Annotated in this window: 37 protein-coding genes; all 37 read right to left on the bottom strand. The window is 39.4% G+C overall.

What is annotated here, in order from left to right; all coding sequences use genetic code 11:
* Window positions 1-59, bottom strand: a 59-nt coding sequence (locus Q7O55_RS09310; protein WP_369691714.1) for a 4Fe-4S binding protein, incomplete at its 3' end; no start/stop codon positions are given.
* 700 nt (window positions 60-759) lie between these two features.
* Window positions 760-2,058 (bottom strand): SLC13 family permease, encoded by a 1,299-nt coding sequence (locus Q7O55_RS06785; RefSeq protein ID WP_303929360.1) that lies wholly within the window; start codon window positions 2,056-2,058, stop codon window positions 760-762.
* A gap of 38 nt (window positions 2,059-2,096) precedes the next feature.
* Complete coding sequence (locus Q7O55_RS06780) at window positions 2,097-2,354, bottom strand: hypothetical protein (protein WP_303929359.1); 258 nt, start codon at window positions 2,352-2,354, stop codon at window positions 2,097-2,099.
* Window positions 2,355-2,547: 193 nt separating this feature from the next.
* A complete protein-coding gene (locus tag Q7O55_RS06775; RefSeq protein WP_303929357.1) occupies window positions 2,548-3,669 on the bottom strand; it encodes a sodium ion-translocating decarboxylase subunit beta in 1,122 nt (373 codons plus the stop codon).
* A gap of 70 nt (window positions 3,670-3,739) precedes the next feature.
* Window positions 3,740-4,123 (bottom strand): biotin/lipoyl-containing protein, encoded by a 384-nt coding sequence (locus Q7O55_RS06770; protein WP_303929356.1) that lies wholly within the window; start codon window positions 4,121-4,123, stop codon window positions 3,740-3,742.
* A gap of 101 nt (window positions 4,124-4,224) precedes the next feature.
* Complete coding sequence (locus tag Q7O55_RS06765; RefSeq protein ID WP_004696483.1) at window positions 4,225-4,392, bottom strand: hypothetical protein; 168 nt, start codon at window positions 4,390-4,392, stop codon at window positions 4,225-4,227.
* Window positions 4,393-4,414: 22 nt separating this feature from the next.
* Window positions 4,415-4,762 carry an OadG family protein gene (locus Q7O55_RS06760; protein ID WP_303929355.1) on the bottom strand — a complete coding sequence of 116 codons (348 nt, stop codon included), beginning with the start codon at window positions 4,760-4,762 and terminating at the stop codon, window positions 4,415-4,417.
* A 73-nt stretch (window positions 4,763-4,835) separates the two neighbouring features.
* Window positions 4,836-6,365: a methylmalonyl-CoA decarboxylase subunit alpha gene (mmdA, locus tag Q7O55_RS06755; RefSeq protein WP_004696486.1), complete on the bottom strand. Its 1,530-nt coding sequence runs from the start codon at window positions 6,363-6,365 to the stop codon at window positions 4,836-4,838.
* A gap of 150 nt (window positions 6,366-6,515) precedes the next feature.
* On the bottom strand, window positions 6,516-6,938 hold the full coding sequence (mce, locus tag Q7O55_RS06750) for a methylmalonyl-CoA epimerase (RefSeq protein WP_009351265.1): 423 nt from the start codon (window positions 6,936-6,938) through the stop codon (window positions 6,516-6,518).
* Between the two features lie 51 nt (window positions 6,939-6,989).
* Window positions 6,990-7,928: a methylmalonyl Co-A mutase-associated GTPase MeaB gene (meaB, locus tag Q7O55_RS06745; protein WP_303929354.1), complete on the bottom strand. Its 939-nt coding sequence runs from the start codon at window positions 7,926-7,928 to the stop codon at window positions 6,990-6,992.
* 78 nt (window positions 7,929-8,006) lie between these two features.
* Complete coding sequence (locus Q7O55_RS06740) at window positions 8,007-8,402, bottom strand: cobalamin B12-binding domain-containing protein (RefSeq protein ID WP_004696492.1); 396 nt, start codon at window positions 8,400-8,402, stop codon at window positions 8,007-8,009.
* A 28-nt stretch (window positions 8,403-8,430) separates the two neighbouring features.
* The gene (locus Q7O55_RS06735) at window positions 8,431-10,077 is read right to left on the bottom strand and encodes a methylmalonyl-CoA mutase (RefSeq protein WP_004696495.1); all 1,647 of its coding nucleotides are present in this window, start codon (window positions 10,075-10,077) and stop codon (window positions 8,431-8,433) included.
* Between the two features lie 28 nt (window positions 10,078-10,105).
* Window positions 10,106-11,611: an acetyl-CoA hydrolase/transferase family protein gene (locus Q7O55_RS06730; RefSeq protein WP_303929352.1), complete on the bottom strand. Its 1,506-nt coding sequence runs from the start codon at window positions 11,609-11,611 to the stop codon at window positions 10,106-10,108.
* Window positions 11,612-12,130: 519 nt separating this feature from the next.
* Complete coding sequence (locus Q7O55_RS06725) at window positions 12,131-13,369, bottom strand: O-antigen ligase (protein WP_303929351.1); 1,239 nt, start codon at window positions 13,367-13,369, stop codon at window positions 12,131-12,133.
* A 9-nt stretch (window positions 13,370-13,378) separates the two neighbouring features.
* The gene (locus tag Q7O55_RS06720; RefSeq protein WP_303929350.1) at window positions 13,379-14,686 is read right to left on the bottom strand and encodes a folylpolyglutamate synthase/dihydrofolate synthase family protein; all 1,308 of its coding nucleotides are present in this window, start codon (window positions 14,684-14,686) and stop codon (window positions 13,379-13,381) included.
* Window positions 14,687-14,698: 12 nt separating this feature from the next.
* Complete coding sequence (locus tag Q7O55_RS06715; protein WP_303929349.1) at window positions 14,699-17,356, bottom strand: valine--tRNA ligase; 2,658 nt, start codon at window positions 17,354-17,356, stop codon at window positions 14,699-14,701.
* 20 nt (window positions 17,357-17,376) lie between these two features.
* Window positions 17,377-18,267 carry a twin-arginine translocase subunit TatC gene (gene tatC, locus Q7O55_RS06710; RefSeq protein ID WP_303929347.1) on the bottom strand — a complete coding sequence of 297 codons (891 nt, stop codon included), beginning with the start codon at window positions 18,265-18,267 and terminating at the stop codon, window positions 17,377-17,379.
* A 1-nt stretch (window position 18,268) separates the two neighbouring features.
* On the bottom strand, window positions 18,269-19,240 hold the full coding sequence (locus Q7O55_RS06705; protein ID WP_303929346.1) for a polyprenyl synthetase family protein: 972 nt from the start codon (window positions 19,238-19,240) through the stop codon (window positions 18,269-18,271).
* On the bottom strand, window positions 19,237-19,935 hold the full coding sequence (gene yihA / locus Q7O55_RS06700) for a ribosome biogenesis GTP-binding protein YihA/YsxC (protein WP_303929345.1): 699 nt from the start codon (window positions 19,933-19,935) through the stop codon (window positions 19,237-19,239). The genes Q7O55_RS06705 and yihA overlap by 4 nt, the downstream gene beginning before the upstream one ends.
* On the bottom strand, window positions 19,935-22,244 hold the full coding sequence (lon, locus tag Q7O55_RS06695) for an endopeptidase La (RefSeq protein WP_303929344.1): 2,310 nt from the start codon (window positions 22,242-22,244) through the stop codon (window positions 19,935-19,937). The genes yihA and lon overlap by 1 nt, the downstream gene beginning before the upstream one ends.
* Window positions 22,245-22,309: 65 nt before the next feature.
* A complete protein-coding gene (gene clpX, locus Q7O55_RS06690) occupies window positions 22,310-23,563 on the bottom strand; it encodes an ATP-dependent protease ATP-binding subunit ClpX (RefSeq protein ID WP_303929342.1) in 1,254 nt (417 codons plus the stop codon).
* A gap of 12 nt (window positions 23,564-23,575) precedes the next feature.
* Window positions 23,576-24,169 (bottom strand): ATP-dependent Clp endopeptidase proteolytic subunit ClpP, encoded by a 594-nt coding sequence (gene clpP / locus Q7O55_RS06685; protein WP_004696517.1) that lies wholly within the window; start codon window positions 24,167-24,169, stop codon window positions 23,576-23,578.
* A 36-nt stretch (window positions 24,170-24,205) separates the two neighbouring features.
* Complete coding sequence (gene tig / locus Q7O55_RS06680; RefSeq protein WP_303929341.1) at window positions 24,206-25,510, bottom strand: trigger factor; 1,305 nt, start codon at window positions 25,508-25,510, stop codon at window positions 24,206-24,208.
* A 163-nt stretch (window positions 25,511-25,673) separates the two neighbouring features.
* The gene (locus Q7O55_RS06675; protein WP_004696521.1) at window positions 25,674-26,129 is read right to left on the bottom strand and encodes a CBS domain-containing protein; all 456 of its coding nucleotides are present in this window, start codon (window positions 26,127-26,129) and stop codon (window positions 25,674-25,676) included.
* A gap of 111 nt (window positions 26,130-26,240) precedes the next feature.
* Entirely contained in the window at window positions 26,241-26,720 is a 480-nt protein-coding gene (rlmH, locus tag Q7O55_RS06670; protein WP_303929340.1) for a 23S rRNA (pseudouridine(1915)-N(3))-methyltransferase RlmH, read from the bottom strand.
* 2 nt (window positions 26,721-26,722) lie between these two features.
* Window positions 26,723-27,529, bottom strand: coding sequence for an MBL fold metallo-hydrolase (locus Q7O55_RS06665; RefSeq protein WP_303929339.1), 807 nt, complete (start codon window positions 27,527-27,529; stop codon window positions 26,723-26,725).
* Between the two features lie 86 nt (window positions 27,530-27,615).
* Window positions 27,616-28,806: a RuBisCO large subunit C-terminal-like domain-containing protein gene (locus Q7O55_RS06660; RefSeq protein WP_303929338.1), complete on the bottom strand. Its 1,191-nt coding sequence runs from the start codon at window positions 28,804-28,806 to the stop codon at window positions 27,616-27,618.
* A gap of 203 nt (window positions 28,807-29,009) precedes the next feature.
* Window positions 29,010-30,395, bottom strand: coding sequence for a nucleobase:cation symporter-2 family protein (locus Q7O55_RS06655; protein WP_303929337.1), 1,386 nt, complete (start codon window positions 30,393-30,395; stop codon window positions 29,010-29,012).
* A 146-nt stretch (window positions 30,396-30,541) separates the two neighbouring features.
* Window positions 30,542-33,091: a selenium-dependent xanthine dehydrogenase gene (xdh, locus tag Q7O55_RS06650; protein WP_303929336.1), complete on the bottom strand. Its 2,550-nt coding sequence runs from the start codon at window positions 33,089-33,091 to the stop codon at window positions 30,542-30,544.
* A gap of 17 nt (window positions 33,092-33,108) precedes the next feature.
* A complete protein-coding gene (gene hydA / locus Q7O55_RS06645) occupies window positions 33,109-34,458 on the bottom strand; it encodes a dihydropyrimidinase (protein ID WP_303929335.1) in 1,350 nt (449 codons plus the stop codon).
* Window positions 34,455-36,146: a selenate reductase gene (locus tag Q7O55_RS06640; protein WP_303929334.1), complete on the bottom strand. Its 1,692-nt coding sequence runs from the start codon at window positions 36,144-36,146 to the stop codon at window positions 34,455-34,457. Before Q7O55_RS06640 ends, hydA begins: the two co-directional genes overlap by 4 nt.
* Before the next feature lie 28 nt (window positions 36,147-36,174).
* Window positions 36,175-37,503, bottom strand: coding sequence for a putative aminohydrolase SsnA (ssnA, locus tag Q7O55_RS06635; protein WP_303929333.1), 1,329 nt, complete (start codon window positions 37,501-37,503; stop codon window positions 36,175-36,177).
* Window positions 37,504-37,557: 54 nt separating this feature from the next.
* The gene (gene arcC / locus Q7O55_RS06630; RefSeq protein ID WP_303929332.1) at window positions 37,558-38,493 is read right to left on the bottom strand and encodes a carbamate kinase; all 936 of its coding nucleotides are present in this window, start codon (window positions 38,491-38,493) and stop codon (window positions 37,558-37,560) included.
* A gap of 76 nt (window positions 38,494-38,569) precedes the next feature.
* Window positions 38,570-39,763, bottom strand: a complete 1,194-nt coding sequence (gene ygeW, locus Q7O55_RS06625; RefSeq protein ID WP_303929331.1) for a knotted carbamoyltransferase YgeW — start codon at window positions 39,761-39,763, stop codon at window positions 38,570-38,572.
* A gap of 155 nt (window positions 39,764-39,918) precedes the next feature.
* The gene (locus tag Q7O55_RS06620; protein ID WP_303929330.1) at window positions 39,919-41,229 is read right to left on the bottom strand and encodes a YgeY family selenium metabolism-linked hydrolase; all 1,311 of its coding nucleotides are present in this window, start codon (window positions 41,227-41,229) and stop codon (window positions 39,919-39,921) included.
* A 12-nt stretch (window positions 41,230-41,241) separates the two neighbouring features.
* On the bottom strand, window positions 41,242-42,453 hold the full coding sequence (gene dpaL / locus Q7O55_RS06615; RefSeq protein WP_303929329.1) for a diaminopropionate ammonia-lyase: 1,212 nt from the start codon (window positions 42,451-42,453) through the stop codon (window positions 41,242-41,244).
* Window positions 42,454-42,462: 9 nt separating this feature from the next.
* Window positions 42,463-43,095 carry a transcriptional regulator gene (locus Q7O55_RS06610; protein WP_227037105.1) on the bottom strand — a complete coding sequence of 211 codons (633 nt, stop codon included), beginning with the start codon at window positions 43,093-43,095 and terminating at the stop codon, window positions 42,463-42,465.
* Window positions 43,096-43,428 lie beyond the last annotated feature (333 nt).

The following is a 43,428-nucleotide window of genomic DNA, read 5'->3' as shown; positions in this document are numbered from 1 at the left end:
ACTGGGCAAACAGATGCGCAAGAACCACATTTAATGCAACCATCAGCAATAACTCTCATAATTAGGACCTCCATCAAAAAATATAGATCAGAACTTTTTATTATCATTTAGAAAGGCACTTGCCTCAACTTATGTTCTCATTATCACATAGTTCTAATTGAAAGTCAAATGAAAATGATAAATAAACGTATAATTTTTTGCATAACAACTGTTCCTTTTTATCATAAAAAGCCTATATTTATCTACATTTTGATATTTCTTTTCATTTAACCAACTGAGTATAATACTCAATAATTGAGAATGTATTTATTATCATTTTAATTAAAATACGTAGTATTATACTAGGAATTCAATTATCAATATTCATTATCATTGATACATTTTATTGTCTTTTTAAATTAGGATAATTTGATCCAGTCAAAATTTTCCAAGACTCGCCAAAAGCCCCTAGTAAATTTTGATTATAACCATAGGTATTACTTAAATCAGCCTCTTCCCAATTTTGTGTTGTCGCAATATATTTTACAATTCATCATATTAATAAAACGATTTCATAGAGATTATAGTAGTTCTAATTTAGTATTAAACATAATAAAGTCAATATCTTTATAATTAGAGTTCCTCTTAATATAAGTGATTATATAACTTGCGACTACGTCATAAATTAGTCTAAATACAAAAAAATCGAGATAAAAAATGAGGTCGAATCATAAGATTCGACCTCATATATGTGCTTATAGTAGAATAACCTATCCCCTATTATTTACCAGGGAAGAATGGCCATACCATTGGGATAATAATTAAGCTTACTACTAAGCAAACTAAAATCAATGGAACACCAGCTTTTACATAGTCTGTAAATTTGTATTGACCAGGACCAAGTACTAATGTATTTGGAGGAGTACCTACAGGTGTACCAAATGCACAAGATGCAGCAACGCCGATAGCCATCAATACAGCATGAGGGTCAGCACCCATACCTTTTGCAATAGCAATACCAATAGGTGCCAATAACGCACAAGATGCGGTATTAGACATGAACTGAGTCATAACACAAGACAAAATGAACAATACTGCTGTTGCAAAATAAGGACTAGGATCGGAGCCCATAACACCCAATACTGCATTAGCAATCATTTGACCAGCACCAGATTTATCAAGAGCTTCAGCCACTGGCATCATACCAGCAAATAAGAAGATTGTTACCCAGTCAATGGATGTGTAAGCTTGTTTTTCTTTCAAGCAACCAGTTAATACGCAAAGCATAGCACCGATAACGGCAACCATACTCAACGGCAAGTTGATACCATAGTCCTTAAGTACGTCACCTAAAATCATAGCAATGATTACACCTAAAAGAATAAGACCAGAGAACAATTGTTTCTTAGGATCATTAGAAACTTCATCTGCTGATACTTCTTGTTCTACATCACCAGCATCTGTAATTTCATGTTTAGGTAATAAATATTTACCAATAAACATCATAAAGACAATGGTAGCAATAGTCAAAGGAATACCGATCCAAGCAAATTCAAAGAAACCAAATGGTTCAATACCAGATTTTGCCAATGTACCATTGACAATAATATTTGGAGGTGTACCAACCATTGTAATGATACCACCAACACCTGCAGCAAATGCTAAAGGCATCAATTGGCGAGATGCAGGAATCTTTGCAACGGTACAAATACCAATAACTACTGGAAGTAAAGCAGCTGCTGTACCAGTGTTAGACAAAAATGCGGACATGATAGCTGTTACAAGCATGATAGCAAGCATCAAACCATTTTCACTAGTACCTGCATGAGATACTACGGTTTCCCCTATCTTTTGAGCTAAACCAGTATAGAACAATGCACCGCCAACAACGAACATGCCAGCAAACAACACAACTGTACTATCAGATAAACCAGAGAATACAACCTTAGGAGTAATGATCCCCATAAGACCAAGAGTAATTGCGCCGCCTAAAGAAGTAATAGCTAAAGGAATAATTTCCGTTACAAATAAAACAGCCATGACTGCAAGGACGATTAAGGTTTGTTCTGCAGTACCCATACATCATCATCTCCCTTCAGAGAAATGCACTGATTGTATTAGATGAGATATAAAATATAGCCTACGATACTGATAGCAGAGGCCATCAAAAAGGTTATACCATAACCCTCTTTAGTTTTAGGATAGCCAAAAAATAAGATTTCACCCAAAAATCCTCGGCGATTAAACCAAGAATATTTAGTTCTACGTTGAAACCACTTAGCTTTCCCTTCATTACCGATAATCAGTGCAGTAATAAAAAATACAATAAATACCCAAATAAAACAAATCAGTATTTTTAATTCAATTGATAACAAGTGACCACCTCTACTATATTTAAAGCACTAAAAGGTTATTCTGTGAGTTCTTGCTAATCACCTAATGACCGATCTGAAAAGCATTTATTGCAAATATTCCCTTTTATGCATGATTACATAATTACCAAGGGCTTTTTTATTCACCAATAGGTGTACCTATTTAGGTACACCCAGGTGAATAATTATTTAATTATTAGTGACTGGACAACATAGCAAGCATTGTACCTGCTGCTACTGCTGTACCAATAACGCCAGCTACGTTAGGACCCATAGCATGCATGAGCAAGAAGTTAGCTGGGTTAGCTTTCGCACCTACTACTTGAGATACACGAGCTGCCATTGGAACCGCGGATACACCAGCAGAACCAATAAGTGGATTAGTTTTACCACCATCAAATAAGCTCATCAATTTACCGAATAATACGCCACCAGCTGTACCGCAAATAAATGCGAATAAGCCTAAAAGGATGATTTTGATAGTGCCCCAACTTAAGAAGTGTTCCGCACTCATTGTCAAGCCAGTACCTGTTGCTAAGAAAATAGTAACAGTATTGATTAACGCATTTTGAGAAGTATCGGACAAACGATCAGTTACACCAGATTCACGGAACAAGTTACCTAACATCAACATACCTAAAAGGGATGTAATGGAAGGGAGCAATAAGGAAATGAAGATTGTTGCAACGATTGGGAACACGATTTTTTCAAAACGTGTAACTTCGCGCAACTGCTCCATCACAATTTCACGTTCTTTTTGAGTAGTGAATAATTTCATTACAGGTGGTTGAATCAACGGTACCAAGGACATATAAGAATATGCGGCAACCGCGATAGCACCTAATAAATGAGGAGCTAGCTTAGCAGCTAAATAGATAGATGTAGGACCGTCAGCACCACCGATGATACCGATAGCAGCCGCTTCCTGAACTGTAAAGCCCAAGCCCATTGCACCACCAAGAGCAGCGAATACGCCAATCTGAGCAGCAGCACCTAAAAGTAATGTTTTAGGGTTTGCAATGAGTGGACCAAAGTCAGTCATCGCACCTACACCAAGGAAGATTAAAGGTGGGAAGATTTCTTGGGAGATACCTGCACTAATAAGAGCCATAACGCCTTCTTCGAAACCGTTACGAGGAATATTAGCAAGTAAACAACCAAACGCAATCGGACCCAACAATAATGGTTCAAACTCTTTGGCAAATGCTAAATACAATAGGATCAAACCTACGAGAATCATAACAGCATTGCCTGGTTCAAATGCGAGGAACCCGCTATCGTTAATAACGGATTGTATCGCAACAGCAAAAGCCTCCATATGCGTTCCCCTTTCACAAATATAAAATTGTTATATGACGCGGCGCCGCCGCGCCATACAGTACTTGGTATTAGCCAAGAACAACCATGTCATCGCCAGTAGATACAGTTTGGTTAGCAGATACGCGAACTTCGGAAACTACAGCATCATGTGGAGCTGCAATTTCGTTTTGCATTTTCATAGCTTCAAGAATCAACAAAGTTTCGCCTTTTTTAACTGCTTGGCCAGCAGATACTGCTACAGATAAGATTTTACCAGGCATTGGAGCTTTTACAGTTTCAGCACCTGCTGGAACTGGAGCTGCAGCTGCAGCTGGAGCTGGTGCTGGTGCAGGAGCTGCTTTAGGTGCTGGAGCTGCTGGAGCTGCTTTAGGAGCCGCTGCAGCAGCTGCTTTTACTTCATTAACTTCTACATCATATGCTGTACCATTTACTGTAACGTTGAATTTTTTCATCTTAAATTCCTCCAAAATGTGTATGTCTACACCAAACTTATAAATATTTTTTACACATATAAATTGGATAATCCTTTTGATTATCTAATTTGCCAATAATCTTATCGATTACCACGTAACCGGCCTTCCATTTTCCAATTGTAGCTTACGATTGGACGGATATGCGCGATTTGATCAGCGGAATAACCCATTGCCGCCAATGCACCAACGATTACTGCTACTACATCTTGAGATGGAGCTTTACCGTTAGTTGTTGTAGCATTACTCATTAAAATGCCTCCTAAAAATCTTTTAACCTCTACCGCTTAAGCGACCTTCCAAGCGCCATTTAGCACTGATTGCTGTAGGTCGAATAGATGCAATTTGTTCAGATGAGTACCCCATCGCCACAATGGCACCTACGATAGCTGCTACTACTTCATCCTCATTTTGAGCAGATGCATTTGCTGGAGCTACAGGAGTAGCTGTTGGAGTAGCAACAGGAGCAGTTGCTGCTGTTGCTTCTTTTTTCTTCTTAGTTGGATCGATTAAATAAACAATCTTCATAAGAATACCTAAAGAAATCAAAACAGCAAATACGACTGCCATATTAATCGCCATTATGAGAAACGGATTGGTAGTAACTGCTTGTCCTTCCATAATCATTCCCCTTTCTAAAAAATTAGTAAAGAAAGGTATCTCCCAAATTCGATGATATGTTTAACGAATCGAATTATAATGGAATATTACCATGTTTCTTTGGAGCACGGTTTTCACGTTTGCTTGCAAGCATTGCCAAAGCGTTGATAACTGCCGGACGAGTTTGTTTTGGTTCAATTACAACATCTACGAAGCCACGTTCTGCAGCTTTGTAAGGAGTTGCGAACTCTTCTACGTATTTAGCTGTTTTAGCGTCTTTGTCTTCATCTTTCTTGAAGATGATGTTAGCTGCACCAGCAGGACCCATTACAGCGATTTCGGATGTAGGCCAAGCGTATACTTGGTCAGCGCCCAAATCTTGAGAACACATAGCGAGGTAGGAACCGCCGTATGCTTTACGAGTGATAACAGTAATTTTTGGTACTGTTGCTTCAGAGTAAGCATACAACATCTTAGCACCATGACGAATGATACCGCCCCATTCTTGATTTGTGCCAGGCAAGAAACCAGGAACGTCAACAAAGTTAACGATTGGAATATTGAAAGCATCACAGAAACGGATGAAACGAGAAGATTTGTCAGAAGCATTAATATCCAAGCAACCAGCCATTACTTTTGGTTGGTTAGCAATGATACCAACGGATTGCCCATCAAAACGAGCGAAGCAAGTGATGATATTTGTAGCATAGAATGGTTGTACTTCATAGTATTCGCCATTATCTACAGTAGCTGCGATAACATCTTTCATGTCGTAAGGCATGTTACTGTTATCTGGCAACAAGCTATTCAAGCTTTCATCCTCACGAGTTGGATCGTCACCAGTATCTACCAATGGAGCATCTTCCATATTGTTGGATGGCAAGAAGCCTAATAAGTAACGAATTTGAGCGATACAATCATCTTCATTTTCAGCTGCAAAGTGAGCAACACCAGACACGGAGTTGTGAGCCATTGCACCACCAAGATCTTCAGCAGTTACTTCTTCACCAGTTACAGATTTGATTACTGCAGGACCAGTGATGAACATTTGAGAAGTATTTTTAACCATGTAGATGAAGTCAGTCAATGCTGGAGAATATACAGCACCGCCCGCACATGGACCCATGATTACGGAAATTTGTGGAATAACACCAGATGCATTTGTATTTTCAAAGAAAATTTTACCGTAACCAGCAAGGGCATCTACTGCTTCTTGAATACGAGCACCGCCGGAATCGTTGATACCAACAATAGGAGCACCCATTTTCATTGCTAAACGTTGTACTTTAACGATTTTAGCAGCATGCATTTCACCAAGAGAACCACCTTCTACAGTGAAATCTTGTGCGAATGCATATACTAAACGACCGTCGATAGTACCATAACCTGTTACTACACCTTCGCCTGGTAATTCTTTCTTTTCTTGACCGAAGTTAACACAACGATGTTTAACGAATTGATCAAGTTCAACGAAGGAATTATCATCGAACAATTTAGCCAAACGTTCGCGAGCAGTCATTTTGCCTTGAGCATGTTGTTTCTCAACGCGTTTTTCGCCGCCACCAGCTTTAACTTTAGCTAGTTTTTCGTGCAATAACTCGATTTTTTCCTGCACTGTTGCCATTATAGCACCTCCAAATAAAACTTGTTACAGTATCATTTTATTTCATAAATGAATAAAGTTCAAGAAGCATACATATTTAATATATAACGTAGGATTATATGTATATGTATATTTACAACTCATATATAATGATGTGAATTGGATACTGTATTATTTCATACGTTGACATAATTCAAGCAAAACACCGCCAGTTGCTTTTGGATGTAAGAAAGCAATTGCGGAGCCGCCTGCACCATAACGAGGTTTTTCGTCAATCATACGAACGCCTTTAGCCATCAAATCAGCAATAGCATTTTCAATATTATCAACGCGCAATGCAACGTGTTGGATACCATCACGACCGCCATTTTTTTCGATAAATTTACCGATAGGGCCATCTGGAGTTGTAGTTTCTAAGAATTCAAGTTCAGCATCACCACAAGGGAAGAAGGATACTTTTACCTTTTGTTCTTCTACGATTTCGTCTTCAGGAAGATGTTCAATGCCTAATGCATTTTTATAGAATTCTTTAGTTGCTGCTAAATCATTAACACCAATACCGATGTGATCCACTTGTAATACTTTAAAAGCCATTTTGATTATCTCCTTTTCAAGGCTAAATCTCTAATGCTATGTAGTCGCCGTCTACTTTAGCACGCTTGTCATTACGCCATTAACAACTGTATATGGATCGCTTTCACGTTCATTAACAGCTGCCACTTGGCTATTAAATTCGTCGCTTGTAACAATTTTATCAGCTACATAACGACCAATTTGTTCATTAATCATTGCGATGATTTCATCACGAGTACGTTCTGCCCGACGAGATTCCAATTCACCAGAATCTTCAAGATACTCAAAATGTTCATCTAAAGCGTCGATAAGTTCATCTACGCCTTGGTCTTTACTAGCAATTGTGCGCTTAATTGGTGGGCGCCATTTTACTTCACGAGAATCTAGGTCAAGCATCATTTCAATTTCTACATTCAAACGATCGCAACCATCTCGGTCAGCTTTGTTGATAGCAAATACATCGCCAATTTCAAGAATACCCGCCTTGATAGCTTGGATATCATCACCGAGACCAGGAACCAGTACAACCAATGTAGTATCAGCATTTTTTACAATATCTACTTCAGATTGACCTACGCCTACAGTTTCAATAATTACTAAATCCATGCCAAAGGCATCCATGAGTTTTACAACGTCTGCAGTCTTTTTAGATAATCCACCAAGACTACCACGCGTGCCCATGCTTCGAATGAACACATTTTCATTTAATGTTAAATCATTCATTCGAATACGGTCCCCCAAGATAGCACCTCCAGAGAATGGGCTAGTTGGGTCGATGGCAACGATGCCGATTTTTTTACCTTGATCTAAATAATGTTTAACCACCTTATCGGTCAAAGTACTTTTACCAGCACCAGGGGCCCCTGTAATACCGAGAATACGTGCGTTCCCCGTTCTAGGGTAAATTGCCTTCATAATATCGATGGCATTATCATACTCGTTTTCTACAGCTGTTATGGACCGTGCTAAGGCTAGTCTAGAACCTTCAAAAAGGCCTTTAACTAAATCCATTCGCCTCACCACCTATCTTCGAATACGGGAATAGAGGGGAGCCAACTATTAGAGTTGCACCCCTCTTTGCCCAAGCAATTATTTTACGTTTTCTTTAATAAAGTTAACGATATCGCTAGTTGGTGTGCCAGGTGTGAATACTGCCGCTACGCCAGCTTTTTTCAAGCCAGGGATATCAGCGTCAGGAATAACGCCACCACCGATTACAAGAACATCCCCCATGCCTTTTTCTTTCAAAAGTTCAACAATTTTAGGGAACAATGTATTGTGAGCACCGGAAAGAAGAGATAATGCAACTACATTAACGTCTTCAGAAAGCGCTGCTTCAACGATTTGTTCTGGTGTTTGACGAAGACCAGTGTAGATTACTTCGAAACCAGCATCGCGAAGTGCGCGTGCTACTACTTTTGCACCACGGTCATGACCATCAAGACCTGGTTTTGCTACAATTACTCTAATACGTTTTTCTGCCATGATATATTACCTCCGAAATCAGCCGATATTATAATGTAGAATGAGCTTCGTATTCACCGAATACTTCGCGCAATACATTACAAATTTCACCCAAAGTAGCATATGTTTTAACTGCTGCAAGAATTAATGGCATCAAGTTAACAGATTCGTCAGCTGCGCCAGCTTTCAAATCAGCTAAGGCTTTATCAACTGCGGCTTGATCGCGGTTAGCACGAACTGCTTGAGTTTTCTTAGATTGGTTAGCACCTACGGAAGCGTCTACGCGAAGCAAGTCTTTTGGAGCTTCTTCTTCAACTTGGAATTTGTTTACGCCAACGATTGTGCGCAAGCCAGATTCAACTTCCATTTGCCATTTGTAAGCGGATTCTTGAATTTCTTTTTGGATGTAGCCTTTTTCGATTGCTACTACAGCGCCGCCCATTTCATCAATTTTCTTGATGTATGCCATAGCTTCGTCATAGATAGCGTTAGTCATAGCTTCAACATAGTAGGAGCCGCCCAATGGGTCAACTACGTCAGCTAAGCCAGATTCATAAGCCACGATTTGTTGAGTACGAAGAGCTACTTGTACAGATGCTTCTGTAGGAAGAGCCAAAGCTTCGTCACGAGAGTTTGTATGTAAGGATTGAGTACCGCCCATTACAGCAGCTGCAGTTTGAAGAGCGACACGAACGATATTGTTATCAACTTGTTGTGCAGTCAACATAGAGCCAGCTGTTTGAGTATGTACACGGAGCATCATGGATTTTGGTTTTTTTGCACCAAAACGTTCTTTCATGATTGTTGCCCATAAGCGACGAGATGCGCGGAATTTAGCAACTTCTTCAAGTACATTATTATGAGCATTCCAGAAGAAGGAAAGACGACCAGCAAATGTATCAACATCAAGACCAGCTTTCAAAGCTGCTTCTACGTATGCGATACCATCAGCAATTGTGAATGCGATTTCTTGTGCTGCTGTGGAACCTGCTTCACGGATGTGGTAACCGGAGATAGAAATTGTATTCCATTTTGGAACGTATTGAGAACAATATTCGAAGATATTAGTGATCAAACGCATAGATGGTTTTGGAGGGAAAATATAAGTACCACGAGCTGCATATTCTTTCAAAATATCATTTTGAATAGTACCTTTCAATTCTGTGGAAGGTACACCTTGTTTTTCAGCTACTGCGATATACATTGCCAACAAAACGGATGCTGGAGCGTTGATTGTCATGGAAGTGGATACTTTGCCAAGGTCGATGCCATCGAACAAGATTTCCATATCTGCCAAAGAGTCAATCGCTACACCTACTTTACCAACTTCGCCTTCAGCCATAACATCATCAGAGTCATAACCGATTTGAGTTGGCAAATCGAATGCACAGGACAAGCCTGTTGCACCAGATTCGATTAGGTAGCGGTAACGTTTGTTAGATTCTTCAGCTGTAGCGAAGCCTGCATACATACGCATTGTCCAGAAACGACCACGGTACATAGTAGGTTGTACGCCACGAGTATAAGGGAATTCGCCAGGCATTCCCAAATCGCGTTCATAGTCAAAGCCTTCGATATCAACTGGTGTATACACACGGTTGTATTTTAAGTTTTGACGTTCTGGAGTTTTTGCGCATTTTTCGTCACAAAGTTTGTTGTACTCAGCAATTTGGGCTTTTAAGTTTTCGTAAGCCATGTTTTCATCATCCTCCTAAAAAAACAGGTTATTTTTTCATGCTTCCAGTTTCTGTGAAGCGTTTATGCCAAGAAAGAGCTTCATCAAGCAACATTGGTGTATGGGCATTCTTTGTTACAGCTAATGCTTTTTCTAGGTATTCAGTTAACATAGGTTTGTAGTCTGGGTGAGCACATTTTTCAATAATCAAACGAGCTCTTTCCACTGGACTTAAACCACGACAGTCAGCAACACCTTGTTCTGTACAGAAAATCATAGTGTCATGTTCTGGATGATCCACATGGGATACATATGGAACGATAGAACTGATGTCGCCATTTTTAGCAACGGAGTTGGTACAGAAGATAGTGAGATATGCACTACGTGCAAAATCACCAGAACCACCAACACCATTCATCATTTTGCTACCCATAATATGAGTAGAGTTTACATTGCCAAAAATATCAAATTCGATAGCGGTATTCATGGCAATGACACCAATACGACGAGCAATACCAGGGTTATTGGAAATTTCTTGCGGACGAAGAATTATTTTTTTACGATATTCATCAATATTCGCATAGAAACGTTTCAATCCATCTGGAGAAGGACTCAATGCAGTACCGGAACATACAGTTACTTTACCAGCATCGATTAAGTCAAACATACCGTCTTGAATTACTTCTGTATAAATAGATAAATCTGTGAAAGGCCCTTGAGCCAAGCCACTGATTACCGCATTTGCTACAGAGCCTACGCCGGATTGCAATGGAAGCAAGTTTTTAGGCAAACGACCTTCTGCAATTTCTTGTTCAAAGAATTTGATAAGATGTTGACTCATTGCCTTTGCATCATCATCAATAGCAGCTAAAGGTCTTGTTGTATCAGGTACATCACTTGGAACCACAGCAATGATTTTGCTAGGATCACAAGGTATTGCTTCTGTACCGATACGATCGCCGGCCTGTTCCAACGGAATTGGTTTACGATGTGGTGGATCCAACGGTTCATAGATATCATGCATACCAACTAAGGATAATGGTTGAGATACATTTACCTCTACGATAACCTTTTTAGCTTGACTAACAAATGTTGGAGAATTACCAACAGAAGTAGTCGGTACTAAAGAACCATCTTCGTTGATTTGACATACTTCAATAATTGCTACATCTAAATCTCCGAAAAATCCATAACGAATATTTTGTGCCATTGTGCTTAAATGCATATCGATGTATTTAACATCTCCACCATTTAAAGCCTTTCTCATATCTTTATTGGTTTGATATGGAAAGCGGCGATTAATACCATTAGCACGAGTTAACGCACCATCAGCTTCATCACCTACGGAAGCACCTGTCCACAAATCAATTTTGAATGGTTCTTTTTCCATTCTTTCTGCCAATGCCAATGGCACAACTTTTGCATAACCCGACGGTGTAAAGCCGGAAATACCAACTTTATCATTAGGGTTAATCAACTGAGCTGCATCATAAGCAGTGACAATTTTACCTTGCAGGTCCACATTTTTTACGCGGTCTTTGATGTCTATCACCATAACCATCTCCTTTAAGAGTAACATTGTTAAACGACAATTGAATCTCTTTGGTCTAATACGTTCCTTAAACCGACTTCATCGTAGTCCACATCCAATGTATTGTCAACTTATATGACTAAAATGTATTTTTTATCACACCCCGACCGTGCATTATGACTAAAACGCATAGGTTTTTACATTTTCACATAAGTTTTATTCACACCGATATAACTCACAGGAATTATCAATCTAATAGTATATATTGTTGTTTTTTATGCATATCGAACTATCTCAATACAACATATAGAGTCTTATCAATATAAAAATAATATATACAAAAACTGACCGCTACACCTCCTATAAAGATATAGATATACCAAAAACCGGTTTTCAAATGCAAGCAATAATGTTCAATTATTCTAACATTAGAAAACCGGTTAAATATACTTAAGCTTACCCTGCTAAGGTATGTATAAATTATACCATACTATGAAATTGTATCGCTACCATAAAACTTACTGATTATACAAAATATACCTTTTACATATGATTCTTCGTGGAAAGTTGTACTTTCACAAAGGCCCCAACCCAACCAAGGAGCTGCCAAAAAACAATAGTAACTTGATGGCTATAGAGCTCAAAATCAGACAATCCACTAAAAAGAACACCGATAGCTAAAGCACCTATTCCTATCTGTGCAGCTTGTCGGAACATATCCCCTTTCAATCGAACAGATGTGATAACATGACCGACGATAACTACTAGGAATGATAGCAAGCCAGGAATACCTGTTTCAGCCAATATATTTAAATATAAATTATGGGCATGATACATCAATACATTAGGGCCTTGAATGTAATAGTTATAATCTGGATAAACTAAGTAGAATGTATTCCACCCAATACCAAAGATAGGGTTTTCTCGTACGATATACATTGTGCTATCCCATAAAGCCCAGCGAAGATCTGACGACGTATCATGTCCTTGGAATATAGACCAAAGTCGTGAGGCAACCTCACCTTCATAGAAATATAGAATTAGCGGTACCACTAACAAGGATAAGAATAATCTTCGTTCTACGAAAATAGCCCAATACAGAATCATGGCCGCAAAACTAATCCAAATACCACGAGAATAGGTTAATAGCATCGTTAAAAATAATACAATACCAACAATCAGCATTGTAACAATTTCACGAGTACGATTCTCCTTCATATAAACAAGAATATAGCTAATACATACACTTAGCACCATCAATAGATAGGCACCTAACAAGTTAGGATTTTGCAATGTAGACGCCATTCGACGCATCAATTTAGGGAATTGTGCTGCATCTACCCATTCTTTTATATGTATATTGGGAACAAATATATACTGATAGGCCCCTATAATGCATACAAGAACTGCTGTACCTAAAAAGGCACGAAGAAAATAGTTCCACTGTTTAGGTGTTCGAATATAGGTACGAACTAAATAGTACATGCCCCCACCTGCTACAATTTGATAGAACCAGCTCTGAATAGACCAATCCCAGTTTGGGGACATTAACGACGATACACCTGTCCAGATAACAAAGATCATAACAGTCCAAGATAGATAGCCTGTCGGCAAACTCAATGATTTACTAGAAATTAAATCATATAATGCCAGACCTATAGCCAACCAGAGAAGTACATCGCCTACCATTGGTTGAAGTGGCATCGCAATGACGACACCATAGATTAATCGTTCAATATAAAAGGTAATTCGTTTCTGATTAGGAATGAGTGAGAGTTCCATATTCTCACCTTAATGACTCATCTCATGGAAAAACCACTGACGAGCATCCCCTAGAATATATAAAGAACCACATACGGCAATGATATCACCAGTCTTTGTATGCTTATATGCCAATGCTAATGCAGCCTCAACAGAGTCTGCAGTTTGAGCCGTCGCCTTTGGTACAATACGGCGAATCATTTCAACCAAGGTTTCCGGTACTTCCGTTCTATCGGTTGGTGCGGGCACAACGAGTACTGTATCACCCACTTTAACCACTTCACGGATAATAGCCGCTTGGTTCTTATCTTTAAGAATAGCCATTACAATCGTTTTTGGGCTATCCTTAAACAACTCGTCATACGTCATGGCAAAAGACTCAGCCCCTGCCGCATTATGAGCACCATCAAAAATAAAAGTACGATCTAAACCTCTTTTAACTTCAAAACGTCCTGCCCAAGTAGTACGAGCGAAGCCTTCACGCATCGTTTCTTCGCTGATATTCGTATCCTCTTTCATCAACAGGCGTATCGCCATCAATGCACAAGCGAGGTTTACAGATTGGTGAATGCCCGCCATCGTCGTAAACAACATGGCAGGTGCTGCATCGTTAGTACTAACCGTAATCATTTGACCACCAGTTACAGAGCTGCGACTATCAATACCGAAATCTTTATTGAAAGCATAAAGCTTAGCATGTTTTTCTTTAGCTACGTCCTCAATGATACTAAGAGGAGTACCTTGTGCCGCTGTTACTACAGGCACCTTAGATTTGATAATACCCGATTTATGACGTGCAATCTCCTCTACAGTATCACCACAGTACGCTTGATGATCTATAGATACATTAGTGATAACAGATACTTTAGGAGTAACGATGTTCGTAGAGTCTAGTAAGCCACCTAATCCGACTTCTACCACAGCATAATCTACACCTTGTTCTTTAAAGAACAAGAATGCAGCAGCCGTCAGCATTTCAAATTGTGTAGGCGCTTCTATGCCATTACTAACAATAGTGTCTACTGCATCTTTAACACGACCGATTAATTCCCCAAAGGCTTCCTCAGTAATATTCCCATCATTAATTTGAATTCGCTCCGTATAGGATTGAAGGTGAGGCGATATAAATCGCCCCACCCGTAATCCACTTGTAAACAGTGCGTAGGAAATATATGAGGTAACCGAGCCCTTACCATTCGTGCCTGTCACATGAACAATTTTATAATCTTCTTGTGGATTTCCCAATACATCCATAAGAGCTGTAATTCGTTCAAGGCCAGGCTTAATACCGAATGAAGATGCCTGCTCTAAATAGGCTAAGGCCTCTTGATATATCATATAAACCTCCTATTATAAGGTTTCGAGGAACGCTTCACGTTCCAATAACGCTTGTTGTTTTTGTTTATATTCTTCTAACTTTTCTTTTTCTTTTGCTACTACAGCTTCAGGAGCTTTTGCTAAGAAGCCTTGGTTAGACAATTTACCTTCCAAACGAGAAATTTCTTTTTCCATTTGGATTTTTTCCTTCGCAATACGCTCTCTTTCTTTTTCACCGTCGATCAAGTCTTTAAGTAAGAGATATACTTCCATACCATTGACAACGGTTACAGTCGCATTTTCTGGCTTTGGATCGTCGGTACCAAGAATTGTTACTTTCTCAGCCCAAGCCAATGTTACAAAGTAGTCACTATGTTCTGCTACAGTTTTAGCTAATGCTTCATCAGTTGGCGCTACGATAACCTCAGCTTTTTTACCTAGAGGCACATTCATTTCAGCACGCATGTTACGAATACCTTTGATGGCATCCATCATAACTTCCATTTGACGTGCTGCACCTTCAAGATTATCGAATTTCAATGCTTCAGGCCATTTAGTAACAACGATGCTGTCCCCTTCATGTGGCAAATGTTGCCAAATATGTTCAGTTACAAACGGCATGAATGGATGCAATAATTCGAGCATGTGACGTAAGATTGTTACAAGTAAATATTGAACTGTACGACGATCACGTTCGTTGCTTTCACTATACAAACGAGGTTTCGCTAATTCAATGTACCAATCGCAGTACGTATTCCAAATGAAGTCATATACGGAACTCGCAGCTTCACCAAGTTCGAATTTATCGAGATTAGATGTTACGCTTTGTACTGTTTCATTGTATTTTTGAATAATCCATTGGTCTGCTAATGTCAAATCATCTGCTGTTGGAACGAAACTTTCATCATAATTTGTAAGGTTCATCAATACAAACTTGGATGCATTCCAAATCTTATTGGCAAAGTTACGGTTAGCCTCAACACGTTCCATATAGAAGCGCATATCATTACCAGGTGTATTGCCAGTTACAAGAGTAAAGCGCAATGCATCAGCACCATATTGGTCGATAACTTCAAGTGGATTAATACCATTCCCCAAAGATTTACTCATTTTACGGCCCTGACTGTCGCGAACAAGACCATGAATAAATACATGTTTAAATGGGATTTCATGTTCAAACTCAAGAGCCATAAAGATCATACGAGCAACCCAGAAAAAGATGATATCGTAACCAGTTACAAGCACACTTGTTGGATACCATTGGTTAAGTTCTGGAGTTTGCTTAGGCCAACCCATTGTAGCAAATGGCCATAAACCAGAGCTAAACCATGTATCAAGAACATCCGGATCTTGTGTAACATGACCGTGGCAATGAGGACATTCTGTAATATCTTCACGGCTAACAATCGTTTCACCACAGTCATCACAATACCATGCAGGAATACGATGGCCCCACCACAATTGACGAGAAATAGTCCAATCACGGATATTTTCAAGCCAGTTCACATATGTTTTTGTAAAACGTTCAGGAACAAACTCTACTTCGTGGTCTTTAACAACCTTAAGAGCTGGTTCTGCCAACGGTTTCATATCTACAAACCATTGTTTAGATACCATTGGTTCAATAATTGTTTTACAACGAGAACAATGACCTACTGCATGGTCATGATCATCAATTTTTTCAAGCAGACCTAATTCTTTAAGTTCTGCTACTACTTGTTTACGCGCTTCTTCACGTGGTAAGCCATTGAATTTACCAGCACCTTCATTCATTGCTGCATCATTGTTCATAACAACGATGGATTCCAAATTATGACGTTGACCCATTTCAAAGTCATTAGGGTCATGAGCAGGTGTAATTTTTACACAGCCTGTGCCGAAGCTAGCATCTACATAGCCATCAGCAATTACAGGAATTTCTCGATTAACAAATGGCAAAATCAATGTTTTACCAATGAGATCTTTATAACGATCATCATCAGGATTTACTGCTACTGCTACATCACCAAACATTGTTTCTGGACGAGTTGTAGCAACAACAACGAAACGATTATCTTCACCTTTTACAGGATATTTAATATGCCATAAATGGCCATGTTCGTCTTCATGCTCAACTTCAACATCAGATAAAGCAGTGGCACAACGAGGGCACCAGTTGATGATGCGTTCACCGCGATAGATCAAACCTTTTTCATAAAGACTTACAAATACTTCACGCACCGCATAATAGTATCCGTCATCCAATGTAAAGCGCTCACGTGTCCAATCACAGGACGCGCCAAGGCTACGGATTTGTTTTACGATAGTATCACCGTATTCCTTTTTCCACTCCCACACGCGCTCTACGAATTTTTCACGGCCCAAATCATAACGAGATTTTCCCTCTTCTTTAGCAAGCATCTCTTCTACTTTGATTTGTGTAGCAATACCAGCGTGGTCTGTACCTGGCATCCACAATACATTGTAGCCTTGCATGCGTTTGAAACGGATGAGGATATCTTGTAATGTGTTATCAAGGGCATGTCCCATATGCAACATACCAGTTACGTTAGGAGGGGGTAATACGATACTAAATGGCTCTTTATTCGTGTCTACTTCTTCGTGAAAGTATCCTTGATTTTCCCAATAAGAATACCATTTTCCTTCTATTTCACCAGGATTATATGTGGTTAAATTTTCGTAGGTTTTCATCGTTCCTCCTAAAATACTCCTTAGCGCTTCATAATCTTAGCCAATACAAATAGGCTTGTTTCATATAGCAATATCATAGGTAATGCAATCATCGTTTGAGAAAACATATCTGGTGTAGGTGAAATGACAGCACCTATAATAAAGGATATAAGAATAAATATTTTTCGCTTTGTTTTTAAAAAGCGTGATGTGATTAAATTGAAATATCCCAAAATAATTAAGATCAACGGTAATTCAAAGATAAGTCCAAAGGGCAGTACAAAGGATAATACAAAATCCATATACTGACCGATGGAAAACAACGGTTGTAATTCGTCTGTAGCAAAGCCCATAAAGAACTTCACCGCTGCAGGCAATACGAGAAAATAAGAAAATACAATACCTATTCCGAATAGACCGATTGCTACTGGTAAGATCCAATTAGATAGCTGCTTTTCTCGCACAGTTAGTGCAGGCTTAACAAACAGCCAACTCTGATGCAATATGATGGGAGTGGCTATGACTAAGCCACCTACAACAGACACCTTCATATATGTAAAAAACGCTTCAGTAGGTCTCATATAATAGAGCTTGCCAGCTGGTTTTAGGAGTATTTCCAATAATAAGTCTACATAATAATATGAAATACAAGTTCCCACAATAACCGCTACAGCTATTATAATCAATCGTTTTCGTAGCTCAGAAAGGTGTCCTACAAGGGATAATTCCCTCGCCTCATCCATCATCTTCTGTTCCATTTCACTATAAATCGGCTCATTTTCCGATTCCTTAGGAACGCGTAGATTCGCCACCTTATACCGTTCTTGTTCAGCCTTTTGCTCTGCTTCACGCCGTTTTTGACGAACTACACTATCAAAAGAAGGTCTTTGCATGGGATATTCGAAATCCGATTTTGGTTCGAATGGTTCCATATTATACCTTTCTATCAGCCAGATTTTCTACAGCCATCACAAGGAATTCCTTCCCTGGAAAATCACGCACTGCAGCGAGTGCCGCTAGAGCATCTTTACAATATTTATCAGCTACAACTAATGTATTATCGATACCACCTTGAGCAACAACATAATCGATAATGTCTTGCTCATTACCACCATTGTTTAAGCCTTTAATATCTTCAAGCAATTTATCTTTATTACCATCGTTAACGATACTTAATAACGGATACGTCAATAGTCCTTCTCGAAGATCGTTCCCTACAGGCTTTCCTGTCGTTTCCGTTGTTTCACGATAATCCATAATATCATCTGTAATTTGAAATGCCATACCTAATGCATGACCATATTTTTTCAATTCTATGATTTCAGATTCTTGCCAATCTCCTAAGAGACCACCAAGCTCCATACAGCCTTCCATGAAGTCTGCTGTTTTCTTTTGCGTTTTTGTCATATAACGCTCTATACCTTGATCAATGCGATATACATCTTCCATTTGCATGAACTCACCTTCTACAAGGCATGTAATAATATGAGAGAAGACTTGAAGATACTTCATATTCGTCATTTCAGATACGATTTTAAATGCTTTAGCAAATAAATAATCACCACTAAGGATAGCTACCTTATTGCCTTTATGCATGTGAATTGTATCTTCACCTCGGCGAATTTCAGCTTGATCTAATACATCGTCATGGATAAGTGTTGCTAAGTGAAGCATTTCAACAGCCTCAGCAATTTTGACACGTTGACGCTCTATAGATGTCCCTGCATTGGCAATCAATAGGCACAATTGAGCGCGCAAACGCTTACCACCTGCTGCTGATAACGGTCGAATCAGTGCATTGAAGTCCTCTACACCGGTATTAAAAGATGATGCAAGAGACTCTTCGACACGCTCTAAATCTAAAGCAATGCGTTCCATAATCTCTAATTCGTTGGTTTGACTCATGCTTCATCTCCTACCAAAATTTTATTGATTCGTTGTTGTAAAAGCTCACGTCCAGTATGCTTTAAAGAGCTATACAGAATCGGCGGTGTAGCCGTTGGATATAGCTCTTTAATAATAGCCAAGTTTGCAGACTTTTCTTTAGCCGTCAATTTATCGGCTTTAGTCACTACAATTTGTAATGGCACACCAGCTTCGACAAGCCAATCAAATGCCACCTTATCAATGGCCATTTCAGGATGGCGACCATCGATAAGTAGGCATAACAACATCAATCGTTCAGAATGTAAAATATAATCGGCAATAAAGGAAGACCACAAATTGCGGTTTCCTTTATTTGTCTTTGCAAAACCATAGCCAGGAAGGTCAACAAGGAACCAATTATATCTGCGTTCCTCGGTTTCAGAAATATCCTCTTTTGATTCAATATCAAAGTAGTTTATCGTCTTAGTCTTACCTGGCTGACCACTAACGAGGGCTAACCCACGATAGTTACATAAAGAATTAATCAACGAAGACTTGCCCACATTAGAACGTCCAAGGAAAGCGATTTCTACTGTATCCCCTTCAGGATATTGATCTGCCTTCACACAGGAAGTATTATATTTTGCAGCTATAATACGAGGCCCCTTCGGTTCTTTTCGTGTATATTGTGGTTTTGGGCCCATTTGTTTAGTGGATTTTTTCTTCTTTTGCATTACACAAGTGCCTTTGCTAATACTTCATCCATTGTCTTAACTGGCGTAATAATGAGGCCTTCTTTCACAATGTCAGGTAATTCTGCAATATCCTTTTCATTACCTTTTGGAATCAACACCTCTTTAACGCCATGAGACAAGGCTGCTAATAATTTTTCTTTTAAGCCGCCTATTGGTAATACGCGGCCACGTAATGTGATTTCACCAGTCATGGCAATATCAGAACGAACCTTGCGGTTAGTCAAAATAGACACCATAGCTAATGTCATTGTAATACCTGCAGAAGGACCATCTTTAGGTGTTGCCCCTTCTGGCAAGTGAACGTGAATATCAAGTTTTTTATAAAAGTCTTCTTCAATTTTTAAGGCTTTTGCATTATGGCGAATATAACTCATAGCCGCTTGACCAGATTCTTGCATAACCTTGCCGAGACTACCAGTTAAAGCCAATTTACCGGTACCATTCATAGTTGTAGCTTCACATGGTAATACTACACCACCAACAGATGTCCAAGCTAATCCATTTACATAGCCAACTTGTGCTTTCTTTTCTCGCTCTTGGTCAACAAAGATCGGTGCGCCTAAGAATTCGTGAAGATTTTTAGTAGTGACTTTTGGCGCATCTCCGCCTTCTTCAACTACTTTGAAAGCAATCTTACGGCAAATCTTAGCAATTGTTTTCTCTAAAGTACGAACACCAGCTTCGCGAGTATATTCGGAAATTACCTTTTTTAACACAGCATCAGATAATTTAACCTTGTAATCTTCAAGGCCATTTTTCTTAATTTGCTTAGGTGTTAAGTAACGCTTAGCAATTTCTAGTTTTTCTTCTTCCATATAGCTAGACAACTCAATAATTTCCATACGATCTAACAATGGACCGGGAATATTAGATGCTATATTAGCCGTAGTAATCCAGAAAACTTCAGAGAAGTCGAACGGTACTTCGATAAAGTGATCACTAAATGTACTATTTTGTTCTGGATCCAATACCTCTAATAACGCTGAAGATGGATCGCCTTTATAATCAGATGCTAATTTATCAATTTCATCCAATAAAAATACAGGATTCTTAGTACCTACATTTTTTAACCCCTGAATCATACGACCAGGTAAAGCACCAATATAAGTACGTCGATGTCCACGAATTTCAGCTTCATCACGAACACCACCTAAGGATGCACGGATAAACTTACGATTCATTGCTTTAGCAATAGAGGTAGCCAAAGAGGTTTTACCAACGCCTGGTGGGCCTACTAAACAAAGAATAGAGCCACTATTTTTACCAGTTAATTTACGAACCGCTAAAAATTCTAAAATGCGTTTCTTAACCTTTTCAAGGCCATAATGATCGGCCTCGAGCATAGCATGAGCGCCCTTAATATCCAAACGGTCTTCCGTTAATTCGTTCCACGGTAATGCCAATACCCAATCTAGGTAATTGCGCAAAATTGTTGCTTCCGGCATCAATTGAGGCATGCGGCTGTAACGAGAAATTTCTTTATCAATACGCGTATGTACGTCTTCACTTAGGTTAAGTGCTTTTAATTTAACTCGTAGTTCTTCTGCCTCCTCCTCAGGATCTCCTTTATCACCCAACTCATCGTGGATAACGCGGATTTTTTCGCGCAAGAAATATTCCTTCTGCGCTTTTTCCATAGATTGACGCACTTGATTATTGATGGAATTTTCCAAATCAGAGATTTGTAATTCCATATTTAAAATGCCTACAATCATGTTAAGACGACGAGCCACAGATAATTCTTCAAGTAACTCTTGACGTTTCAAATTATTAATAGGCAATAGAAATGCAACTTGGTCAGCTAATTCACAAGGATTGCGTAATTCCATAACGCGCGTTACACCTTCATCAGTAACTGATTTAGCTTCTTCTGCCCATTCGCCAAATTTAGCTTGAACCAAACGACGATAAGCTTCAAGCTCTACATCGTCTTCAAATTCAGACGCTACTCGTTCATAGTCTCCTATATAATAAGGGTCCATGCTAGTAATATTCATAAGACGAATACGAGTGATACCCTCTACAAGAACACGTACTATACCACCTGGTAAGCGCAACATTTGTTTAATTTTTACTAATGTACCCATTTGGGCTAAATCATGAACTGTTGGTGCATCTACAGCATCATCTTTTTGAGTTACGACGGCTAAAATGCGGTCCTCATTCATTGCGGCTTCCACCGCCTTAATGGATTTGTCTCGACCGATATCGAGGTGAATCACGATATTCGGGTATACTACCATGCCTCTGAGAGGTACGGTAGGGATCCCAACTTCGAGTAAATTCATACTTCCTCCAGGTATATATATTATGAAAAGAAACTCATTCCTACACAGAAATGAGTTTCTTCGAATTACGATTTCAACTGGATGTCTTGGTCTGCCTCATTTTTGAGTATAGGTTCACCTGTGCTTAATACGGATTCACGATTCACAATGCACTTAGTTACTTCCGGCATGGAAGGAACTTCGAACATAACGCGTTTCATCACCTTTTCAATGATAGCACGCAAACCACGAGCACCTGTTTTTCGCTGTAAAGCTTCATCAGCGATTTCTTCTAATGCATCTTCAGTGAAAGTTAATTCTACACCATCAAGGGATAGAATTTTTTCATATTGTTTTGTTAATGCATTTTTAGGCTTTGTCAAAATTTGAATTAACGCATCTCTGTCTAACTGATCTAATGTCACCATTACAGGTAAACGACCAATAAATTCAGGGATCAAACCAAATTTTAATAAATCTTCAGGTACAACATCTTTTGAGATAGCCGATACATTACGTTCTTCTTTACGTTGTACATCTGCACCAAAACCAAGTGTTTTCTTAGCGGTACGTTTAGTAATAACTTTGTCCATACCATCAAATGCACCACCACAAATAAAGAGAATATTTGTAGTGTCGATTTGAAGCATTTCTTGATTAGGATGTTTTCTACCACCTTGAGGAGGAACAGAAGCAACGGTACCTTCTAAGATTTTAAGCAATGCTTGTTGTACACCTTCACCAGACACATCACGTGTAATGGAAGGGTTTTCAGACTTACGAGCAATTTTATCAATTTCATCGATATAGATAATACCGCGTTCAGCCCGAGCTATATCATAATCTGCAGCCTGAATAATTTTGAGTAAGATGTTTTCTACATCTTCTCCCACATACCCAGCCTCAGTTAAGCTTGTAGCATCTGCAATAGCAAATGGTACTTCTAGCATTTTCGCTAAGGTTTGAGCCAATAGTGTTTTACCACTACCAGTAGGACCAATGAACAATACATTAGCCTTTTGTAATTCTACATCATCTACTACATTATCTGTTTGTAAGCGTTTGTAGTGATTATATACGGCCACAGCTAAAGAGATTTTAGCATCATCTTGACCAATAACATATTCGTCAAGATGAGCTTTAATATCTCTAGGCGTTGGCAATTCTTTTAAATTAAAGTCATCCGTCTCAACCGCACCCAACTCATCTGCAATGATACGTTCACAAACTTCAACGCATTCATCACAAATATACACGTTAGGACCTGCCACTAACTTGCGGACTTCTTCGCTTGTGCGTCCACAAAAACTGCAGCGCATAGTGTCTTTATCTTTTGCCAAGGGGCGCCTCCATTACTTGCTTTCTACAGGTTCTCTTGTGAGTACCTCATCGATTAAGCCGTATTCAACAGCATCCTGAGCACTCATGAAGTTATCGCGATCTGTATCGCGAGCTACTACTTCAATATCTTGTCCACTGCGAGAAGCTAAGATACCATTTAACTCTTCACGCATGCGAAGAATCTCACGGGCATGGATTTCAATTTCAGATGCTTGTCCTTGCACACCACCTAATGGTTGGTGAATCATAATGCGTGCATGAGGCAACGCATAGCGTTTACCTTTAGTGCCAGCTGTTAAAAGTACAGCACCCATGCTCGCCGCAGAGCCTACACAAATAGTAGACACATCTGGTTTGATATATTGCATTGTATCATAAATAGCCATACCTGCGGTTACAACACCGCCAGGGCTATTGATATACAAGTGGATATCCTTATCAGGATCCTCTGCTTCCAAGAATAACATTTGCGCAATAACCGCATTTGCCACATTATCATCGATGGGCCCACCAAGGAAAATAATGCGATCCTTTAACAAGCGAGAGTAAATATCATAGGAACGCTCTCCGCGTTCACCTTGTTCAACTACAATTGGTACATACATATAATCACCTTTTCATGTACCTAGTTGAGCAAACTATTATTCTGCCGCTTCAGCGCCTTTTGCATTATCAATAATGAATCGAGCTGCTTTTTTGCGAGCTACAGAGCCTGCCAACATAGCTACACGACCTTCTTTTGCAATAATATCCCAAACTTCTTTAGGATCTGCTCCAAAGTTTTGAGCCATAATGAAGATTTCACGGTTCATATCATCTGGAGTTACTTCGATACCTTCAGCAGTTGCGATAGCGTCCAATACTAAATCAGCACGTACGTTTTCAGCTGCGGAATCTTTATATTCAGAGCGTAAATCTTCGATAGTTTTGTTGGAGAATTTCAAGTAGTCATCAAGTTTCAAGCCACGGCCTTCCATATTCATAGCCAACTCTTGAATCATTTGTTCTACGCGATCTTCAATCATTACTTCTGGGATTTCTACAGTTGCATTTTTAACAGCTGTTTGAATTAAGTCCGCATTGTAAGTATCGATTGCACGACGGGAAGCCTCTTCTTCCATTTTAGTGCGAAGATCTTTTTTCAATTCTTCAATAGTTTCGTAAGAGCTTGCTTCTTTGGCGAATTCGTCATTCAACTCAGGCAATTCTTTACGTTTAATATCATGGATATGAGTTTTGAATTCTGCTTCTTTCCCAGCAAGTTCTGCTACAAAGTAGTCTTCAGGGAATGTTACTTTTACAGTTACATCATCACCAGCTTTAGCGCCAATCAATTGATCTTCGAAGCCAGGAATGAAGCTACCAGAACCGATTTGTAATGGGTAGGATTTACCTTCACCACCATCAAATGGTTTACTAGCAACGGAACCAGCAAAGTCGATTACTGCAAAGTCGTCTTTTTGAATTGTAGCGCCTTCTTCAGCAACAACCATTTTTGCTTGTTGTTCACGAATCTTGTTCAACTGTTCTTCGATTTGTTCATCAGATACTGTAGCATCTTGTTTATCTGCTTCTAAGCCTTTGTAATCGCCAAGTTTAACTTCAGGGCGTTTAGTTACAGTAGCTTTGAAAATCAAATCTTTGCCTTCTTCGAATTGTTCGCGTTCGATTTCAGGTTCAGATACAGGCACGATATCATTTTCACGAAGTGCAGCACTATAGTTTTGGCTAGCCAATACTTCAAACGCTTCTTCCAAGATAGCTTCTTTACCGAAGTTCATTTCCAAAATACGGCGAGGCGCATGTCCTTTGCGGAAGCCAGGGATGTTCACTTGACCTGCAATGCGTTTTACAGCTTGTTTAATGCCCTTATCTACTTCTGCTGCAGGTACTTCAATAGTTAACGTTACTACGTGTTGATCAACAGGATTTACAGTTGCTTTCATTTAAAATATGTCCTCCTCGAAGGGCAATATGCCCAAATTTCTGTAGTATATTATGCACTCCTAATAATAACATAAATGCAAGGCCAATGCAATTCTTCTCAATATACACTAAAAGACCACCCCAAAACGGGTGGTCTTTACATATTTTACATAATTATGCTAATTAGTTATCTTTAGCAATCAATTTGATAATGTCCCGACGAGACAAAATTCCAATCAAACGGTACTCTTTATCTACAACTGGCACATTTTTCAAATGTTGATCAAGCATAACAGATACAATTTCTTCTACATCTTTATCCGGTGTGGTTGTAATTACTTCATCAGTCATCAACTCATGAACGTGAGATGCCAATAATTTTTTAAATTGAGCATTGTATTCACCGATGCCATTGTAATAGATGCTAGCGCCTAATACATTAACATAGTGAGGCACATGAGGCCGTACTTTTTTATAAAGTAAATCACCTTCAGAGATAATACCTAACAACTTATTATCATCATCCACTACGGACACAGCTGTTAAATTATATTTAACCAATAAATCAGCTACATCAGAAATCGGCGCATCTTTGCCAACAGTAACAGGGTATTTATTCATTACTTCTTGGATTTTCATAGTGAATTCCTCCTTACAAATACATCTTGCTTTATTATACTATTCGCCACAGTATAATAAAACTCCTTTTTTCTGAAAGTATTATACAAATAATTTTTAAGTCTACGTCTTCTACCAATGATAAGGTTCATTACGATTGATTTTTGATGCTCGATAAATTTGTTCTACAAGTAGCAATCGAACCATTTGATGAGTAAAAGTCATAGGGCTAAAAGATAATTTATAATTTACAGCCTGACGTAATGTATCACTCACCCCAAAGGCACCACCAATAATGAAAGCCATATCGCTAACACCATCCACCTCAAGCTTAGATACCGTCTTAGCGAGTTCTTCAGAGGACATTGGTTTGCCATACACGTCAAGTAATACGGTATACGCATTTTTAGGGACCGCTTTTAATAAACGGTCTCCTTCTTCTGCAACAACTTGTTTGCAATCCGCATCACTCGGCTTATCTCCAATTTTACTTTCATTCAACTCTGTAATTGTAATACCACCATAGGGGCGCATACGTTTCACAAACTCTGCTACGCCCTCACGTAAATAAGCTTCCTTCAATTTGCCGATACAGACTACATAAAATCTCATTTTTACCTCTCCACAGATTGGATGGACACAATTTCATTAGGCTGACCATGTTGTAACTTCATTTCAGGTCCAATACGAACACCACCATCAACAAGCATTTTGCCAATGGTTTGGGTAACGAGGACAGCGTTATTATTATTTTCAGAACGATGGGCCAATATAACTTGCATAAAATCAGGACGTTTCATCATGAGTAGTGCTTGCGCAGCCATTTCATTACTCAAATGACCTTCATCACTAGCCACCCTTTGTTTCAAAAACGACTGATATGGTCCGAATCGCAACATATGAGGATCATAATTCGCCTCTAGCACTAACAGAGTCGTATCATCAATTCTACGTAAAATATTATCTGAAATCACGCCTGTATCAGTAACAACAGTTGCCTTATTGTTCCCAGCAAACACATTTATACCAATTGGATCAGCCGCATCATGACTTACCGAAAAAGGTTCCACAATTAGACTCCCCAACGTTAAACTGCCCTTTGTAAGCTCGATTAATCGATTCTTTGGTACGATTAACTTATCTTGGATTTCACGCCAGGTGCCTTGCTTCGTATACACAGGAATATCAAATCGTTTTAGTAATTGTTGTAGTCCCGCAATGTGATCACTATGTTCATGACTGACAAATATCCCCTCTACCTGTGCCATATCAATATGTAATTCTTTTAACCCATTGACAATGCGCCGACAACTGATGCCTACATCGTGCAATATGACGGAGTTCCCTTTTTTTATTACTGTGCAATTGCCCTTGCTACCACTAGCAATGACATGGACCTCCAACGGTGAGGATTCACTCATCAAAACACTCCATATATTTAATCATTAAATTTGTTCATAATTATTATTTACTGTGAAAGTAAATATCCGTCAACAAATAGAACTCCTTATTCTCTATTTTCAGATAATTCACTTAGTCGTTCCACAAAGTACGCCATATTAGATTCAATATCCGGCCCTCTGCGGAACATATCTCCCCCTACGAGAAACATAGTATCGTTCCCATATAAATCGACAAGCTCGTTGAGTCGTGCATCAGTTACACCACCTCCTGGTGAAGGACATGCTGCTTTCACCATGTCTATAGGATTTTTAATATAAGAAGAAATTCTTTTACATTGATTCTTTGTGAAGGTAAATCGTCCGCCGTAGGATACAAAGATAGGCATGTCAGCCCCAAAGATACGAGGCAATAAACCTAGTTGTAAATAATCGGCTACACCAGATACACCAGGGCTTACAAATCCACCAGAGTAAGCTGGATGATGAATAATAGGCAATCGTAATTTCTCATCAGTAGCTAATTTATGTAGCCAACCAAAACCAACGAGGCCTGAGGCCACCATAAGGGCTGTAGCACCAGCCTCTTTAGCAAAATAAGCGCGTTCTAATACCTCTGTACCATCACCAGATACATTTGCTGCATACAAAGTATGTGTACCATGTGTAGCGTTCATTTCTTGTACCATAGCAGCACATCGTTTTATACGATTCTTGAATTGAGAGAACGATTGATTAGAAATGCCATGGTCATCTTTGATGACATCAGCCCCACCGCGTGTATAGGCGCCACACATTCGAGCAAGTTCTTCATTTGGCGTCCCCATCGGCTTTACAACGGCTTGAATCATTGGCCGCATTGGAGTTTCCACTAATCTACGAATTTCCTGTAAGCCAAATCGAGGGCCCTTAAATACATCATATAAGGTAGGACATAGTTCAATATCAACCACCCAAATATGAGGCTGTAACGAAGAATTGCCAAAAACAACATTTAAAAATTGTGTTGCTTCTAAAGCTGTAGTATCTACGTGATATGAAATACGAGCCAAATAGTAACGAGAAGCATCAATTACAGCATTTGGCATCACACCTACATTGGCATATGTAGAATCTTTTGGCATAGGTTCAAGAGATTCTAGTCGACCAGTAATAGTTCCTTGAATGTATGGATCGGTTACAAACTCATAGGGAAATTCTATGGTTTGCTCTACTTGAACCGCCCAAGCAATTGATTTTGCTTCTTCATATGTACTTGCTTCTATTCTATATGTAACTATAAATCGCTCGTCTTTCATAATGCGTCTCCTTTGCAATAATATTATTTAATTATATACCAAAGTGGTACACGATTCCACACAAAAAAGGCATCACTCTAAACTAGAGTGATGCCTTTTAAAAGAGCGAAAACATGTATATAGATATTTTACCTATACAAACAAGGTTTCTACTAAGAGACAATACATGTAATCGTATGAGAGTAAACTCATCTAACTATATCTTATTGGTAAAAATGTTTAGGATAACCTTTGAACCGTGTGAAGTGACGATATTTACGAGTCGCACGATTAGGTTCATTAACAGTTTTATAACCAAAACCATTAAACATTACATTTAAAATAACAGCTACTATACTACCAGCTGTGATACCAGATTTCAAAAGAATTTGAGCCCACGCTGGGAAGTGTGCGTAAAAGTCAGGAGCAGCAAGAGGAATCATGGATACCCCAATACTAATCGCCACAAGCATCAAGTTATAGTTACCATCGAAGCTAACCTTACCAAGGGAACGAATGCCACTGGCAATGATCATACCGAACATGGCAATCCCTGCACCGCCTAATACGGCGTTTGGAATACAAGCTACGATAGCTGCTAATTTAGGGAAAAGACCTAATAAAATAAGAATAACACCAGATGCTGCTACAACGAAGCGACTCTTTACGCGTGTTACCGCGATAAGGCCTACGTTTTGAGCGAATGCTGTGTAAGGGAAGCTGTTAAGAATACCACCGATAACAGTAGATAAGCCGTCAGCACGAAGTACTGCAGCCAACTCTTTTTGGCCGATAGGTTTATCAACGATTTCACCTACAGCGATACTGTCACCAGTTGTTTCAACCATAACTACGAGCATTACAATGATCATAGAAATGACAGAAGCAAAATCAAATGTTGGAAGACCAAAGTAGAACGGTGTTACAACGGATACCCATTGAGAGCGACCTACTTCGGAGAAATCAGTAATACCACAAATCATAGCTAGAGCTGTACCGAGAATAAGGCCTACTAAAATTGCTAGATTACCAAGGAATCCTTTACCAAATCGATAGGTTACAACAACAAGAATAAATGTAGCTACACCAAGAGCAATATAAAGCGGATCACCAAAGTTCGGATTACCTGCGCCACCGCCCATCCATTTAACTGCTACTGGCATCAAGTTGATACCGATAATAGTAATGATAGTACCTGTTACTACAGGCGGGAATAGACGAATCAAGCGACTAAAAAATGGAGCCACAAGGAATGTAAAGAGACCGGCTATGATAATCGCACCGTAAATGGTAGTAATATCATGCTGCTGACCAATCATAATCATTGGCCCTACAGATGCAAATGTTACACCTTGAATAAGAGGAATACGACCACCGATAGGGCCGAACCCCAAAGTTTGAATCAATGTAGCAATACCACATGTAAACAAATCGGCTGTAATCAAACGAATTAAGTCTTCAATAGGTAAGTTCATCGCTTGTGCAATGATGATTGGTACTGCAACCGCACCAGCATACATAGCTAATACGTGCTGCAAACCATACGCAAACAATTGCGTCATTGGCAGCATACCATCTACATGGTCGACACCAGATACACCTTTACTCATAAGAATCACCTCATATCTTACGTTTTAGTTACTAGTTAAATAATATAGTCATACTATCGTACATGATAGAGTTTAGAAATCTCATCGACTTCACGTGGGAACCTTGATGGCTAGGGGCCTAAGCCCCTACCCATTAAGCAAATATTCTATTTTTTATAACCTGTATGTTGAATCGGCAAGGACCTACGTGGTTCTCCGTCGATACGACGATATGCATTTGCAATAGCTGGTGCAATTGGAATACTAGAAATTTCACCAATACCTTTAGCGCCGTATGCATATTGATCTGGTGTCCCCTTTTCAATCAAACTTACATGAATTGGTGGACATTGTGTTGATCTAAGAAGACCTAAAGTACCATATTTAGCTGTTACATAGCCATCTTTATAAGGGAAGTCTTCTGTTACAGCAAAGCCCATCCCCATAATCGCGCCTCCTTCGGCTTGACCAGAACAGGATTGTGGGTTAACTACGCGTCCTACATCATATGCTACATGTAAATTAGCGATTTTATTATCTTCTCCGATTGTCGCTACACAAGCACCATAGCCATAGGCAACGTGATTTTTTGGATGTGGTTTATCAGAGTTGAATGGATCTGTTTCACCAAGGAACTCTTCATAAATTTCTATGCCATTCAGTTCTTCTAATGTTTTGGTTTCTAACATTTCTTTTAAACGAAGACTTGCTTTACGCGTTGCTTCACCAGTAAATAGTGTTTGACGAGAAGCAGTAGTTGTACCAGAGTCTGGTGTACGTACCGTATCAGGACGCTCTACAAATACTTTATCCGCCGTTAAGCCCGTTGTTTCACAAAGTACTTGTGTCGCCATAGTAGCCATACCTTGACCTATACAAGCTGCACCAGTACGAATATGAACTTTACCATCACGTACTTCTAAAATAACGCGCCCCGTATCAGGTAAGCCTACCCCAATACCACTGTTTTTCAAGCATACTGCAAGACCTGTGCGATCAGATGCATAGTATGCATCTTTTACCGCTTCCAAACATTCTGCCAAGGCAGTTTCTTCGGAACAAATTTGCCCATTTGGTAAGGAGTCTCCTGGGCGTACAACGTTTTTATAACGGAATTCCCAAGGATCCATGCCTACCAACGCGGCTAATTCATCAATGTTTTGTTCTTGAGCAAAGATAGTTTGTGTTACACCGAATCCACGATATGCACCACCAGGAACCGTATTTGTATAAACACAAACGCCGTCAAAGGCAAAGTTATCGAAGTGGTAAGGCCCAGAAGAATGCGTACCAGCACGCTGTAGTACTGGACCACCTAAGGATGCATAAGCACCACAGTTAGATACAATCTTTACCTTACTTGCCACCAAGTTACCTTCTGCATCACAAGCCGTAGTAACATCCATTTCCATCGCATGGCGTTTAGTATGAATATTAATACTTTCTTGACGGGAGAAAAGAACCTTAGTTGGTTTTCCTGTAAGCCAAGCCACAAGAGAAGCATGATGTTGTACACTCATGTCTTCTTTACCACCAAAGCCGCCACCTACGAGCATACCATGAACTTTTACAGATTCATCTGGAATGCCAAGCATACGAGCTACTTCATGGCGATCATCATAAACGTTTTGGCTGCCAGAATGAAGATGAAGTATATCACCTTCACGATATGCTACAGCACATTCTGGTTCCATAAATGCATGGTCTGTTTGCGGTGTAGAGTAGTGGTTTGTTACTACAAATGCAGCCTCTGCAATCGCTTTATCTACATCACCACGGGATAATGTTTGGTGAGACAATACATTTCCATTGGGATGTAATTTAGGTGCATCTGGTTTTAATGCCTCTAGTGCATCAACTACAGGTTCTAACTCTGTATAATCAACCTCTACGAGTGCAAGAACTTCGTCTAAGTATTTTTTTTCAGTTGTTGCTACGAGTGCAATAGCATCACCAACATAACGAGTAACATCGCCTTCTGCGATGAATACATCCCAATCTGGTACTAAGTGACCAGTCTTATTGAATGGTACATCAGCAGCAGTCAAAGCTGTTACACAAGCAGGATGTTCAAGCGCTTTGGAAACGTCAACGCGATCGACTCTAGCACGTGGATATTTAGAACGCAAAGCTTTAGCATAAATCATGCCGTCCATATGAATATCGTCAGCATATAGACCTGTACCTAGTGCTTTTTCCTCTACATCGACACGATGGAAACGAGCACCTACATCAGCATTCTTATCCTTTTCTGGAACTGGTAAATTCTCACGGATTATTTTTGCCGCTAACATAATGCCTTCTTCAATCTTTACATAGCCTGTGCAACGACAAATATTACCTAAAATAGCCTTTTTAACGTCATCAGCTGTAGGGTCATTATTTTCATCAATCAACGCTTTTGCACTAATAATCATACCTGGTATACAGAAACCACATTGCACCGCTCCGCATTCACCAAAAGCATAGGTGTATACCGCTTTCTCCCTATCAGTTAAGCCCTCAATCGTTATAATTGATTTGCCATCTAATTGGGATAATTTACTCACACAAGCCTTAGCCTTTTTTCCGTCTATAATTACTGTACACGTACCACAAGCACCAGCACTACAACCTTCTTTAGTGCCCGTCAATTTCAAATCAGCTCGCAAGAAATCAATTAAACGCTGATCCTCTTGAACCTCATGATAGGTGCCATTCACTTGAAAGCGGTACATATATAGCCCTCCTTTCATTAAGGAATACATTCACCAAGATATGATTCTGTTAAAGATCCATCTTGTACCACATGGTGACCTCTGAGGATTACGTCACGAACCTTGCCGGTTACGGATAGCCCCTCATAAGGTATGTAGTCAGCCTTTGTATGGGCGGACTCTATTGAAAGAACGTGTTTTACGTTCTTATCTACGATTGTAATATCCCCATCACTACCTACAGCTAATATGCCCTTCTTAGGATACATGCCATATAGTTTTGCTGGGTTTTCACTAACTAATTTCATAAAATCTACGGCACTCATATTGCATTGGTTCACCAATACATCATAAGCGACGATGCCCCGTTCCTCAGCACCTGGGATGCCACCAGGAATACGGGTAAAGTCATGACGACTTTTTAATTTTTGACCTTCAAAATTGAAGCTACAATGGTCGGAGCCAATAGTTTGGAAAGTACCATTTACTAAAGCATCCTTCAATATCATTTGATCTCCTTCAGTTCTAAGAGGTGGACTCATCACGTATTTAGCCCCTTCATAATCAGGTAAACTATATCGTGATTCATCAAGTACCAAATACTGTGGACATGTTTCACAAGTCACTGCATGCCCTAGTGCACGTTCTCGAAGGATTTCTTCTACCCCTTCCTTGGAGCTTACATGCACAACATGTACTGGATAATCTAGAGAAGCGCCGATTGTACTAAATCGTTTAATTGATTCCGATTCAATCATAGCTGGTCTAGTAAGTGGATGATTACTTATATCTAAGTCACCGCGCTTACGCTTATCAGCTACAAGTGCATCGATGAGGTCCCCATTTTCACAGTGAGCCCCTACAAGTGCGCCTGTTGGTTTTATAGCTTCAATAGCGTCATAAATTTCACGGTCCGTTAAACGGAAACCATAAGCTAAATATACCTTAAAGGATGATACTCCAGCTTCAACTACTTTAGGAATTTCGCTAGCCACCGTATCATTCATTTCTACAAGTTCCATATGGAATTTATAGTCACAGGAGCAATGCCTTGCGGCACGCTCCTTATGAACCTCTAAGCCTTTACAAAGGGAGCCATCCTCAGGAGAAGCAAAATTGATAATTGAAGTAGTCCCACCAAGGATAGCAGCCTTCGTACCACTATCAAAATCATCCGCAGTCGATGCTAAAGCATTGGTCATTTGAAAGTGCGTATGAGGATCTATAAATCCTGGGAATATGTAGCAACCTTTTGCATCAATTACTTTAGCCCCTTCTGGAACAGGAACGTGTTCATCGATGGCGACAATTTTGTCGCCATCAATTAATAAATCTCCGATAAGGATTCGATCAGCCAAGACCAATTCCCCTTGTTGTATGATAATCATGATACATAGTACACATGCTCTTTACAGAAGGCATGTACAACTCCTTTCAATTCTTCAGGTAATGCATCAATGTCACATACGGCTTCTTCACCTTTGAAGCGATAACCACAGCTAGTGCCTGTGATGTAGAAACCATCATTTGTACTATCTGCTAAAGCTTCAGCATTGTGGAAGAATGTAATGCGATCCTTGTATGGTTGACAAGGTTCTACGCAATGACATGCACAGTTACCACACTCATTACAGCTTTGATCAACATGGACGATCAATTTAGCATCATTTACAGTAACGACTTCATTACATCTATTAGGACAAACGCGAACACACGCACCACAAACTACGCGGCAGTGGTAGTCAGAGCTACGTGTACCAGGGAAGGATGGCATTGCTTCACGTTTTTTCTTCATAGCATCGCTCTTCTTGAAAATTTTGTTCTCAGCGATATCTTTAGCAAGTTCAGCGATAAGTTCTTTATGAACTTTTAAAGCAACATTGTAATCAGTAGATTCTACTTCGTCTGCTAAACCTTTGAAAGTATTGTAACCTTCACCTTGTAGAAGAATTGTACATACTGTTACAGGCCAGATACCACAATCAAAGATAGCTTTAATGTTTTGTTTTACAGCACCGCCGCTATAAGACATTGGTAAACGTTCACCGAATTGAGCACTTAAAAGCTCAGCTACACCAATTGTTACAGGTAACAAGGATTTACCAGACATGTACATTTGCTCGCCTGGCAATTCATTGTTGTGAATTTGTACAGGGAATGTATTTGTTAATTTAACGCCGAAGATCTTGTTGTGTTTTTCACCAAGAGCGATAAGACGTTCTAACATTGGAACAGCTTTATCGAATTGAAGGTCAACTTCAAACTGATGATCTTCAAAGTCAATGTATTCAAAGCCAGCGTTATCCAATAATTCTCTAATGCGTTTTGGACCTAACAATGTAGGGTTGCATTTTAAGTATAGGTGAAGACCTTTTTCACTGATAAGGTACGAACAAATGGATTCGATTTCTTCTGCTGGGCAACCGTGCATTGTGGACAATGTGATTGCTTGACAAAGTTCATCACCAATGGAATTGATGAAATCAGCATCGATATGTTCAAATTCATCTACATGGTCAAGGCACCATTGTTTACAAGTATCCCACATTGGAGATTGAGATGCACTGCGCATTGTGTTGATGAATTTATCAACCATAGGACTCTTGATACCAGCTAAGTTGTAGCCAACACTCATGATGAATAAGAATCCATCTGGATCGCCTAATCCTAATTCTTTAGAGATTAATTTTAATGCGAACCAAGCTTTGATATATTCATCAGCAGCTTCATCACAGCTATATTCAGAAGACCATTCTACATTATATGCTTCATCTACAGAGTAGATACAAGGTCTAGGAATACCTAGTTCTTCACCGTACATGATTTGTACGGTTTTTAATTCAATGCAACGAGCACCAGCTACATAAGATGCCACAATGTTTTGTGCCAACTGTGTATTAGGGCCAGCTGCTGGACCTACAGGATTTTCAATGGATTTACCGAAGATAGATAAGCGTTGATCATGATTGGTACGATGAATTTTATTTACATTGTAAATACGATTATACATCTTATACTCAGTCATAATGTGGTTCATCAAATTTCCGAAACTTACCGGATACATAATGTCACTCATAATGTCACACTCCTTTAAAGCGCTTGCGTTATGGGTTTAGTCGTTTCCATAAACCTTTAGATGTTGCTAAAACTTCGTCCATTACTTCAGCTTTATCGATGCCTTGTAATTTACGATCAATCATACGTGGTACACCATCACTAATAGTTGTTACCACATACATACCATTAGCACCGAATAACAAGTGACCATTGATGTTGTTTTCATCAAGTGGTGTTGGTGCTGCGTAATCAAGAACAATTACGTCAGCTGCGGCACCTTTTTTGAGGATGCCTACCGTAGTATCGAAGAATTCATTAGCCATTTTACGGTTATTTTCAAATAGCATATGAGGTACTTCTCCCCAGCCTACATATGGTTTATGTTGCTCATGTTTCACGAGACAGTTCGCTACTTTATAAGATTCGAGCATATCATTTGTATAACCATCTGTACCAAGACCAACAGTAATGCCTGCATCTAATAGTTTCAAGATATCTGTTGTGCCTACTGCATTACCCATGTTACTTTCTGGGTTATGTACAACCTTAGCTTGAGATTCCTTCAACAATGCTACATCTTCGTCAGTTACGTGTACGCAGTGACCAGCGATGCTCTTAGGACATAAAATGCCAGCTTCAACAAGTCGTCTAACAGGTGTCATGCCATATTTTTCTTTACTATCTGCCACATCTTCTGGCCCTTCTGCAACATGAACATGATAACCTAATTTATCTTCATTGTGAGCTTTCACATAGTCTAATGTATCAGAGCTTAGTGTGAAAGATGCATGTAAGCCCATCATAGCAGCAAGTCTAGATGGATCTTGTTTTGCTTCTTTACCAAAGCGTACGTTTTCTGCAACAGCGACTTTCATTTGGTCTACGCCATTGCGATCGGATACTTCATAGCATAAACATGAGCGAACGCCGAATTGTTTAGCTACATCTGCAATGATGGATAAGCTGTTAGGAACTTCACCATAACTTGCATGGTGGTCAAAAATAGTAGTTACACCATTTTCGATACATCCTAAATACGTAAGTAATGCACTTGCTTTTACATCTGGAGCCATCAATTTATTATCTAAGTAGAACCAAAGTCCTTCCAAGATTTCACCGAAGTTTGTCGGTGCTGGACCTGGCAACGATAAGCCTCGTGCAAGAGCGGAGTAAATATGATGATGTGCATTAATGAAACCTGGCATAATCAAGCCACCATGAGCATCAATAATTTCTGCGTTTGCATAAGCTTTGCATAATTCATCATATTTACCAATATCAACAATTTGAGTCCCGTCGATAGCAACAGCACCATCATAAATGATAGGTCTATCAGCGTCGCGAGTAATAACAGTACCTTTTCCTAATATAATCATTTGGGCACCTCCTCAACGATTCGTTGAAATGCATACTTATAAATCTTTATATTATTATAATACGATACGTGTGCCTGTTTTTCCTGCTATACCATCTTTAGATTTCTCTAATAATGTGATAATAGAAACACGGCCTTTTTTAGATTCCGCAAAAGCAACAGCTGCTTCTACTTTAGGTTTCATAGAACCTTCTCCAAATTCTCCTGCGGCAATATATTTTTTAGCTTGTTCAACAGAGATTTCATCTAGCCATTGTTCTTTTTCTGTACCAAAATTAATAGCCACTTTTTCAACAGCTGTTAAGATAACGAGTACATCCGCATCAATTTCTCGTGCCAATAAGCTACTAGTCCAATCTTTATCGATAACGGCTGCTGCACCATGAAGTTCATTACCGTCTCTAGTTACAGGGATACCACCGCCGCCACAAGCAACGATTAATTGTTTACCAACTAAGCCTTTAATAGCTTCTAACTCGATTATTTCTTTTGGTACTGGAGAAGCTACCACACGACGATAGCCACGACCAGAATCTTCTTTCACCACATAATCGTAGTTTTTTTCTGCGTATTCAGCTTCTTCCTTAGTCATGAAGTGACCAATTGGTTTTGTAGGATTTTGGAAAGCTGGGTCGTTTTGATCAACAAGTACTTGTGTAACCATAGTCATTGTTGGCAAGTCTTTGATACCGCGATTCAAGAGCTCTTCGTGAAGAGCATTTTGCAAATCATAACCGATATAAGCTTGGCTCATTGCCACGCATACGGATAATGGAGTATTTGGTTGACCTTCTTTTTCACGAGTTAACGCCGCCATCGCATTGTTAATCATGCCTATTTGAGGACCATTGCCATGAGTTACTACTACATCGCAATCTGCTTCAACTAAGTCAACGATAGTTTTAGCTGTACTTTTTACAGCAATTTTTTGTTCTGGAAGGGAATTGCCTAATGCGTTCCCACCTAATGCTACTACAACTCTTTTTCTCATGTTATTCCTCATAACAAATAACAAATAATCAGGATAAAAAAGGAGCCATCAACACGGATGGCCCCTAAACTTTACTTTACGGTTGAACTCGATCAGTTCCCTTCCGTTCTAATTCTTTTAAGGTTTCTACAGGATTTTTAAATTTGCTAAGGAAGATCATAGCTGCAATAACATATGGTTTGTAGCTTGCTTCTTTGTAAAGAGGTACGCGGTAGCGATCAAATACTGTTGCGTCTACTTCGCCTTCTTCACAGCTTACACCTGTAATATCTGCCGGTAAGCAATGTAAGTAAAGAGCTTTGCCGTCTTTAGTGAGACTCATCATCTCTTCAGTACATGCCCAATCTTTATGTTTACCATTTTCTTCAAGAAGAACTTTTTCTAATGCTTTAATACCTTCATGGTCGTTATCGCCATACAATTTTGTACGTTTTTCCATAGCGCCGAATGGTGCCCAGCTCTTAGGATAAACGATGTCTGCATCTTTGAAAGCATCTTTCATGTCGTTAGTTTTGCGGAAGGAGCCGCCACAAGCCTCAGCTTGTTTTTTAGCGATTTCTTCAACTTCCGGCATTACTTCGTAGCCTTCAGGATGTGCTAATACAACTTCCATACCAAGGCGAGTGAACAAACCAATAGCACCTTGAGGTACGGATAAAGGTTTACCATAAGATGGAGAGTATGCCCAAGTCATAGCAAGTTTTTTACCTTTAAGGTTTTCAATACCACCGAATTCTTTGATGATATGAGCTGCGTCAGCCATGATTTGTGTTGGATGGTCGATATCGCATTGCAAGTTTACAAGTGTAGGGCGTTGTTCTAATACGCCATCTTCGTGACCTTCTTTTACTGCATCAGATACTTCATGCATGTAAGTATTACCTTTACCGATATACATGTCATCGCGGATACCGATAACGTCAGCCATGAAGGAAATCATGTTAGCTGTTTCACGAACTGTTTCGCCGTGGGCGATTTGGGATTTACCTTCATCCAAGTCTTGAACTTCTAGACCTAAAAGGTTACAAGCGGAAGCAAAAGAGAAGCGAGTTCTTGTGGAGTTATCGCGGAATAAAGAAATGCCAAGGCCACTGTCAAATACTTTAGTGGAGATATTGCGTTCTCTAAGAGCACGTAATGCATCAGCTACTGCCCAAACACCTTGCAATTCATCATCAGATTTTTCCCAAGTTAAGAAGAAATCTTCGCCGTACATTTTGCTAACGTCTAATTTCTGTAAAGTTTCAATACTTTTATTGAAGTCTGTCATCTGTAAGTCCTCTCTTTCAATTCCCTAAAGGGCTACTTAGAATCTAACTTTATACGGTACCTCATCAAATGGTGAGGTACCATATGAAATCCTTAATAATCAACTATTTTCTAGTTATATCCGTTCAAAATAGATCTAATTCAATTTATGTGATATTAGTCTTTGCAGTATACGGATGGTAATAATGCATATACAGCTGCACATGTAACAAGGTCTTGTTTCCATGTGATTTCGTTAGGAGCATGTGCTTGTGCTTCTGCGCCAGGACCGAAACCGATGCAAGGGATACCGTTACGACCCATGATGGATACACCATTTGTGGAGAATGTCCATTTGTCAGTTAATGGGCGAGCTTTGCGCATTTCAACTGTGTCTTCTGCACCGATACGTTCGTTACCATACAAGCTAGTGTAAGCTTCTTCCAAAGCTTCTGTTACTTTGTGATCTTTAGGAATTACCCAAGTTGGGAAGTAACATTCGATTGGATATGTCAAACCAGTCCAGGATGGACAAGCATATTCGTACATGGATACTTTTGCACCATATTCTTTAACATGTGGTAAAGCTTCGATTTCAGCCAAGCAGGATTGCCATGTTTCACCAGCAGTCATACGACGGTCCAAGGAAACGGAACAGGAGTCAGCTACTGCACAACGGCTTGGGGAAGTGTAGAAGATTTGGGAAGTAGTTACAGTACCGCGACCTAAGAAGCGAGCTTCTTCGTAGTGATCAGGATTGAATTTAGGGTCAAGCATTTTTACAAGACCTTTAATTGCTGTGCTTTCATCAGCAGAGTTAGCATTCAAGTCACGGATGTCTTGAAGAATATCTGCCATTTTGTAGATAGCGTTGTCACCGCGTTCTGGAGCAGAACCGTGGCAAGATACGCCTTGTACGTCTACGCGGATTTCCATACGACCACGTTGACCACGGTAGATACCGCCGTCAGTTGGCTCAGTGGATACTACGAATTCAGGACGAATATTGCGTTCTTTAATCATGTATTCCCAGCAAAGACCATCGCAGTCTTCTTCTTGAACTGTACCTACAACAAGTACGCGATATTTATCGTTAAGAAGGCCTAAATCTTTCATGATTTTAGCGCCGTATACAGCGGATACGATACCACCTAATTGGTCAGATACACCACGACCACCGATTTTTGTTTCATCTTCGAAACCTTCATATGGATCGAAGTTCCAGTTGTCACGGTTACCGATACCTACAGTATCAATGTGAGCATCGAAAGCGATAAGAGTTTTACCAGAACCCATGTAACCAAGAATGTTACCCATAGGGTCTACTTCAACTTCGTCAAAGCCAAGATCTTTCATTTCTTTTTCAATGCGTTGAACGTGTTCTTTTTCTTCAGCACTTTCACCAGGGAATGCTACGATTTCACGTAAGAACTTTGTCATCGCAGGGCCATAAGTTGCCGCTGCTTGTTTAATTGCTTGTAAATCCATAATTAATGCCTCCTAACGATCTTCACCATACCACATAATGTTTTTATATCTTTCAGGGTCTGTATCACCTTCAGTGGAGAAACAGAGTACCTTTGAAGACGCATCTAATTCTAACTCTTTCCGTAAGTCTTCATATTCCGGCATCGTCATAATTGCCATTACAAGACCTAATGGAACTGCACCAGACTCACCAGTAGTAATTGGAGTATCGCCTTTAATTGGTGCACCACCAACGCGCATGCCTAAACGTGCCACCCAGTCAGGCGCAGAAACAAATACATCTGCATGATTTCTTAAAATATCCCAAGAAACCGTGTTCGGTTCACCACAAGCTAAGCCTGCCATGATTGTTTCTAAATCACCTTCTACGATACGAGGTTTACCATCATCAGCTACAGCGCCTTTGTATAAACAAGCTGCTGCTGCCGCTTCTACAACAACTAATTTAGGTTTTTTAGCCACATTGCTGTATAGATTAGTGAAGTAACCCACTACAGAACCGGCAAGGGAGCCTACACCAGCTTGTACAAATACATGTGTAGGAACTTTACAATTATCAGCTTCTAATTGATTTGCTGTTTCCATAGCCATTGTGCCATAGCCTTGCATAATCCAGTTTGGAATTTCTTCATAACCCTCCCATGCAGTATCTTGAACTACAACACCGTTAGGAACTTCTTTAGACTTTTTAGTTGCTAAGCGTACACACTCATCGTAGTTGAAGTCTTCGATTGTTACGGTAGCGCCTTCGTTTTCGATTTGTTTTCTACGATATTCTGTAGAGCCCTTTGGCATAAATACTACAGATTTTTGACCTAATTTATTGGCTGCCCATGCTACACCACGACCGTGGTTACCATCAGTTGCAGTAAAGAATGTAGCTTGACCAAACTCTTCTTTTAATTTTGCAGATGTTAATACATCATATGGTACATCCTCAACAGCTTTACCAGTTTGTTGCGCCACATATTTTGCCATCGCATAGGAACCGCCTAATACCTTAAATGCATTAAGGCCAAATCGGTAAGATTCATCTTTTACAAAGAGTGCATCGACACCGATATGAGATGCTAAATTCTTAAGCGATACAAGTGGAGTAATGCTATATTGTGGAAAACTTTCATGAAACGCTTTAGCTTTCTTAACCTCGCTAACATCCATAACGGACAAAAACTTGTCACTTGATGGTGCCATCGTATTACGTTTCCACTGAATTCGTTCCATATTTGCCTCCTAGGATTCTTCCTTTACAGTATTTAAATCACTATAAAGAGTAAACTTAGAAATATTAAAATACTCTGCTATCTTCTCAGAAGACTTCGAGATAAGAAAAGCCCCTTTTTCGTTTAAATAGGTAATAGCTTTTAAGCGTTCCACCTTATTCATCAATGGTCCTGGTTTACCAACTATACGTTCTACGTCTAGTAATAAATCATCTAATAGTTCCGATACACTCGTCGTAATTTTTTCAACAGATCCTGCATCTTCCTGACCTGTATTGACCAGACTATCCAAAAGTCGATGCATCAAAACAAACTCTGTTATATCTTGGTTAATCCCCAACAAGTATGCTATACGACCTGTATCATCACGAATATACATGGTAGAAGATTTTAATATTCGGCCATCTTTAGTTTTTGTGAGATAACCAAATCTACCCTCGCTACCATCGTCATGACTCAGCACATCTAAAACCACATGCGATGGACCATCACCAACATGTCGATTAGTTATAGTTCCATTCTCAATATATACAAGAGACGAATTGATATCCCCTTGTAAATCATGAATCAATACTTCACAGGATGGGCCAAATTGCGCCGCTAATCCATGGGCTATGACTTTTATTCGCTCTAATGTACTCATTGAAATAACCCCTCTTCCAATGTCATTGGTTAACCTTTCTAGTTTAAATTACGCTAGCCCGGTTAATAGCTAATATAAAATTAATCCTAACTATTTTTGTATCAACCTAAATTTTTGTTAGGTTCTTTAACTAAATTATAGGACTATGTGTACAAAAATGCAATACAATTATGCATTAAAGTTATTTATAATTATACGCTTATATCCACAAATAGAAATAAAGATAAATAAATATTATGATTTTCATCACATTTACTTAACGATATTAAAATTTTTAATCTTAAATTGCAATATGAAATTGAACAGTATCCAAATCTACAATTTTATTAACTT

It is taken from the genome of Veillonella parvula (assembly GCF_945949885.1).
Classification (GTDB): domain Bacteria; phylum Bacillota; class Negativicutes; order Veillonellales; family Veillonellaceae; genus Veillonella; species Veillonella parvula_B.
Note: the sequence above shows the minus strand (reverse complement) of the source record. Positions and strands in the feature narration are given on the sequence as shown.

Bases quoted from the DNA above. Each gene is read 5' to 3' on its own strand.
- Q7O55_RS06730 (WP_303929352.1), bottom strand. From the start codon at position 11,611: ATGGTGATAGACATCAAAGACCGCGTAAAAAATGTGGACCTGCAAGGT.
- Q7O55_RS06760 (WP_303929355.1), bottom strand. From the start codon at position 4,762: ATGGAAGGACAAGCAGTTACTACCAATCCGTTTCTCATAATGGCGATT.
- Q7O55_RS06785 (WP_303929360.1), bottom strand. From the start codon at position 2,058: ATGGGTACTGCAGAACAAACCTTAATCGTCCTTGCAGTCATGGCTGTT.
- meaB (WP_303929354.1), bottom strand. From the start codon at position 7,928: ATGGATTTAGTTAAAGGCCTTTTTGAAGGTTCTAGACTAGCCTTAGCA.
- clpP (WP_004696517.1), bottom strand. From the start codon at position 24,169: ATGTATGTACCAATTGTAGTTGAACAAGGTGAACGCGGAGAGCGTTCC.
- dpaL (WP_303929329.1), bottom strand. From the start codon at position 42,453: ATGGAACGAATTCAGTGGAAACGTAATACGATGGCACCATCAAGTGAC.
- tig (WP_303929341.1), bottom strand. From the start codon at position 25,510: ATGAAAGCAACTGTAAATCCTGTTGATCAACACGTAGTAACGTTAACT.
- Q7O55_RS06720 (WP_303929350.1), bottom strand. From the start codon at position 14,686: ATGATATATCAAGAGGCCTTAGCCTATTTAGAGCAGGCATCTTCATTC.
- Q7O55_RS06725 (WP_303929351.1), bottom strand. From the start codon at position 13,369: ATGGAACTCTCACTCATTCCTAATCAGAAACGAATTACCTTTTATATT.
- hydA (WP_303929335.1), bottom strand. From the start codon at position 34,458: ATGATTATCATACAACAAGGGGAATTGGTCTTGGCTGATCGAATCCTT.
- Q7O55_RS06610 (WP_227037105.1), bottom strand. From the start codon at position 43,095: ATGAGTACATTAGAGCGAATAAAAGTCATAGCCCATGGATTAGCGGCG.
- Q7O55_RS06655 (WP_303929337.1), bottom strand. From the start codon at position 30,395: ATGAGTAAAGGTGTATCTGGTGTCGACCATGTAGATGGTATGCTGCCA.
- Q7O55_RS06620 (WP_303929330.1), bottom strand. From the start codon at position 41,229: ATGGATTTACAAGCAATTAAACAAGCAGCGGCAACTTATGGCCCTGCG.
- rlmH (WP_303929340.1), bottom strand. From the start codon at position 26,720: ATGAGATTTTATGTAGTCTGTATCGGCAAATTGAAGGAAGCTTATTTA.
- Q7O55_RS06675 (WP_004696521.1), bottom strand. From the start codon at position 26,129: ATGAAAATCCAAGAAGTAATGAATAAATACCCTGTTACTGTTGGCAAA.
- mmdA (WP_004696486.1), bottom strand. From the start codon at position 6,365: ATGGCAACAGTGCAGGAAAAAATCGAGTTATTGCACGAAAAACTAGCT.
- ssnA (WP_303929333.1), bottom strand. From the start codon at position 37,503: ATGATTATATTAGGAAAAGGTACTGTTATTACTCGCGACGCTGATAGA.
- Q7O55_RS06665 (WP_303929339.1), bottom strand. From the start codon at position 27,529: ATGAGTGAATCCTCACCGTTGGAGGTCCATGTCATTGCTAGTGGTAGC.
- Q7O55_RS06705 (WP_303929346.1), bottom strand. From the start codon at position 19,240: ATGAGTCAAACCAACGAATTAGAGATTATGGAACGCATTGCTTTAGAT.
- Q7O55_RS06640 (WP_303929334.1), bottom strand. From the start codon at position 36,146: ATGAGTGACATTATGTATCCGGTAAGTTTCGGAAATTTGATGAACCAC.
- tatC (WP_303929347.1), bottom strand. From the start codon at position 18,267: ATGGAACCATTCGAACCAAAATCGGATTTCGAATATCCCATGCAAAGA.
- Q7O55_RS06765 (WP_004696483.1), bottom strand. From the start codon at position 4,392: ATGAGTAATGCTACAACAACTAACGGTAAAGCTCCATCTCAAGATGTA.
- arcC (WP_303929332.1), bottom strand. From the start codon at position 38,493: ATGAGAAAAAGAGTTGTAGTAGCATTAGGTGGGAACGCATTAGGCAAT.
- lon (WP_303929344.1), bottom strand. From the start codon at position 22,244: ATGAATTTACTCGAAGTTGGGATCCCTACCGTACCTCTCAGAGGCATG.
- Q7O55_RS06775 (WP_303929357.1), bottom strand. From the start codon at position 3,669: ATGGAGGCTTTTGCTGTTGCGATACAATCCGTTATTAACGATAGCGGG.
- Q7O55_RS06740 (WP_004696492.1), bottom strand. From the start codon at position 8,402: ATGGCAGAAAAACGTATTAGAGTAATTGTAGCAAAACCAGGTCTTGAT.
- Q7O55_RS06660 (WP_303929338.1), bottom strand. From the start codon at position 28,806: ATGAAAGACGAGCGATTTATAGTTACATATAGAATAGAAGCAAGTACA.
- mce (WP_009351265.1), bottom strand. From the start codon at position 6,938: ATGGCTTTTAAAGTATTACAAGTGGATCACATCGGTATTGGTGTTAAT.
- Q7O55_RS06735 (WP_004696495.1), bottom strand. From the start codon at position 10,077: ATGGCTTACGAAAACTTAAAAGCCCAAATTGCTGAGTACAACAAACTT.
- Q7O55_RS06715 (WP_303929349.1), bottom strand. From the start codon at position 17,356: ATGAAAACCTACGAAAATTTAACCACATATAATCCTGGTGAAATAGAA.
- ygeW (WP_303929331.1), bottom strand. From the start codon at position 39,763: ATGACAGACTTCAATAAAAGTATTGAAACTTTACAGAAATTAGACGTT.
- xdh (WP_303929336.1), bottom strand. From the start codon at position 33,091: ATGTACCGCTTTCAAGTGAATGGCACCTATCATGAGGTTCAAGAGGAT.
- Q7O55_RS06770 (WP_303929356.1), bottom strand. From the start codon at position 4,123: ATGAAAAAATTCAACGTTACAGTAAATGGTACAGCATATGATGTAGAA.
- yihA (WP_303929345.1), bottom strand. From the start codon at position 19,935: ATGCAAAAGAAGAAAAAATCCACTAAACAAATGGGCCCAAAACCACAA.